39 protein-coding genes and 1 pseudogene (1 of these 40 running past the window's edge) are annotated in these 57,671 nt (G+C 45.5%); 20 read left to right on the top strand and 20 right to left on the bottom strand.

The features are described 5' to 3' along the window. Together HMPREF9439_RS07730 and HMPREF9439_RS07725 are read left to right on the top strand one after the other, a co-directional pair. Nucleotides 1-378, top strand: partial view of a Na+/H+ antiporter NhaC family protein gene (locus tag HMPREF9439_RS07730; protein WP_040603515.1) — the 3' end only. It extends 1,068 nt beyond the left edge of the window; 378 of the gene's 1,446 nt are visible here — the last part of the coding sequence; its start codon lies beyond the left edge, outside the window; the stop codon is at nucleotides 376-378. A 3-nt stretch (nucleotides 379-381) separates the two neighbouring features. After that, on the top strand, nucleotides 382-1,527 hold the full coding sequence (locus tag HMPREF9439_RS07725; protein ID WP_008864438.1) for a M20 family metallopeptidase: 1,146 nt from the start codon (nucleotides 382-384) through the stop codon (nucleotides 1,525-1,527). A 190-nt stretch (nucleotides 1,528-1,717) separates the two neighbouring features. On the opposite strand, the gene HMPREF9439_RS07720 is transcribed toward HMPREF9439_RS07725, so the two are convergent. Then, nucleotides 1,718-4,402 (bottom strand): response regulator, encoded by a 2,685-nt coding sequence (locus HMPREF9439_RS07720; protein WP_008864437.1) that lies wholly within the window; start codon nucleotides 4,400-4,402, stop codon nucleotides 1,718-1,720. A gap of 406 nt (nucleotides 4,403-4,808) precedes the next feature. On the opposite strand from HMPREF9439_RS07720, the gene HMPREF9439_RS07715 reads away from it, so the two are divergent. From HMPREF9439_RS07715 to HMPREF9439_RS07700, 4 genes are all read left to right on the top strand, one after another. Further along, nucleotides 4,809-9,935 carry an autotransporter outer membrane beta-barrel domain-containing protein gene (locus tag HMPREF9439_RS07715; protein WP_008864436.1) on the top strand — a complete coding sequence of 1,709 codons (5,127 nt, stop codon included), beginning with the start codon at nucleotides 4,809-4,811 and terminating at the stop codon, nucleotides 9,933-9,935. Between the two features lie 79 nt (nucleotides 9,936-10,014). After that, nucleotides 10,015-10,704, top strand: coding sequence for a hypothetical protein (locus HMPREF9439_RS07710; RefSeq protein WP_008864435.1), 690 nt, complete (start codon nucleotides 10,015-10,017; stop codon nucleotides 10,702-10,704). A gap of 440 nt (nucleotides 10,705-11,144) precedes the next feature. Then, on the top strand, nucleotides 11,145-11,642 hold the full coding sequence (locus HMPREF9439_RS07705) for a cupin domain-containing protein (RefSeq protein ID WP_241679526.1): 498 nt from the start codon (nucleotides 11,145-11,147) through the stop codon (nucleotides 11,640-11,642). A gap of 214 nt (nucleotides 11,643-11,856) precedes the next feature. Further along, nucleotides 11,857-12,819, top strand: coding sequence for a tyrosine-type recombinase/integrase (locus HMPREF9439_RS07700; RefSeq protein WP_008864432.1), 963 nt, complete (start codon nucleotides 11,857-11,859; stop codon nucleotides 12,817-12,819). Nucleotides 12,820-13,876: 1,057 nt separating this feature from the next. On the opposite strand, the gene HMPREF9439_RS07695 is transcribed toward HMPREF9439_RS07700, so the two are convergent. Both HMPREF9439_RS07695 and HMPREF9439_RS07690 read right to left on the bottom strand, forming a co-directional pair. Continuing rightward, entirely contained in the window at nucleotides 13,877-15,355 is a 1,479-nt protein-coding gene (locus HMPREF9439_RS07695) for an FAD-dependent oxidoreductase (protein ID WP_008864431.1), read from the bottom strand. 195 nt (nucleotides 15,356-15,550) lie between these two features. Then, on the bottom strand, nucleotides 15,551-17,038 hold the full coding sequence (locus tag HMPREF9439_RS07690) for an FAD-dependent oxidoreductase (protein WP_008864430.1): 1,488 nt from the start codon (nucleotides 17,036-17,038) through the stop codon (nucleotides 15,551-15,553). 98 nt (nucleotides 17,039-17,136) lie between these two features. Between HMPREF9439_RS07690 and HMPREF9439_RS07685 the strand changes: the two genes are divergently transcribed. Both HMPREF9439_RS07685 and HMPREF9439_RS07680 read left to right on the top strand, forming a co-directional pair. Then, entirely contained in the window at nucleotides 17,137-18,933 is a 1,797-nt protein-coding gene (locus HMPREF9439_RS07685; protein WP_008864429.1) for a PhnD/SsuA/transferrin family substrate-binding protein, read from the top strand. Then, on the top strand, nucleotides 18,926-19,534 hold the full coding sequence (locus tag HMPREF9439_RS07680; protein ID WP_008864428.1) for a response regulator transcription factor: 609 nt from the start codon (nucleotides 18,926-18,928) through the stop codon (nucleotides 19,532-19,534). The genes HMPREF9439_RS07685 and HMPREF9439_RS07680 overlap by 8 nt, the downstream gene beginning before the upstream one ends. A 309-nt stretch (nucleotides 19,535-19,843) precedes the next feature. Here the strand turns inward: HMPREF9439_RS07680 and HMPREF9439_RS07675 are convergent, their stop codons facing one another. The 4 genes from HMPREF9439_RS07675 to HMPREF9439_RS07660 form a co-directional block, all read right to left on the bottom strand. Further along, entirely contained in the window at nucleotides 19,844-20,461 is a 618-nt protein-coding gene (locus HMPREF9439_RS07675; RefSeq protein WP_008864427.1) for a response regulator transcription factor, read from the bottom strand. Then, nucleotides 20,443-22,191, bottom strand: coding sequence for a sensor histidine kinase (locus HMPREF9439_RS07670; protein WP_167535260.1), 1,749 nt, complete (start codon nucleotides 22,189-22,191; stop codon nucleotides 20,443-20,445). The genes HMPREF9439_RS07675 and HMPREF9439_RS07670 overlap by 19 nt, the downstream gene beginning before the upstream one ends. Before the next feature lie 41 nt (nucleotides 22,192-22,232). Beyond that, on the bottom strand, nucleotides 22,233-22,568 hold the full coding sequence (locus HMPREF9439_RS07665) for a cytochrome c3 family protein (protein ID WP_008864425.1): 336 nt from the start codon (nucleotides 22,566-22,568) through the stop codon (nucleotides 22,233-22,235). 78 nt (nucleotides 22,569-22,646) lie between these two features. Further along, a complete protein-coding gene (locus HMPREF9439_RS07660) occupies nucleotides 22,647-24,140 on the bottom strand; it encodes an FAD-dependent oxidoreductase (protein WP_008864424.1) in 1,494 nt (497 codons plus the stop codon). Nucleotides 24,141-24,593: 453 nt separating this feature from the next. Here HMPREF9439_RS07660 and argH point away from each other — a divergent pair, with 453 nt between their 5' ends. The 4 genes from argH to HMPREF9439_RS07640 all read left to right on the top strand — a co-directional run bounded on the left by argH (nucleotide 24,594) and on the right by HMPREF9439_RS07640 (nucleotide 29,049). Next, a complete protein-coding gene (gene argH, locus HMPREF9439_RS07655) occupies nucleotides 24,594-25,991 on the top strand; it encodes an argininosuccinate lyase (protein ID WP_008864423.1) in 1,398 nt (465 codons plus the stop codon). Between the two features lie 42 nt (nucleotides 25,992-26,033). After that, nucleotides 26,034-26,960 (top strand): DMT family transporter, encoded by a 927-nt coding sequence (locus HMPREF9439_RS07650; protein WP_008864422.1) that lies wholly within the window; start codon nucleotides 26,034-26,036, stop codon nucleotides 26,958-26,960. Nucleotides 26,961-26,970: 10 nt separating this feature from the next. Next, nucleotides 26,971-28,296 carry an anaerobic C4-dicarboxylate transporter family protein gene (locus HMPREF9439_RS07645; protein ID WP_008864421.1) on the top strand — a complete coding sequence of 442 codons (1,326 nt, stop codon included), beginning with the start codon at nucleotides 26,971-26,973 and terminating at the stop codon, nucleotides 28,294-28,296. 81 nt (nucleotides 28,297-28,377) lie between these two features. Beyond that, entirely contained in the window at nucleotides 28,378-29,049 is a 672-nt protein-coding gene (locus tag HMPREF9439_RS07640; RefSeq protein ID WP_008864420.1) for a FadR/GntR family transcriptional regulator, read from the top strand. Nucleotides 29,050-29,110: 61 nt separating this feature from the next. On the opposite strand, the gene HMPREF9439_RS07635 is transcribed toward HMPREF9439_RS07640, so the two are convergent. The 7 genes from HMPREF9439_RS07635 to HMPREF9439_RS07605 form a co-directional block, all read right to left on the bottom strand. Next, on the bottom strand, nucleotides 29,111-32,356 hold the full coding sequence (locus tag HMPREF9439_RS07635) for a type I restriction endonuclease subunit R, EcoR124 family (protein WP_050789284.1): 3,246 nt from the start codon (nucleotides 32,354-32,356) through the stop codon (nucleotides 29,111-29,113). A 2-nt stretch (nucleotides 32,357-32,358) separates the two neighbouring features. Further along, on the bottom strand, nucleotides 32,359-33,612 hold the full coding sequence (locus HMPREF9439_RS07630; RefSeq protein WP_008864418.1) for a restriction endonuclease subunit S: 1,254 nt from the start codon (nucleotides 33,610-33,612) through the stop codon (nucleotides 32,359-32,361). 4 nt (nucleotides 33,613-33,616) lie between these two features. Beyond that, on the bottom strand, nucleotides 33,617-35,722 hold the full coding sequence (locus HMPREF9439_RS07625) for a type I restriction-modification system subunit M (protein ID WP_008864417.1): 2,106 nt from the start codon (nucleotides 35,720-35,722) through the stop codon (nucleotides 33,617-33,619). Continuing rightward, nucleotides 35,706-36,176 (bottom strand): type I restriction-modification system subunit M N-terminal domain-containing protein, encoded by a 471-nt coding sequence (locus tag HMPREF9439_RS12925; RefSeq protein ID WP_008864416.1) that lies wholly within the window; start codon nucleotides 36,174-36,176, stop codon nucleotides 35,706-35,708. Before HMPREF9439_RS12925 ends, HMPREF9439_RS07625 begins: the two co-directional genes overlap by 17 nt. A 409-nt stretch (nucleotides 36,177-36,585) precedes the next feature. Further along, complete coding sequence (locus tag HMPREF9439_RS07615; RefSeq protein ID WP_157645861.1) at nucleotides 36,586-37,377, bottom strand: autotransporter outer membrane beta-barrel domain-containing protein; 792 nt, start codon at nucleotides 37,375-37,377, stop codon at nucleotides 36,586-36,588. Beyond that, complete coding sequence (locus tag HMPREF9439_RS07610; RefSeq protein WP_008864413.1) at nucleotides 37,325-37,684, bottom strand: hypothetical protein; 360 nt, start codon at nucleotides 37,682-37,684, stop codon at nucleotides 37,325-37,327. The genes HMPREF9439_RS07615 and HMPREF9439_RS07610 overlap by 53 nt, the downstream gene beginning before the upstream one ends. 143 nt (nucleotides 37,685-37,827) lie before the next feature. Beyond that, nucleotides 37,828-38,172, bottom strand: coding sequence for a hypothetical protein (locus HMPREF9439_RS07605; RefSeq protein WP_167535259.1), 345 nt, complete (start codon nucleotides 38,170-38,172; stop codon nucleotides 37,828-37,830). 32 nt (nucleotides 38,173-38,204) lie between these two features. Between HMPREF9439_RS07605 and HMPREF9439_RS07600 the strand changes: the two genes are divergently transcribed. Further along, on the top strand, nucleotides 38,205-38,453 hold the full coding sequence (locus HMPREF9439_RS07600) for a hypothetical protein (RefSeq protein ID WP_008864411.1): 249 nt from the start codon (nucleotides 38,205-38,207) through the stop codon (nucleotides 38,451-38,453). Nucleotides 38,454-39,622: 1,169 nt separating this feature from the next. Here the strand turns inward: HMPREF9439_RS07600 and HMPREF9439_RS07595 are convergent. Beyond that, on the bottom strand, nucleotides 39,623-41,383 hold the full coding sequence (locus HMPREF9439_RS07595; RefSeq protein WP_040603513.1) for a flavocytochrome c: 1,761 nt from the start codon (nucleotides 41,381-41,383) through the stop codon (nucleotides 39,623-39,625). 131 nt (nucleotides 41,384-41,514) lie between these two features. Between HMPREF9439_RS07595 and HMPREF9439_RS13490 the strand changes: the two are divergent. The 3 genes and pseudogenes from HMPREF9439_RS13490 to HMPREF9439_RS13655 form a co-directional block, all read left to right on the top strand. Beyond that, nucleotides 41,515-41,700 (top strand): annotated as a pseudogene (locus HMPREF9439_RS13490) (helix-turn-helix domain-containing protein); the annotation flags it as partial. A 60-nt stretch (nucleotides 41,701-41,760) separates the two neighbouring features. Further along, nucleotides 41,761-42,489, top strand: a complete 729-nt coding sequence (locus HMPREF9439_RS07590) for a LysR substrate-binding domain-containing protein (protein ID WP_244862415.1) — start codon at nucleotides 41,761-41,763, stop codon at nucleotides 42,487-42,489. A 57-nt stretch (nucleotides 42,490-42,546) separates the two neighbouring features. Further along, a complete protein-coding gene (locus tag HMPREF9439_RS13655; RefSeq protein WP_157645866.1) occupies nucleotides 42,547-42,723 on the top strand; it encodes a helix-turn-helix domain-containing protein in 177 nt (58 codons plus the stop codon). Between the two features lie 582 nt (nucleotides 42,724-43,305). Here the strand turns inward: HMPREF9439_RS13655 and HMPREF9439_RS07585 are convergent. After that, nucleotides 43,306-46,050 (bottom strand): autotransporter outer membrane beta-barrel domain-containing protein, encoded by a 2,745-nt coding sequence (locus tag HMPREF9439_RS07585; protein WP_008864406.1) that lies wholly within the window; start codon nucleotides 46,048-46,050, stop codon nucleotides 43,306-43,308. Nucleotides 46,051-46,413: 363 nt separating this feature from the next. On the opposite strand from HMPREF9439_RS07585, the gene fdnG reads away from it, so the two are divergent. The 3 genes from fdnG to nrfD are packed head-to-tail and all read left to right on the top strand — an operon-like array spanning nucleotide 46,414 to nucleotide 51,492. Continuing rightward, nucleotides 46,414-49,626, top strand: coding sequence for a formate dehydrogenase-N subunit alpha (gene fdnG, locus HMPREF9439_RS07580; RefSeq protein ID WP_244862414.1), 3,213 nt, complete (start codon nucleotides 46,414-46,416; stop codon nucleotides 49,624-49,626). A 2-nt stretch (nucleotides 49,627-49,628) separates the two neighbouring features. Continuing rightward, nucleotides 49,629-50,561, top strand: a complete 933-nt coding sequence (locus tag HMPREF9439_RS07575; protein WP_244862413.1) for a 4Fe-4S dicluster domain-containing protein — start codon at nucleotides 49,629-49,631, stop codon at nucleotides 50,559-50,561. Between the two features lie 10 nt (nucleotides 50,562-50,571). Further along, nucleotides 50,572-51,492, top strand: a complete 921-nt coding sequence (nrfD, locus tag HMPREF9439_RS07570) for an NrfD/PsrC family molybdoenzyme membrane anchor subunit (RefSeq protein ID WP_008864403.1) — start codon at nucleotides 50,572-50,574, stop codon at nucleotides 51,490-51,492. Nucleotides 51,493-52,057: 565 nt separating this feature from the next. Here nrfD and HMPREF9439_RS07560 read toward each other — a convergent pair. After that, nucleotides 52,058-53,215 (bottom strand): pyridoxal phosphate-dependent aminotransferase, encoded by a 1,158-nt coding sequence (locus HMPREF9439_RS07560; RefSeq protein WP_008864402.1) that lies wholly within the window; start codon nucleotides 53,213-53,215, stop codon nucleotides 52,058-52,060. Between the two features lie 203 nt (nucleotides 53,216-53,418). Further along, the gene (locus tag HMPREF9439_RS07555; protein WP_008812323.1) at nucleotides 53,419-54,714 is read right to left on the bottom strand and encodes an NCS2 family permease; all 1,296 of its coding nucleotides are present in this window, start codon (nucleotides 54,712-54,714) and stop codon (nucleotides 53,419-53,421) included. Nucleotides 54,715-55,098: 384 nt separating this feature from the next. Here HMPREF9439_RS07555 and HMPREF9439_RS07550 point away from each other — a divergent pair, with 384 nt between their 5' ends. Next, on the top strand, nucleotides 55,099-56,532 hold the full coding sequence (locus HMPREF9439_RS07550) for an MATE family efflux transporter (protein ID WP_040603510.1): 1,434 nt from the start codon (nucleotides 55,099-55,101) through the stop codon (nucleotides 56,530-56,532). A gap of 79 nt (nucleotides 56,533-56,611) precedes the next feature. On the opposite strand, the gene HMPREF9439_RS07545 is transcribed toward HMPREF9439_RS07550, so the two are convergent. After that, entirely contained in the window at nucleotides 56,612-57,085 is a 474-nt protein-coding gene (locus tag HMPREF9439_RS07545) for an NHL repeat-containing protein (RefSeq protein ID WP_008864399.1), read from the bottom strand. Continuing rightward, a partial coding sequence (locus HMPREF9439_RS13485; RefSeq protein WP_008864398.1) for a zinc ribbon domain-containing protein occupies nucleotides 57,060-57,671 on the bottom strand: 612 nt, incomplete at its 5' end. The genes HMPREF9439_RS13485 and HMPREF9439_RS07545, both read right to left, overlap by 26 nt.

Here is a 57,671-nt window from a genome sequence, read left to right as displayed (position 1 = left end):
GCCTTCTGCGTCATGTGTCTGCACACACTCTTCTTCATGATCACCGGCGCTTACTACGTCAGCTATCCGGTTGTCGGTTCCATGACTAAGGACATGTTCCCGAAATATGGTCTGCAGCGTAAGAATCTGATGCGCATGATGCTTGACACCGGTACGGGCCTTGCTCCGTTGGTTCCTTGGTCTACTACGGGCTCTTACACAGCTTCTACGTTAGGTGTTGCCAACATTGCTTTCTTTGCATTTGCTCCGATGCTTTGGCTCTCCATCATCCTGTCCGCGGTTTATGCACTGACCGGCATCGGTATGGCCAAGCTTGAAGAACAAACAGCCGAGCAGGAAGAAGGTTCTCGATTCAACGGCCAGCTGGCAAAGGAGTAAATCATGGAAAAACTTTTTCAGCGCTGGTATGACTTGATTTCCATTGATTCCGTATCCGGTCACGAAGTCGGAGCAGCAGACTATGTTGCCGAAGTTCTGCGCTCCATGGGGCTGGAGCCTCACTACAGCTATTTCCCGGAAGATACCGACAGACAGCGTCCTTCTGTTTGGACAGTACTCGATAGCGGCAAGCCCGGCAAAACCATGCTTCTTATCGGCCACATTGACACTGTTGACGTGAACTTAAAGAACTGGAAAACCAATCCCTTTATGCCAACCGAAATTGACGGAAAAGTCTACGGCCGCGGCTCGATGGACATGAAAGGCGGAGACGCCGCAATCCTTTCGACAGTTGAGTACTTTGCTCAGCACAAAGATGAGTTTTCCGGAAAGATCTTGGTTTGCTTTGTCGCCGATGAAGAAGGATTAAGCAAAGGAACCTATCAGCTCGTTGACGAAGACGTGGTTCATGCGGATTACGCCATCATGGCGGAGTGCCGCTACAACAATGTGGCTGTGGGCTTCCGAGGTCGTTTCAGCTTCGAAATCACGGTTAAAGGCAAGGCAGGGCACGCCAGTCGTTACCCGGAAGTCGGAGAAAACGCTCTGATTTCTGCCGGTCGCTTGGCCGCTGCGATTGAAGCACTCCCGACACTCTCGCATCCCAAACTTCATCACGGCACATGGTGCGTCCGTTACTTAGCAGGCGGCAATTCCGGTGCTCTGGTTGTTCCAGACAGCTGCTACATGTTTGTGGACCGCTATGTTGTTCCGGGAGAAGATGAAGCGATGTGCATCCGTCAGATGCAGGAGGCTGCAGAAAAACTCGGCTTGGCAGACAAAGTTGATATCCATTTGAAACCGCGCAACAGCCCCTACATGAAGTCTTTTGCTGTTCCTGAAGATCATGAACTTGTTGTCAAACTTCAGGAAAGTTTCAAGGAAGTCACCGGCGAAGATCTTCCGATTGATTATGACCCGTCGGTTTGCGACTCTAATATTCTGGCAGTTTCCTGCGGAATTCCTGTTGTCACGTTCGGACCTTCCGGCGGAAATATGCACGGAGACAACGAATACGGCTATCCGTATCAAGTTAAAAACTGCTACGAAATTTATAAGCAGACGATTAAAAAACTACTCTCTGCATAAATCCAATTGATAAGTACTGCGTGACACAGCGCGCCTCAAACCATAAGCCTAGCGAGAGCCTCAGCAATAAGGCTCTCGCTTTATCACTTTAGGAGAACTCCCAAATCAGGTCGCTCTTGTAGTCTTAATAAATATTTACGCAGATCTCCTAAAGTACCCACATCACCAAGTTAAACCCTTTGAGCTTTCGTTATTTGTCCTCGTTGTCTTTTCTGCCGGCGTATTTTCCCAAAACCGCATGGAGCTTCTTCAGGTCAATCGGTTTGGAAATATGATCGTTCATACCGGCATTTAGGGACTTGGAAACGTCTTCGGAAAAAGCGTTGGCTGTCATTGCAACGATCGGAATGGTATGTGCATCTTCCCTGAGCAGGCTTCGGATCATTTGCGTAGCTTCCAAACCGTTCATGACAGGCATCTGGATATCCATAAAGATCATAGAGTAATAACCGGGTTCATGGGTTTCAAATGCTTTAACGGCTTGTTCTCCGTCGCCGACAACTTCTGCCGTGTATCCAGCCATATCCAGGAAGTCTTGAGCAACCTCAGCATTAAACTCATTATCTTCGGCTAAAAGAACCCGTCTCTTCTTCGTATTATCTTGAACGACGATTTCTTTATCTCGTCCTTTATGTTCTTTAATGCTTGGGTCGGAGAGCCAGTTGTAGAAGGAAGAGCTAAAGAAAGGTTTAGCGATGAAGCCATTAATGCCGATTTCTTTTGCCTTACTTTCAATCGGTGACCAATCGTAGGCGCTGATAATAATAATGAGAGTTTCCGGACCAACGATTTTACGAATTTCGCGGGCTGTTGCTTCGCCGTCCATTTCCGGCATTTTCCAATTGAGGAAACAGATGTCAAAAGGATTATTTTCTTGGATGGCTTTTTTGATTTTTTCTAGGCCTTCCTTGCCGCTCAAGGCATATTCCGTCTTTTGTCCTAGCTGATCAAGTAGGACACACGCATGTTCGCAGGTATCTTTATCATCGTCAATTACTAAAGCGCGAAGTTCAAGCAAACTTTCGGAGTGTTTGGCCGAGTCCTTAGAAATTCCGAAAGGAAGATCGATCGTAAAGGTACTGCCTTTACCTTCTTCACTTTGGACGTCAATACTGCCTCCCATCAAATTAACGAGATTGTGCGTAATAGCAAGCCCCAAGCCCGTGCCACCGAAATGCTGAGCGATCTCGGCCGTCTCCTGTTCGAAGGGCAGAAATACTCGGCTTAAGAACTCTTTTTTCATGCCGATTCCGTTGTCACTGATGACACAACGCAAGTGGATATGTTCCGGACTTGTATGCTTTTCCGACAACCTCATCGTAACTTTGCCGCCCCGAGGCGTAAATTTAACGGCATTGGCTATAACATTGATAAATACCTGATTGACCCGCAGCGGGTCGCCAACCAGACACTCCTGACGGATGTCGTTTGTAATGATTTCGAAACTGACGCCTTTTTCTTTGGCCTGAGGCTCAATTAAGTTATAGATGCAGTGAACCGTTTCTTGGAGGTCGAAGTTCTCATAAGAAAGCGCAAGCTTATTACTCTCAATCTTTGACATATCCAAAATGTCGTTGATTAAGCCAAGCAAGTGCCGGGAAGCAAGAAGCGTTTTCTTCAGGCAGTCTTCAACTTTTTGCTTGTCACCGATTCGAGATAAAGCAATTGTTGTCATACCGATGATGGCATTCATCGGCGTTCGAATTTCATGCGACATATGAGAGAGGAAGTCGCTCTTTGCTTGACTTGCATTCTTAGCCGTCGTTAGAGCGTCAGCCAAGTTTTTTTGGTATGCAATTTGTTCTGTTTCATCAAATAATGAAACTACCGTCCAATCAATCAGCCCTTGGCGAACTGGATAGACGCTTAACTGAAAGTTCTGGCTGCTGCCCTTAAGCTCAATATTTCGCGTCGCAGTTTTAATGATGGTTCGATCATTCAAGATATTTCTGAGCCAATTTCTATCCTCATCGTAGAAACGGTTCAAAAGTTCTTCTTTGTTATTTGTAATTGCGTCTGGATCGAAGCCCAAAATTCGAAGACTATTGTCGCTGACATATTCGGGTTCTTTTTTCTCGTTGAAGATAATAAAAACATCATCAACGTTGGCATAGAGCAATTTAAGTAATTTATCCCGCTTGAGTCCTTTGACATATGCACGGTTTAAGTCTTTCGACCCAGTGTAAATAAACCATAGGAGCAGAATGCCCATGATGATCGTACCGATTACGAATCCATAGATGTTCCGATCGGATTTATCGTTGATGTCGCTGCCTCGCTGATCAGCGTTAGATGCGATCCGATCAAGAATATCGTCAAAATGAATAAATGCAGGTTCTACGATTTGGTTATAGCGTTTAATGACGTTTTCGACGGTGGGATCTTCGCGAGTGAGTTCCACGAGCTCGCGTCGGCGCTGACCGATATTTTTCAATGCATCTTTTAATTCCTGCAGTTCTTCCGGGCTGCCGCGATAGCGATCTTCAATAATCGTAATGCTTTGTCTTTGAAGCGTTTCCTGAGTTTTTAAAGCGCTTTCTAACTGGGTTGAATTCAAGTCTTTTGAAGAAAACAATACCGGCGTTAGGCTTCTAAAGTCGTAGAGACGGCTCTTCATAATTCGCGCCTGAGAGGAAACGAGGTACGGAAAATCGTAAATGTCCTGTGTGTATTGATTGACTTGAAGCAGAAAAACGATACTCGTAATCGTATACACCGCTACGAGGAAGCACATGACTATTCCTCGATTTTCTTTTTTCTCAACGCTTTTGCCGAACATGAAGGACCTTTCTCTTGGGAGATTTTTCGTAATGACGAAATCTTCTAATGTCTTCGCCATATCTTTGATGTATTCAATGATTTTAAACTTATCCAAAATCGATTCTATGAAGCGCTATTGAATGGCGCTGGATGGTAGAAGCAGAGAACCCTAACGATAGGGAGTGGTTTAACCATATGCATGTCTTGAAATGAAGGTACGATTATGTTCCAGCAAACCGTTCAGTTCGAGCACTACGTCAACCTATGACTAGCTGAAAGCATTTTAAAATAATGGACTTGTTTCGAAGAGGTTCCTTAGCAAAAGGCTGTAAGTTGGATTAAACTACCCTTGCACCCTTGACGAAAATTATTTAAGAAAGCTGATAGGGAAAGTATAAGGAATCATAAAATGTCATTGCCTCACTTACCAAGAGTTCATAAAAATCGAAGTTCTTGTTTATCAATTTTTCCACTGTGTTTGCTAGCGTTTTCACTTTCGGAAGCCTATGCTGATACGATAATTGTGCCGGATAGGGGGGGGGTATTTACAATATCTACAGCCTGCTACTGAAGGGGATGGCAATGTAATTCTTCTAAAAGGATCTGCTCAGGCTGCGACAGGCGGTCCTTGGGCACTTGCTGGTGGCTGGGCATATACGGGGGACGCCAGTAACAATCAAATTCATAGCGATGTCAGCGCTACTACCGCTATCAGCGGTCCCATTTTCGGTGGGTACGTAGACGGGCCAAACGGGACTGGAAACGCTAATAACAATCAAATCGAGTTAAAAAACAGCGTAACCACAACTATCGTTAGTAGCTTTATTTATGGCGGCTATGTCAATTCAAGCGGCAATGCCAATAATAATAGCATTTCTCTCGTCAGAGTTGAGGGTGCCACACAGATCATAGGTGGTTATGTTTTAGCCCCCGGGAATTTGAAAGAGGGCAACGCAAAAGGAAATAATGTTGAGCTTCAAAATTCCTCGGTAGCGGGTTTTGTTTCGGGGGCTTTGAGTGAAGCTGTCGGAGATCTTACGGGCAATGTTGTCAAGATTGAAAATAGCTTAATAGCTGACTATGTTGCTGGTGCTAACCTTCAGATGGCTGGGAATGGTGACACAAACGACAATCAGGTACTGATCAAAAATACAAATATACAAGGGTCGCCTAATGGCTTGGGTGTTACTGGGGGATATAATATATCGATTGCTGGGGGAAGTGCTGACGGGAATGTAGTTGATGTCATTGCTGATTCTGAATATGGCGAGGCTAATTTAGTAATAAATAAATTTATTTCTGGTGGTTTGATCGGATCTGTGGGTACCGCTGATCGAGTTGGAAATACGAATAACAACCAGGTAACACTTACAAACACTAGAGGCAATGGCAAACTTGAAATTAATGGGTATGTCGCAGGCGGTGCCAACTTTGCAACTGGTATTGGTGATGCCAGTGGCAACAAGGTATTTATTAATCCACCGCAGACCGGTGAAAATTACCTAATTGATATTAAAGAATATGTACTGGGGGGATTAGTTGGAACCGCAGGAACAGGTAAAACTAATAAGAACCTTGTTTCTATTCAGAATAGTCATGTCACGCAATATATTACAGGGGGCTACAACCAGGGAGCTGGTCAGGTCTCTGCAAGCGAAAACGAAGTCTATTTGAAAGGCGTTTCCCTATATGATTCGGGAGTCGTAAACGGTCGTTTTGTTGTCGGAGGACTTCTTTCTAATTCTGAAGGTACGGGTGACGCTTACAAGAATAAGGTTGTTCTTGAAAAAAGCAAATTTACCGGTAAATATATTGCAGGCGGTGTGAGCCAGGGAACAGGACTGGTTGATCTTAACGAGGTCAGTCTAGTGGATACTGATGTCGTAGGATTTGTGGCAGGTGGTCTGGATTGGTACGGAAAAGATGTAACGCTTACGAATAATAAGGTGTCCGTAGCTGGCGGTTCAGTAGTCGGGCGCGTTGCAGGAGCACGCTCTTGGACTGGAAGCGATGTTAATTTTAATTCTGTCTACGTACAGAGCGCTAAGATCAAGGCAGGGGGAGAAAATGAGGGGCATGTTCTTGGAGCAGCTAATCAATCTGGCGGAAACGCCCTAAATAATTATGTTCAGGTTCAGGATAGCCAAGTTGATGGTTATGTGGCAGGCGGATTTATTGAACACTATGAAGGGGGCCACTATAACGGAAAGACTGATAACAACAACGTAGTTATTGAAAATAGTAATGTTTACGGCAATATTGGAGGCGGATACAACCAAGCTGGAGGTACTCTCAGCGCCAGTGGTAATACCGTTGTCGTAAAAATTCTTTCCACGGCTAGCGAAATATCTTTTGAGGCGGCCGGCTTCATTGCTGGGGGAATCATAGGCGACAACCAAAAAGGGGCTGGCGTCACGAATAGTAATACAGTTAAGATTATCAACTCCAGCTCTGAAAATTCTTTTGAGATAAATGGTTACGTTGCGGGTGGTTATAACGGCGGCGTAGGAGAAGGCGGTGCTAGCGGAAATATAGTTTTTATCGATACGGCTAGAAGTCCCAATGGCTCCAACTCTTTAGTAACTGTCGGTGAGTTTGTTCTAGGGGGATATATTGGTTCAGAGTTAGCCGACTCTACTCCGAACGGGGACACAAACAAAAATTCAGTTAGCATCCAAAATACACAGGTCACTACATATATTGCGGGAGGGTATAACCTCGGTAAAAAAGGTAATGCTGTTGAAAACAATGTCTACCTAAAGAATGTAACTCTGTACGACGGCGATGATATCGATGGCCACTTTGTAGTTGGAGGCCTAATCGGAGAAGGAAGCTTAGGGAATGCAACTAACAACACGGTTACTGTCGAAGATAGTAGCCTTAAAGGAAAGTATTTGGCTGGTGGTGTGAGCCAGGGAAACGGCCTTGTAGATAAAAATAAAACTATACTTACGAACACGCATGTCCAAGGCTTCGTTGCTGGAGGATTGGATTGGGGTGACCATGGCAATGTGACTCTAACTAACAATGAAGTATGGATGAACGGAGGCTCTGTGAGTGTAGTTTCCGGAGAGTCACTTACTGGACGTGTGGTTGGCGCTCGCTCAAAAGGATCAGGGGATGTCCTGAATAATGCAGTACATCTTAGAAATGTGACTATTGAGGACGGAGTCCGTGGTGGAGTCTCGACTGGAAACGGGAATGTTGCTCAAAATGTTATAACCATTGAAGATAGTGAAATCACCGGATGGTCTAATCAAGGAGGTTCTGTTGCTGGTGGTTATATAGAAGCAGGAGGCAATGGAAATACCAATGAAAATAGCGTTTCTATAAAAAATACCAACGTTGCAGGAAATGTTGTAGCTGGATTCAATCAGGCAGTCGGCTCGTCGGATTCCTGTAATAATCTGGTCCTATTCGAAGTTGATCCTTCGTCAACTGATCCTTCTTATACGGCAGGCGGTTTTGTTGCTGGCGGTATTACTGGTATGCAATCAGAGGGAGCCGCTAATAACAACAAAGTTACTATTATCAATACAAGTTTAGTTGCAGAGCTAAACGTAAAAGGATACGTAGCCGGTGGTTTCAATGACGGAACAGGGAATGGCGACTCTAGCGGAAATACTGTTTGGCTTGAAGCGGCATCGGTCAGCACTTCAAAACTTACTGTAGATAATTTCGTAGTTGGAGGCTATCTAAGAAGCGGGGAAGGAAGCACAAACGGGAATACAGTTGTTATCAAAAACGCTGCCGTCTCTGGTTCTTACATTGCAGCAGGACTTAATGAGGGTCTGGGCCAAGCTCAAAACAACTCAGTTATTCTTGAAAATGCAGAGGTTTCTGGAGGTGTGACCGGAGGCCGAGTGACGGCAACCCCACCGACATCCGGCGGCCGCAGTCTCAATGCTGCTAATTCCAATATCGGAGAATCGTCAGAGAACTATTCTGCTTTAGTACAAAACAATACCATCAATATCTCCGGCAAGACTTCAGTAGTGGGACGGGTTGTCGGTGGCGAAAGCCTTGCGGGCAACTCTGTCACGGAAAAGCCTGCCTATATCCAAAATAATACTGTAGTGATTGATGATGGTTACGTTGAAGGAGGAATATCCGGTGGAGCGGCTGTTGCCGGTAATGTTATCGGCAATAAAGTATTCCTCAATGGAGGAACGATTAAAGGCTTGGTATATGGAGGAACGAGCGCCGGCGATGTTAAGAACAACGTCGTTTATCTAGATGGACGAAAAGGTATAGATGTCACGGGAGCCTGGATTTACGGTCGGGGGAGAGCATCGACAGGGACAAATGGTAATACGCTGAATATTACTAATTTCAAAGGGGCAGTGCAGAATATCGGGAACTTCGATCGGATTGACCTTGATCTAGCCGGATTGATGGTCAGAGAAAAAGAACCGATTATTTTGTTGACGGAAAACCAATCAACGAATTTGGATAACAGCACTATCCACATTCACAGCAGCAGAAAGGCAATTGCTGTTACTGATGACTCTTCATTAGCCGATCGTTATGAAGTAATCAAAAACCAGTCGGGTAGCCTTACGGCATTTAATGTCATTTACGAAAAAGATAAGCTCGTTGTGGTTCATGAACGAGGCACAATGGAAGGGTTATATCGAGTTGAATGGGATGGCTACCCTGATCAAATCGGAGACAGTATTGATCTGGTCCTTGAGCGAGTCGAGGAAAGACCGGAGAGCGGGACCTACATTTCGAACTCTTTAGCATGGTCTCGCATGCATATGAGATTGCACGACAGATTTGGTCAAGCTTACTATATCGATCCTTTCAGTGGAGAAGAAAGGGCAGCCGCCGGATGGGTTCGCCAGGTTGGGTCTCATTCGCATTTCCGGGCCGGTTCTGATATCAAGACCCATTCTCGAACCGCTGTAACCCAAATTGGCGCCGACCTCGTCAGAAATGAGTTCAATCAGGATGTCAAGTCTGTCTGGGGTATCTTTGCAGGGGGTTTATACAATCGATCCAGCGCTAAGACCTACAGCTCTGCACAAAGCCGGTCAGATGGTTATGCCCTAGGCGTATACGGCACACTTTATACCGGGAACAGCCCGGATGACGGTTTCTATGTGGATTCCTGGCTTTTATTCGGCCACTACAACAACAAGCTTTGGAGTGAGGATTTAGCCAACTTCCGATATAAATCTAATGGGTGGGTTTGGTCGGTGGAAAGCGGTTATACCATTCCACTTTCTCAATCTGGCTCTAAAGACTTTAATAAACTCATTTGGACCTTCCAGCCTGAGATTCAGTTAGTGTGGGACGGTGTTAAGGCAGATACGACAGTCGACAAAGATACGGAAACGCGCTTTAAACAACTCGGAACCAATAATGTTTCTTTACGTATTGGTGCACGGCTTCATGCAAATCACATGAATAAAGGTCTCGGATTTATCGAAGGTAATTGGATCCACAATACCAAGAGGGCCGGAGTACAGATGGGAACAGGTTGTAAATATATTAAAGGAGGCAGGAATTTAGCCGAATTCAGGGCCGGTCTTGAGGGCCATGTGACTAAAAATCTGCTTGGGTGGGCTACCGTCGGCGTGCAAGCCGGACAGTATGGTTATCACAACGAAACTGCACAGATCGGTCTCAAATATATGTTCTAACTCGACCCAAGTACCTGAGAGGAAAGACCATAAATCGTTTCCGCTCGGGCGACTTCCCTGTTATTAACGGAATTAAGAAATGCAGATAAAAAATGCTTTTATAGTCATGCTTCTAGCAGCTGTGACCTTAGGTTTGAGCGCCTGCGCTTCCTATGATCACAAAGACTATCCTCGTGAAAGTTGGTTTGCACCATCTACTCAAGTGATTTCAGCCGATCAATTCAAGAAGGTAGAAACTCCTTTGAAGGTGGCTTTAGTGGTGAATTACACCTGGGAAGGCCGTCCTATTGTTCAAGAGCCCTTCGAAGAGCGTCCAGCCGATTGGCGAGAGCAGTACGGTCTGGAATTGGCTGCTGCACGCTACCTGGAAAAAACCGGCAATTTCATCATTGTCGATCCCGACGACAAGGAGAAGCAAGGCGTCATATCAATTGATGTCACTCGTCAGATGGACGAAAAGACTAAAGCCGTACTGGCCTCTAAGAAAGCTAACCAGAATGAATATCCAGAAAAGATCGTCTATGAATATGATATGACAATGAAGATGGAACTGTCTTTAACAGATGGTAAGAAATTTGAAGCCATCCCGAAAACCGATCACATGTTCATAGGCCATGAAGAATCAGAGGAGAGAAAAGTAGGAGTTAACCCAAAGCGTTTCACCTTTTCCTATTTCAACAATATGGACTTCCACACCGAATTTGTTCGCCGCTTCTATAAACAGATGATTTTTGAAGGGGTTCAACAGATAGAAAATGAGTTGCAGTAGGCGTTCTTTTGAAATTTATTGTTTGTTGTATTTGTAGTATTTAGACAGAAAACAAGCATCGGAGCTTCCTCGGAGTTCCGAGCGCTTTGTCGGAGCCTTGATTTGGAAAATCAGGGCTCAATTTTTTTCAGAGAAGAACGCCTTCTGCACTTTCAATTATAGGTGTGACGTAAGGTAAGAATTTCGTCAGTTTTAACGTAAGGCTTTCTCTCACATCTGCGAACAGTTAGCATATAACCATTTTTTAATCGTTGGATTGTAACTTTTGGGCCTATTTATTTGAAAGGACCCTTTATAAGAAGACTTGTCCCAATCGATTGGAACTTTATCTAATCCTCTGCTTCTCTTGTTAATTCCTTTCAATTTCATATAATTCGCGCCGTCCTCATGCGATTGATTAATACAATAATGGAATAAACATAGAGTCCATGGAGGAAAAATTGAAAAAATCAGCTCTTGTTGACGCCCTTCTCTTTACTGCTTTTTCCTGCGTAAATGTTATGGCTGCGGAAACTGTCCCTGCTAATTCTCAAATTTATAAAGAAGCAAAATCACTTTCTAAAGTCCCTGCGAACTCTAAGGTATTTACAGGTAAGGCAGAAGTTATTCCGATGAGCCAACAAGTTCCCGGTATGCCGGTTCACAACGGAATTGTGATTTTCGAACCGGGAGCCAGAACATTTTGGCATATCCATCCGGCAGGTCAATTCTTTACTGTCCTCCGTGGTGAAGGTAGAACCGGAGTATATGGAGAAAAAGCTCGAGTTGTTAAACCTGGTGACGTTGTAATTTGTCCGGCCGGAGTTAAGCATTTCCACGGAGCTGGTCCTGATACTCAGATGGTTCAGATGACGGTAACCGGAGATCATCCTGAAGGCAAAGGTGTCACTTGGCTTGAAGAAGTCACAGACGAACAGTACAACAAGATTGAAAAATAGAAACCGAAAGTTCCGATCTGAGAATTCAAATTCCTAAGCGAAACCGGGCGAGAAATAGCAAAATATCATTGCAAGCTAAACAACGTGAATTTCCGCCCTATTCTTTTCCAATCTTTATAACGACTCAAATTTATTTGATTTTAATGAAGACCTGTAAAAATCATAAAAGTACGCAATATAATATTAATTATCGTGCGTACTTGGAATTTTTAACATGTTTCAGCCGACTCCGATCCAACCTTCAAACTTTGGCGCAATAACTGCAGATCAAAATTTGATCGAAAATCCTGCGCTGATGTATTTAGCTACGCTTGGCAGTAAGGATTCCTATCGATGCATGAAAAGCAAGTTAAATAAGTTCGCCCGATTTTTCGGCTACAAAGGTTTAGTAGATTGTGATTGGAAGTCAATGCAGCCGAATCATGTCACTGTTTTTTTGACAGCTCAGAGTTGGGGCTCTGCTAGAACCTATAACTGTTATCTCTCAGCACTTAAATCCGTGGCGCTAAACGCCTGGCGAAATAAGCAAATTGATCTAGACCATTTCCAAAGAATTAAATCTTTAAAACAGCGAAGAGTTTTTAGAGCCCTATCGGGAAGAGCGATTTCGTCTGAAGAATCTGCATCGCTGATCAAGTCGCTAGAAGCAAATTCCTTGAGGACGGTGAGAAATAGGGCAATTTTCTATTTGATGTTAGGTTGCGGATTACGCAGAGCCGAAGTCTGTGAATTGAGAGTAAAACAGGTTTCTTTTAAAAATAGGTCCGCCAAAATTATCGGCAAGGGCAATAAAGAAAGAACTATTTATTTCCCAGATGTTGTTCTTGATGTTCTGAAAACTTGGTTTGAATTCAGGCAGTTAAATAAAAATGAGATTGATGCCGGTTTTGTATTTGGGCGTATCGACAATAAACTGCGGCTTTATTTGGACACGGCACTTGATCCCTCTTCCGTTTCTCGAATAATAGAAAAACTAGTCACCGAAACCGAAAATCTGGACAGCAGACTCACGCCTCATGACCTGAGAAGAACTTTTGCTACTCGCCTCATTAGTAAAAACGTAGATATTGTGGAAGTGCAAAAACTCATGGGACATGCCAGCGTCGCAACGACAGGAAATTACGTTCGCAAGGATGAGGAAAATTTGAGGAAGGCGGCTGAAAAAGCAGAACTCTGAACCTTCAAGAGGAATGCTTCTCATTGCCCAAGATGTCTTGAATAACTTAGGAAAGATACAACTCAGCTGACTCTCTAAGGTAGAGACCTCGATAAATGTAGCATCACCCTTTATAGGTTATCTGTCTTGTCAATTTTATTCGAAAGTAAACTACCTAGAAAAGATAGTTAATCTCATTATCCGAATCTCATAAGTTAAATTACTTTGCGTTGAAAACTTAGCTAAAAAATAACTGGCGATTTGGCAAAGAGTAGGAAGTAAAAAAGAAGTCTAATAACACACCTCAATTTTAAGAATTATGTTATTTTCATTACAAATCAATCCTTTTTTAACCTAGGTTAAGAAACTTTGATTGCTTTTCTCAACTTTCAAAAATTTATGAATATGGATCTAAGAACTTTTTAACGAAAGTGACTTCCGGATTTGAGGCTTTTTGACTTCCGAGTTTGAGGCTATCTCACTTCCATATTTATAGGCCTCTTCGATTGGCAAATGCTGAGCTTTACTAGAATTAGTTTGTTAATTTACTCCTATTGTTTACCATTTTTAATTATTTTTATTGTTAGATATTTGAAATTATTTAATTAACCCTTTTTTCGTTATATTAGCCAAAAGGTTAAGATTAGTTGCTTCGCATTGTTTGCTTCTCATATATAGTTGGGTCGAAAAACACATGTTATTTATAATCGGAATCTAAAATTGGAGGCGTCCGTGGTGTCAAAGGAAATAAAGCGAAAATTTTTGGTGATTGATGATTTTTGAAAAAAAAGAATCAGTCGGAGTGCTTTAACGACAGTGCACCAGGAACATCTACTCCATTACCCCATCCTTACAAATCAAACTCTATCCGCGATCAAAACGGCAAAAAACTTAACAGCTTTTGTACATCTCCACGAAGTAAAAAATAAGTTTGCAGGAATCGTCGGCAATCCCTGCAAAAATACCTTTCTAAGTTCTTGTCATTCTTAGTTGGCTGTTGGATCTTAACTGCAGTCTCTAACACCTTTAGAAGTCAAATTGTGGCGGAGGTAGGTGCTGAACCAATCATTGATTGATGCTAGCTTTCCATCATTGATTTCACGGCAATTCTTCCAAAGGCCATTGCCTTTCCGATGGATGACCCTGTCATGTAAGCAGCTCCATGAACGCCGCCCGTCATTTCACCGCATGCGTACAAGTGTGGAATTTTTTCTCCGAAGACGTTTAGAACTTCTGCTTTAGTGTTGATTTTGACTCCGCAGTAGGTGGCAATAAGGCGAGCTGTGGCCGGATAGATATAAAAAGGTCCAGTTTCGATTTTTACTAATTCTCCTGATCCCGAGTTAATACTTGTTCGATTGAAATCTGGATCGGGTATTTTGTTGTCTATGTTGGAGTTGTAGCGAGTAATCGTCTCTTTTAGGCCTTTTGGATCGAGGCCAGCTTTTATTGCTACTTCCTCGATTGTGTTTCCTCGAAAAGCGCATTCAGGCTCTTTACCCTGATCATAGAGTTCCATCCATTTTTTCTCTACCAGCTTCGCTTTCATTCGTTTTTGTCTGATTGGTTCATCAAAAACGATGTAAGCAATTCCATTTTCTTCTTTTAGGGCTGCGTCCCCTAAGAGTTTGTAGGATACTGATTCATCGACGATTCTCTTGCCTTTTTTGTTTGTGATAATTGCGCCGCTCCAGAAAGCCTGGCAGCTTCCGGAATGACGAGGATTTGCCGGATAGCAGAAGGTTGCCTTAATGTATTCAGTATCTAAGGTATCGGCTCCATAAGCCATTGCCATTAAGATCCCGTCGCCCGTACAACCTCCTCCGGCCCTTGCCTGTGCTTTAAGCATCAACGGGTTAAACCTTTGGAGCATTTTAGGATTCATAGCGAAGCCGCCGGCTGCTAATAAAACCCCTTTCTTTGCTTTGAAGTAGAGAATTTGCCCATCCTTGTTTTTTGCTTTCACACCGCCTATGCCTTCCAGCTCATTATCCCAAACAAGGCGTTCTGCTGGCGTATTGAGTTTGAGATCGGCTCCTTTCTCCAGCACGTATTTTTTCATGTCGCCGACCAAAAGAGGAGGAGGAAAATTATGAGCTCTCGGAACAGTCGAGCCTCCGCCATGAGTGATTTCCGTGGGTTTGATGCCTCTTTCAAGACGAATGAAGTTGTAGTGTTCTTTCGTTTCCTTAAGATAAGCCTTGATGAGTTCGGGATCGTTTTTATACTGCCCAGTCTTCAGCATATCCGCCAATGCCTTCTCGTCGCTGTCAACAATACCCCTTTCATGCTGATCGACCGTATCTGTAACAGCCCATTTTCCTCCGCAAAGAAGGGAAGACTCGCCTACGATGGCTGTTTTTTCCAGAATGAGCGTTTTAAGGCCTTTCTGCATGGCCAAGCAGCCGGCAGCAAGACCGCCGTCCCCCGCACCGATAATGATAATGTCATATTCAGCGTCCCATTTTTGAGGAGCCGGAGTAAAGGCGTGGGCTTGAGAAGTTGCTGCAAGCGTAGAGATAACGCCGGTTTTTAAGAAACTGCGTCTATTGAGCATAGTTATCGACCTTTTGAAATATTGATTTCGCCTTTCTTCTCAAAGGTGGCGAAGATACAAGACTCATGATTTCTCGGAATTGGCTTTCTTATCCAATCCCGAGAACTGGTTCAGCACCTTATGATCCTCTTCGGAAAGAATCATTCATTTGGAATAGAAATGTTTATATATTTCGGTGCAACTATTGACGAACGATTAGCTGTTTGCGATATCCAGTGCAGCCAATCTGCCGAATGAGAAAGCTTTGCCTAGAGCCGTGCCTGTCATATAAGCTGCACCGTGGACTCCGCCGGTTGCCTCCCCGCAGGCATAGAGTCCGGGAATCGCTTCTCCGAAAACATCAATGACTCGTGCATTCGCGTCGATTCTTAAACCACAATATGTGGCAATACATCTTGGTTTTGTGGGATAGAGGAAGAAAGGTCCCTTCTCAATTTTGAGAGGCTTGCCGAAACCTGACGTGAGTGAATCACGTCCGAAAACACTGTCTTTCCCGTTCATTTCAATATCTGAATTATATTTAGCAACCGTCTCTTTGAGATTTTCAACGTTTACGCCTGCTTTTTTCGCGACTTCTTCGAGCGTTGCGCCACAGAAGCAGAAGGGAGCATCTTTTCCGGCGTTGAGGAATTCATTGTTCAGAACCATCGCATTGCGGGGATGCTCTTTAATTCTGCGGTTTCGAATATTTTCGTCAAAGAGTTGAAAGGTGTATTCGTCCGGCTGAGCCAAGGCAGCATCGCTCAGCAGTTTGTAAGATTTGGATTCGTTCACGAACCTCTTTCCTTCATGGTTGACGATAATTGCACCCGCGTAATAGCAATGGACGGAATCCGGATAATTTCCGAGCTGGTAGCCGAATGTTGCTTTAATGTAATTAGTGTCAAGCACATCCGCGCCGTAAGCCTGCGCCATTTTTAGACCGTCACCTGTATTTCCTTTGCAGCCGGCGGGTGTGACTTTAGCCATCAGCGGGTTATATTTTTCCATTAATTCTTTAGAGTACTGGAATCCGCCGCTTGCAATGATGACACCTTTGAGTGCTCTGATATATAAAACTTCAGAGCCCTTCCTGGCTCGGACGCCTACAATTCTTCCTTCATCCCAAATTAGCCTTTCCGCCGGTGTGTTAAACAAGAAGGGGACACCCTGCTGATCTTTGACATAGGTAAAAATTTGAGTCAGCAACTTTGAAGGGGGATAATATAAATGCGCCCTCGGCACACTCATTCCGGAGACAGCATTGACGGACTTTGGTCTCGCCCCGAGAGTGTTGTGAATGAAATTGAAAACTTCTCGGATACTTTTGATGTGAGCTTCGACAAGAGCCGGATCGTTTTTATTTTGACCGACTTTTAGCATTTCTTTTTTAAATAGTTCTTCGCTGTCCTTAATTCCTTTTTCTCTTTGGATTGGGCTGTCAGCGATAGAGAGCTGGCCGCCGCAAACTGCGCTGGACCCTCCCGGGAAAGCCAATTTTTCCAAAACGACAGGTTTGAGGCCCTTCTCGGCAGCATAATGAGCAGCCATCATGCCTCCGCCGCCTGCCCCGATGATAACGACATCATAGGTTGCGTCCCACTTGGCAGGAGCATTAACGGGTGTCGCTTGAGATGTCCCGGCCAGAATAGCAGCGCCTGAAAGAACAGATGTTTTTAGGATATTTCTTCGAGTTAGTTTCATGATTTCTCCTTTTCGTTTGAGCCAACGATAAAGAGCATAAGTCGAAGGACTACGCGCGTATGTGTGCAATTTACAATTGAAAAACAAGGACGGATGCAATGCTTTCAAATCTCGGGATTAGTCTTACGACGGCCGGCTTCTTGTTAACAGCCTGCCCTTTGATTTCTGCTGAACCAACTGATGTGCAGACCGCGCCCGTATATCTTTACGGAGTTGAATTTACTCGGCCCTCATTCGAGCTCAAAATTGCCAAAGAAACCTATGAGCTTATTCAGAAGTCTATAGAACCGAGGAAACTCATTGTAAGAAACGTTACTACCTCCGGATTGGATGAGGCCATCAAGGAGAGAAAAGCCGATATTGTGATTGCCAACAGCGGTATTTATCGACGTTACTTACAGAAAGGATGGAGAGACGTCCTGACTTTGGCAACCGGCGTTCAGCCCAATCCCGACCTAGCTGTCGGAAGTTTAATTTTGGCTAATAAGAACCTCGGGGTAAAAACGATTGAGGATTTGAAGGGGCACTCGATTGCCTTAAATACCCCTTCTGCCTTTCAAGGGACACTCACCATCAAAAAAGAGCTTTTGGATCGCCGCTATGACCCGGATTCCTTTTTCTCCAAAATTCTCTACCTGGGCACAAATCCTCAGAAACGTTTGGAAGCAGTAAGAAACGGAGAAGCCGACAGCACATTTCTCAGTGTCTGTTATGCAGAAAGACACAAAAGAAAGACGGGGATTGATTTAACGGAAGGATTGGACGTTGTGGGAGTGAAACCGAACTTGTCTTCTCATTGTTTAACTTCAACGGACCTTTATCCGAATTTTTCTCTTCTGGTTTCTTCAAACTTAAGCTCCCAAATGATTCGTCAAATCGCCGAGAATCTCTTGAGAATTAAGCCAAATGCTGACGGAGAATATTGGACCTTCGCAAGCGATTACGATCCGGTAGACAAGATGTACGAAGCTCTAAAGGAAGGCCCCTATCAGCACCTAAAGAGTTGGACGCTGACAAGAATTTGGAATGAATTTAAAACGCTGATCCTGTTGCTAATTCTGTCACTTCTTTTTGCGATATGGCATATTTATACCACCGGAAAGGCAGTATATAAAGCCACCAACGACATTCTTAAAGCCACACAGGATCAAAAGAAAAAAGCCGAAGAGATTCAATCTATTAAAAATGCTTTGGTGGTTTCCAGCCTTTCGAGTGTTATCGCACACGAGTTAGGTCAGCCTCTGGCGGCCTGCCTTTTTTACGCCAATAGTTTGGACAAGCTTCTGAAGAATTGGACAGCCGCGAAAAAGGCGATGGCCTTAGAGGCTGCGGAGGCTCTGCAGCAGCAGTTAACTCGCGTTACAGATATCCTGAGCATTGTCCAAAATTATGCGGCCAAGAGGAAAAGTAAAAAAGAGTTCATCTATCTTAATGATTCCATAAATAAAATCGTCGCTAACTTCGTTCGCTCTCAGCCGGCCTCGGAAAAGTTATTCCGATTAAATCTTTGCAAAGATGAGCTTAAGGTCAGTTTTCCTCAGCTTGAGTTTGAAATCGCAATCAGCAATCTGATTAGGAATAGCTATCAGGCGCTAAAAGATAAATCCGATCCGGAGATCCGGATTAGTACAAACAATTCGAGATCCTCGGGCTTTGAGATCTGCATTACCGACAACAGCGGTAAGTTCACAGAAGAAGTACGCTCTCAATTAGAGCGGCCTTTGGCTTCAAAAAAAGAAGAAGGTACGGGATTAGGGATAAGCATTGTTAAATCCATTCTTAGAAGACATGGATTCGGGGTGAAATTTCAAAGGTCCGATGACCATAACCTGGTGTGCATAATCACCGTCTTTCCCAATGAAAATAGCCCGACATCCGGAGGAAAGAATGAATAAAAACGCCCTTATTCGAGTTGTCGATGATGACGAAGCATTATTGAAAGCCATTAAATTTTCGTTAGAGCTTGACGGGTTTTCTGTAGCTACCTATGGTTCAGCTGAAGCTTTTTTAGAGAATGACGATCTGGAAAGGTCCGGCTGCATAATTTTGGATTACCAAATGCCGGGGCTTAACGGGATAGAGGTCCAAAGACTCTTATCCGAGCAAGAGATAATACTTCCCATTATCTTTCTTACCGCACACGCAGACGTGAATATGGTTATCGGGGCTTTTAAGGGAGGTGCATTTGATTTTCTTCGCAAACCGGTTGTACCTGAACTGTTGACTCAGGCAATAGAAAAGGCCGTTGAAGAAAATGAACAGACACTCGAAAAACTAAGGGAATCGGCTCCCGAGAAACGCTATGAGCATCTCTCTGAACAACAAAAGCAAGTCGCTAAGCTTATCGCCAGAAATTTAACGAGCTCCGTAATCGGAGAGCGTCTGGGTAAAAGCCGAAGAACTATAGAGAGACACCGAGCTAATGTGCTGCATTTGCTTGGCGTTTCAACTCCCTCGGAATTAAAGGATTTTCTTATGGCTATTAATAAATTCTAATTTCGCCCGGCGAATATTCTGGAGGACGTTAGATCTCCTCCCTTTCTGCGCGCACAAATCATTCATCAACGCATGTATCTTTTTTCATGGACACCTCGTTAAAAATTTTCTTTTGATAGCTAATAAGTCTTAATCAAGCCATCGATTTTTCGTCTAACGACAACCTACATGAAACCTAATAAGAAGTACTTTTATTCCCAAGCAAATCATTAAGCAACGCGGAAATCCTCTCCGTTATTAGACTTTTCGGAAGGCTTCTCCTGCAGAAGCCTTAATAGGCGGCAAGAACGAACCCTTTTTAAAAATTAATTAATCTTCCGCCGCATGGGCGGACTGAATTAATTCGCTGATTGTGTGCACTTGAAGTTTTTTAAAGGCCCGCGCGCGATGAACTTCCACTGTGCGTGTACTAATTCCAAGTCTCTCTCCGATTTCTCTGTTCAACAAGCCCTTAATAAGTAAAGATACGATTTGCGTTTCGCGCTCAGTTAATTCCTTGTATCGTTCTTTGATTTCTTCGTGATCAAAGGAAAGTCCTCGCTTGATTAGATCAAGTTTGACAGCTCTGGAAATGACCGGAACGAGCTTGTCTTCTTGAACAGGCTTGGTGAGAAAATCAACAGCTCCCTCATGAAGCGTTTTCACAGCCATTTCTATATCACCGTGTGCCGAAAGAAATACGATCGGAATTTGCCGCAAGTGCTGCTTGAGTTCACCTTGTAGTTCGATTCCGGTCATTTCCGGCATTCGTACGTCCAGGATCAGGCACCCCGGAATTTCCGGGTCATCGTTGAGAAGAAAATCTGCGGCACTGTAATAATCGGCAACTTCCCAGCCCTCCGACTCTAACAAAAACCGAATTGCGGCTCTCAGGTCAGAGTCATCATCGACGATACGAACTAATACCTTTATTTCTGAGTTTGGCATGCAAATCCGTCCTTTGCCAAAGGGAAGCTGACTGTAACCGTCAGACCAACGTCGCTGTTTCGCTTGAAACAAATCTTTCCTTGATGAGCTTCCACAATTGTTTTAACTATCGTCAAACCGAGCCCCATCCCGTTTTCCTTGGTTGAGGTCAGCGGAACCTTAAGTTTCTCAAATTCTTCTTCCGAAAGGTTTCTGCCTTTGTCTGAGATCGAGATTTCAACTTTGTTATCCGCCCACGTTACTGAAATTCGTATAGGTTCCGATACATTTCCCTGAGCTTCCGAAGCGTTTCTCAGAAGATTTACGATAACCAGTTCCAATTCCAAACTATCTGCCCAAACGAAAGAGCCTGTTTGGAATTCGGTTTTAACCTTGACGCTTCCGTTTTTCGAAGTTTCAAAGTTCTCTACCGCAATTTTGGCAATCTCCGCGGCATCGATCAGTTCGTGTTTTGTCTTCTTCTGCTTGGCGTAGCTTCGGACCTTTTCGATAATGCTCTCCATTTTGACGCACTGCTTATCAATGAGGCTGAAGGCAGAAACAATTTTGGAGTTTTCCTTCGTGTTTTCAAGCCCTTCTATGACCCTCAAGCCTCCTCTTGTATACATCTGAATGGTGGCCAGAGGCTGACGAAGTTCATGCGAAATGATGCTCGACATTTGACCGATTGCGCCCATCTTTTGAAGGGAATCCAATCGCTCGGAAGCGCTCTTTGCTCTTTGCAGCAGCTGGGTTTGGGATTTGTGGGCAAGCTCGAGTTCTTCGGTTTTGCGTCTTACTAATATTTCGGTTCTGAATCCGTGCGCGATCAATCCGAAAATGCAAAGAAGAAACAAGGCCAAAAACGGCCAATAGGTGCTCAAAAATCTGTTGACAGTCCATTCCCGCAGATAGTACCAAGGTCCGAGTTTGAGGTCTTTGAAAAGGGAGTCTACGCCGTGGTAGTTTGATGCCAGCCCCCAAAAGGCGCCCTTTTCCGTCGGGGAAATAGCCAAAAGGACTTGGAGCACTTCTTTGGCTTTCTCCGGAGAAATATGCCTTGTTGTTGAAATAGTCCATGAAGGATAAAGGTCCGTGGAGTGAGAACAGTTAAGCTCCTTTTTTCGATCTCCGATAATCCTCAACTGGTTAGGATCGGTCTCCTTCGGATCAATCATGTCTTCGAAGTAGCAAAGCCTTAAAAAACCGACATCGGCTTTCCCATCCAAGACTGCCTGCACGACTCCCTTCATTTTCTCTCTTTCCCCGGTGAAAATTGTTTTGGAGAAAAAACGTTCAGGGTCGTAGCCGGCCTTAAAAATTTCGTACAAGCCGATTTGGTATCCGGAAAATCCCGTCGGAGAATTAGCAGCGAGAATTTTTCCCTTCAGATCCTTGATGCTCTGAAGGTCAGTCCGGTCATTCCGAACGATAAATGCGGTGCCTTCGCTGTGATTCGGATCTGGGAATCTCGGAGAGGCAAGTGCCACGAGATCTCGGACTCCTTCAGAGGACATCCGGCGGTAAAGACCCGCGCTGGAAAGAAAAATATCTACTTCGCCCTCTTTGATCGCCTCTACTAAGCCGTCCAACGAATAGTGAACAATCCGAAAATTTTTCGGACCGAAGTGGTCCGTAAGCACGCGTTCGGTTTTGAGAATCAGGTCCTCGTTGACGTTCGGAACGCGGGAAGAAACGCCTAGTGTAATTGTGTCGTTAGAAGCTTGAGCGCAGGGTATGATTGCGCTCAAGCTCAAAGTCAATATCAATCGTTTTGATCGTGTCAAAAAGCTCATTTCGGCATTTCGAATTTGAACTGATGACATTCCGCACAAGCTAAAGTCTGCTGCTTATGAACGCCGTGGCATTCTCTGCAGTCTAAATCGCCGAGGTGGTTGGCATGAACATTGTTGGGTGTCATTTTGGCAGTTCTGGCGGCTAACGCCTCATAATTGCCGTGACACTCCTGACATTTTGCAGTCTTTACACGCTTAGCCGGCGGAGTCTCCGTATGACAGGCCTGACACGTGACACTTTTGCTCATATGCGCTTGTAAAAGAGCATCGTCGGCGCAAAAAGCGCTCGAAGAGGAAAGCGCCAAAATAAGAGCCAAATACACAAATCGCATGATTTCACCTGTTAGTACGACTCTCGAAAGAGCGTTTACCCTCCGATAGCTAAGGAGGGCAAACAGTTTTAACGGGAATTAGCCTTGTTTAGCACCGGCTCGAGCCGCTGCTTGTTCGCCTGCGATTCTTCCCCAAATAACGGCAGCTGTCAGCTGAGAGCCGACGATATAGTCATGGTAGAAAATACCGCCGAGCGCATTTCCGGCTGCGTACAGACCCGGAATCGGTTTGTCGTCGTTATTTAAGACTTCCGACTTAGCTGTAATCATCGGGCCGCCGAAAGTTGCAGTCATGCCGCCCTGGAATGGGAATGCCATGAAAGGTCCCTTTTCGATCAGACGCGGTTTTTCGAGGGTGTTCGGAGGTGTCAGCGTGTTGGCTTTGCCTGCCTTCACTGCATCGTTGTATTCCTTAATGACAGAAACAACCTGCTCAACCGGAAGATTGGCGGCTTTGGCCATTTCTTCAATGGTGTTGCCAGTATAAATCGGAGCCTTCGCTCTCTTATAACGGTCGATACGGGCTTTAACTGTCGGAACATCGACAACCTGGCTGTCAATGATGATGAAAGCCCAGTTGTTCGGAATGATCTTCGGCATCTTCTGTGCTACGGAGACGTAAGTCTCGGCTTCGTCCAGGAATCTGGTGCCGTCTTCTTTAAGCAGAACGCCGTAGTTAACCATTGTGGAAGGATTAGCGCGTGTGGGTCCGTGGATAGGACCGGCATGGAACTGGTCCATATTGACGTACTTCGGATTGAAAGGCATTGTCAGAGTGATGTTTTCGCCCTGAAGAACGTTGGATCCGCGAATCGGCATCCAAGCAACGTCACCGCCCATGTAGCGGCATACCATTTCTTTGTTGGCATGGAAGCCGCCGGTGCAGATGACTACACCGCCTTTAGCCATGAAGTCAACGGCTTCATCATCCTCATTGACGGCTCTGCAGCCTAAAACATGCAGACGGTTGTCGCCGATCAAAGAAATTACTTTGGTATTAAAGAGAACTGGGATCTTCTTAGCTTTAACAGTGTCGAGCATCTGTTTGGAAAGCTGAGCTCCGCCCGGTTTGAGCTTGCCGTCAACCACGTGACCGCGGTTCAACCCCGGGAATACTTCCACAACGATGGGTTTGAATTTGACGCCGCATTCATCTGTCAGCCACTGAATAGCGCTTCCGGACATTTCGCAGTACTGACGGGTTAGAGCTTTGTCGCCGCGCTGCTGGGAGACGATCATCATGTCACGATAGAAATCGTCGATCGTGTCTTGAAGTCCCTGCGCTTTCTGGACATAGGTGTTGGTGGCGTTGAAGTGACCGCCGGCAAAAATCGTGTTGCCTGCCGGACGGGACATCTTTTCCAAAATAACGACTTTAGCGCCCTTATCGGCAGCTTCAAGAGCAGCAGCCATGCCTGCGCAGCCGCAGCCGATGACAACAACGTCATATTCTTCAGTTTTGACAGGAGCAGCAGCTTGGGCCTGTACTGCAACAGGGATCACAGAGGCACCTGCGGCAGCCATTCCGAAAATGCTTCCTTTGAGCAATCCGCGACGGTTAATACCGGTCATATCATTCTCCTTGGTTTTGTGAGCCGCTTATTGTTAAGCGGTTATGTTAATTCTAGGTTTAGACGATACGTACGTATCCCCCAAAAAAGAACGATCGCTATCCCTAATTGCCTACCCGATTATTAGTAAGGCAGAGCGGCCGGTGTATCCCTTTTAACCGAACACAATTTGTGTGATAGCGATTGCACCCGGATCGATAAGCTAAACGGATTCCGCATATAGATTGATTTCTGCTGTTGACCTAGGATTACTGTGTAATTTATCGATATAAAAATAATTATATTTTTATTAGTTTATCCTATATAAATAAATAGTTAGTTAATTCATCTAACTTCGATTTTCTGTTTTTTCATTAGCGTAATCAGCAAATTTATCGATAAAAGAGACTCTCTAAACTTTAATTAAGGAAAGAAATTTTCCGGGATCAACCTGATCATTCTTTTGGAGAAATATATGTCTAACAAAATGTGGGGAGGACGATTCGCTGAGGTTCCTCCTAAATTCGTCGAAGAATTCGGAGCCGTCATCAAAGTCGAAACCCGCTTATGCCCGTATGACATTCAGGGCAGTCTCGCTCATGTCACGATGCTGGGCGAAACCGGCATTCTGAAAGCCGAAGACGTCGAAAAAATTAAAGAAGGTCTGAAACTCGTCGGCAAAGAAATCGAAGAAGGCAAGTTTACTTTTAATGCCGAAGATGAAGACATCCATATGGCAATTGAAAAACGTCTGACGGAACTTATCGGACCGGCCGGAGGAAGACTGCACACAGGTAGAAGCCGAAACGATCAGTGCTGCGTAGACAGCTATCTCTATTTCCGCGACGCTGCCAAAGAATGTCAAAGATTAATTGTTGAAATCCAAAAATCCCTTTACGAACAGGCAGAAAAGAATTTCGGTGTGATTATGCCGGGCTTCACTCACCTGCAAGTCGCTCAGCCCGTCTTGGCTTCTCATTGGCTGATGGCTTACTTCTGGATGCTCAAACGCGATTACGCGAGACTTCAGGGATTCCTTGACCGCCTGGTCGAGTGCCCCCTGGGCGCCGCGGCTTTAGCCGGGACAGACTTCCCGATCGACCGTTGGTCTACCGCCAAGCAGCTGGGATTTGAAAAGCCCACCGAAAACAGTATCGACACGGTTGCCGACCGAGACTACTGCATGGAATTCGCGTCTATTGCCGCGATGAGCTACATGCACCTGTCGAGACTATGCGAAGAAATCATCATATTCGCAAGCCAAGAGTACAAGTTTGTCGAGCTTTCCGACGACTTTACGACGGGCTCTTCCATCATGCCGCAGAAGAAAAACTGCGACTTTGCTGAATTAATTAAGGGTCGCACCGGCCGCATGTACGGCTACCTGCAGGCCATGCTCACTATGATGAAAGGTATTCCGCTTGCCTACGACAAAGACATGCAGGAAGACAAGTTCCTTTCTTATGAAACGATTGATCTCTGGCAGAGCACGATGAAAGTTATGGCGCCGATGGTCCGCAAGATGAAAATCAACGGCAAACGCACTTATCAGGCGGCTTCCCACGGCTTCTCTACGGCAACTGATATGGCCGACTACCTCGTTAAGAAAGGCATGCCGTTCAGAGACGCTCACCGAGTCGTCGGTCAGACCGTCAGATACTGCGTTGAAAACGACAAGACTTTTGATGATCTGACGCTTGACGAATTTAAGGCTCAGTCCGAACTCTTTGACAAGGATATTTTCGAGGACATTTCTCTTGAACACTCCGTCGGAGCGAGAAAGTCTTACGGCGGCACGGCACCCGAAGCAGTCAAAGTGCAGATGCAGCATGCCGAGGAGTTCTTAGATAAAGCCCACAAAGACTTGGAATAAACCCAAAAATGTAATTTAGAACGTTAGCCCTTAAGCCTCAACATGACCAAAGCAGTAAATACAAAACAAGTTCAGCCCCTAGTCGCTCTTGGGATCCTCTTTTCTTTATTAAGCGCGATTACGTATGGTCTAAACCCCATATTTGCGAAACTTGCTTATTCGTGTGATTTATCAGGCATCGAAATCCTGCATGCCAGATTCATATTTGCGGTCGTCGTGTTAGGGCTTATGGGGCCGTTCCTTCAGAAAGATTTTTATCGGTTCAGCAGATCACTGATAAGAAAGTCGCTATTCATAGGACTCCTGATACTGCTCCCCTTGAATCTTCTCTATGTCTACGCTCTCAAGGATATTCCGGCATCCATGATGAGCTTGATCACTTATGTCTACCCGTTAATCATTTTGGCAATCAACGGCCTTATTTTCCACAAAAGTATCCGGGCGAATCAGATTGTATCCATTACGTTTATTCTTCTAGGGTGCCTCTGTATTTTCTCGGATGCCTTTAAGGCCAATATCACTTACACGGCGCTGGGCTTAGGTTTTCTTTCGACCTTCATGTATGCCGTATATCTGCTGTCGCTTCAGCAGCTGGCGACGAATGTGTCTGCGTACCAAATCACTTTTTTAACCCTTCTATTTTCAACTATCGGACTTTGCTTCCTTCATAACCCTCTGTTTATCCTCAGGTTCGATGCCATGCAGCTTGGGACGACGTTCGGTTACGGCGTTGTTTCTACCGTCCTGTCCACCATTTGTGTCTCCAGAGCCGTTCAGCTCTTGGGCGCAACGCAAGCCGGAATCTTTTGCTCTTTCGAGCCTGTCTTCACGATCGGATTTGCGGCCCTATTGTTAGGAGAAAGCATCCCTGCCTTCCGTTTGGTGGGAATGGTTTTCCTGATCCTGGGCATCGTCATTCCCAATCGAGTAGCGATATTCAAGATTTTCGAAGCAAAGTTCATCTCATAGGAGAACAACGATGGACATGATGTTTTGGATGGAACTAGCCGTCGTCATTATTGCCATCTTCATCGGTGCAAAATGGGGCGGTGCCGGTCTCGGCGCAGCCGGCGGTATCGGTTTAGGCGTTTTAGTATTCGGTTTCGGTATGCAACCGGGTGCGCCTCCCGTCAGCGTGCTGCTCATCATCACAGCCGTCATTACCTGCGCCTCGATTTTGCAGGGCTCCGGCGGCTTGGATTTCTTGGTGAGCATCGCAGAAAAGCTCTTAAGGAGAAATCCCAAGAACATCACTTTCATGGGCCCGCTGGTCTGCTACCTCTTTACACTCTTCTGCGGAACCGCATATGTGGCTTTCTCGGTCTATCCCGTGATTGCCGAAGTTGCTATCGGAGCCAGAGTGCGTCCCGAACGTCCCCTGACAATGTCCGTGATCGGTGCTCAATCCGGCATCACCGGCTCTCCGATGTCGGCAGCAACCGGTGCCATGATTGCCCTCTTGGCGGTTAAAGGCGTTACACCTTTGCAGATCTTCTCCGTCGCCATTCCGGCCTGCCTCTTAGGCGTGCTGATCGGCTGCGCCTTCATGTTCAAAAAAGGTAAAGAATTGGCTGACGACCCCGAATTCCAGCGCCGCGTTATGAGCGGAGAATTCCAGGACAAGCCCATCAATACCGACAGCCGCAGCTACTCTTCCAGCGCTAAGAAAGGCGTGATCGTGTTTGCCTTAGGTATTCTTGCCGTCGTCTTCTTCGGCTCCTTCCCCGACTTAATGCCGTCTTGGGAAAAGGCCGGAAAAGTCACACGTCTTTCCATTCCGAACATGGTCCAAATCGTCATGCTTTGCTGCGCCGGCTTGATCATGGTGATTGCCAATGTCTCTCCGAAGAAGCTCGCCGACGGTTCCGTCTTCCGCTCAGGTTTAATCGGCATGGTCGCAGTTTACGGCGTGTCTTGGTTAACGGCTACTTTCTTCAATTTCTACAAACCGATGTTTGTTGCCGAGTTCGGAAACATGATCCAGGGCGCACCAATCCTTTTTGCGGTTGCCTTGTTTATTTTGTCAGCAGTGCTCTTCTCTCAGGGCGCAACCGTAACGGCATTAGTTCCGATGGGTATCGGCCTCGGAATCTCTCCGGCAGACTTAGTCTGGATGTTCCCGGCTGTCAGCGGTTACTTCATGATTCCTGCGGGCGGCGCCATCATCGGCTGCGTAGCCTTTGACCGAACAGGAACAACTCAGATCGGTAAGTTTGTGTTTAACCACAGCTACATGCTCCCCGGGATTGTGACGACTCTTAGCCAGTTGACTATCGGCTACGTCATTTCCAAATTCGTTTTCTAACGAATATAGAGCATCAAAGAGCCGGAACGAAAACTTCCGGCTTTTTGTTACTTACAATGATTTAAAAAATTTGGAGCTGTCATGCCACTTTCTCCGCAATCTAAAGAATTCTCTAAAGTTGAAAGATACCTTTTTCGAACCCAGCCCCAGCCGGGAGATAAGGTTGCCGGAGAAGACGAACTGATTCAAGCTTTGGGCTTGACTCGTTATAAGGTTCGGCAGGCGCTCGACCTCTTGGTCCAGATGGGCGTTTTAGAAAGAAAAAAGAAGCGCGGTACGTTTGTCAAAAGACAAGCGACCAACGACATGACCTACAACATTCTCGAGCAGCTTAAGTTAGCCGGCTTTGACGAGCTGGAATTCAACGAGGCGCGGCTCATGATTGAGCTCTCGGTTTTGCCTTTTGTGATCCGAAGACTCACGCCTGCCACTCAGGCTCAAATGAGAAACTTGGTCAACGGAATTAGGCTCAATGCCGGAGACCCTTTGAAAGCCGATGCGATTCTGATGGATTTCCACCTATTGATGCTTCATTGCTGCGGAAACCGCGTCATGGAAGTCTTTGCCAATGTCGTCAGAACCTACTTTCAATCCACTAAGAGTTTAGTCAAAGACATGCCGAAGGAATTTTTTGAGGAGAAGGCCACACTTCTTGAAGGATTTTTAAAGGCGTTAAACCGCAACGACCTTCCTGAGGCAACCGAGTTGCTGAGACAGTCGATCGAAGCAAAACCTTCTGCCTTGAAGGAATAGACGCGTCCTCCCGCCGGACTATTTTCCCCGGCAGGAAGATCGCCCTTTTTCGCAACTTTTCTTACTGCTGTTTTCTTTCCATTAGTTTTCTGGCCCAGAGTCTCACCAACTCTATTGAAACCGGTCCCTTCCGAATAAAGTCCTCAAGTAAGCGGGAAAATCTTATCTGTGCGATCACCGGGCTCACGGAGACACCAACGGCGCACTCCCTCATGAACTTCATGACTTTTTCTTTGTCGATGGTTTTCTTCAATGAATCAAATCTGCCATAGGCATTTAGGTTCCCGTCGGTGACGGAAGAATTGATGAAGTCAACGAGCTGCTTTTTATCTACTCCTGTGATTTCGACAAATTGATCAATTTGCTCTTCTTTTTGATCCTTAAGATATTTTTCGAGAAGGTTTTCCAGTGTTTCATTTCCTTGGACGACGATTTCTCCGCTTTTTATTTTCGCGAGAAGATAGTCGGCGGCCGCCTGTTGCTCTCTTGATAGCAGACAGTAGTGCCCATGAATCTCGTTTAGAAGGCTCTCCTGGTGATCTTCAGGATCTTTATCTTGGACGGCCTTTAGAAACACCTTGAACCGGCTCTCAATATAATCCAAATCAATTTTGAGGGAATTTATGTTGAGCTGACCATCAATACTTTCCAACGGGCTCTCTTCCGGCCTGGTTATCGGATCCGAAATCGTTCCGGCTAATGCCTCTTTTAATCGCAGCAAGAGGACTTCATACAGCGTCTTGGTTAGCCCGATATGAACGCCTCTGGCTTCTCCGTCATCTTTAAACGTGTAGTCCTGTTTTTCTAATCTGTATCCCTGAACGGTTGCCAAACGAATCACCGACATTAGCTGAGACATTTCTTTAATGAATTTATTTTTGTCTTCTTCCGCCGGCGGAACTTTGCTGAAGTCCTCTATACCGGCAGCCGCGAAAATATTGACGATCTTTTTAAGTATTTCATTGAGATCAAAGAGATTTTTCTCAAGCTTGTCAGCAAAAATTCCTGCGGAGTGACCGTTGGTGTAAAGCTTTACTGCTTCTGCCACTCTGTTGTCCATCGTGAAAGGTTTTCTGTAATAGCGAATCCTTCCGAAATCTTTATCATCGTCCAGAAGCCGATTCGTCCGGGAAAAAGCCTGGATTAAGCCCTCGTATTGAAGCATCTTGTCGAGAAAAAGCGCGTTGACCCACTGAGAATCAAAGCCAGTCAGCATCTGATCAACAACGATAAGAATGTCTAACTGTTTACTCCTATCTTTGTCTATCCCGCGATAATTTTCCTTATGAGAAAGTCTCTCAGCAATATCTCTTTTGAAGTCGGAATCTCGCTGTAAAGACAGACCGAAATCCTCATTGTATTTCGCATGGATTTTGTCAACCCATTGAGTCTTATCAAGCTTAGAGTGATTAATATCCTGATCACCGTCCGAATTATCAATAGAGGGGTCAAACAAAGCAGTAATTTTGAGCGCTTCATAGTTTGGATTTCCCTGCCTGCGCTTATCTATTTCCTTTTGAAAAAGATCCCAGTAAGCAATCGCGTCTTCGATGCTTGAAGTCGCAAAAATAGCGTGGAATTGTTTTTCCGTTCCGAACGGATGGGTTAGTTTTGGGAAGTCATCAAGGATATTTTTGACGACTATGTTTCGATGCTTTTCCTGCTTATATTGTGCGTCGGGAATGAATGATTCAATTCCCTTTATTATCTTTCCTTCGCCGTTAACGGACTCTCCCATGGGAAGAGCCATGACCTCGTCAAAGACGTCTTTTTTCTTTTTGTCTTCAATTAGGTCCTTTTCGTCTTTGGCATCAGCTGCCCGCATAGCGACTTGCTGACGCAGTTCTTGCTCTTGAAACGTAGAAACTCGGTCTATCTGGAAGCCTAGGACATTCTTATCTCTTATAGCTTCGGCAAGCGTGTAAATGTGAATCGTGTCTCCGAAGATATCGCTGGTAGTAGCTCCGACTTTTTTATTGGTTTCGGTAATCGGCGTTCCGGTGAAGCCGAAATAAGTTGCTTTGGGGAAATTATTGCGGATATCTTGCAGCATATCTCCGAATACCGATCGATGGCACTCGTCGATAATGAATACGATTTCTTTTTTCTGTAATTTTTCCAAGTCCGGCAGAGAAATAGTCCCACCTTCCTTGATCCGGCTCATTTTTTGGATGGAGGTAACGATAAGTCCGTTGGAACCGGTCCCTTTGTCTTTAAGTTTTGCAATGAGTTCCGCCGTGGAATCCACAGTGTCCACGCTGTCATCGACCAGGGACATATTGTTATAGGCAGTATGCGACTGAGTCCCTAGCTCAATTCTGTCTACAAGAAAGACGACCTTATCCACCTTTCCGGAAGAAGCAATGAGCTGGGCGGCTTTAAAACTCGTCATCGTCTTGCCGGAACCTGTCGTGTGCCACACAAATCCGCCTTTGCGGTAATTGTCTACATAGACTTCGTTCTTTTTTTCTTCTTCGTAGTACCGATGAGAGATGCCGTCGGCTGCGTAATATTGGTAGCTTCTCATTACCTTGAGAATATTGTCTCCTCTGTCGGCAACCGTAAAGAAGCCCACCATCTTATGCGCCATCGGAATAGACAAAAAGTCTTCGGCGATCTTCCGCCAATCGCTAACAATATTATTTTTTTCGTCCGCCCAGTGGAAGACAAATTTAGGGTTGATCGGTTTACTGCCCGGATGAGCGAAATAACTCATCTCGTTTGGATTCATCGCGACGAAAAATTGAACAAGCGAAAAAATACCTTTACTGAAAATACCATGCCTTAAATAACGCTGGATTTGATTTTTTGCATCATGAATGTCAATGCTATTAGCTTTTAATTCAATGTGAATAACCGGCATCCCATTGATAAGGAGCATGATATCTCCTCTTTCCTTTTTGGAAACGTCGCCTTCAAAAATAGGCTGTTCGGCGATTTGATAGCGGCTTCTTCCTCCGGCAATTTGATTATGATCAAATATGACTAAAGAAACGTATTCCGAAAGCTGAGGCGCTTCCGGATTGTCTCTCAGAATTGACATAGAGGAGCCATTAATAAAAAGATTTTTATCAAGCGGTAGAGGTGAGCTGTCCACTTGCTTGAGAATTTGATCCATCTCGGAATCTGATAACGGAACGCCATGCAGGACATCACGATTATTCTCAAAAATAATCTTTTTCCAATTCTCGATTAAGTCCTTTTCTGTCGGCCGATAAAAAACATCCCCCTTCCAACCTTTATTTTTCAGGGTGTTAATTAAGGCCTTTTCGAATTCTGCTTCAGATTTAAATAAACTTCCGGTCATAATCATTCTGCGTTTGAGGGTGGAAACATGCTCAGTAAAAGACTTGACTTGATCTGCTTGAGAAGGTCGGCTTGACGCTCAAGAAGAATGATGCAGTCGTCTATTTTTTGAAAAAATTCTCCGATTTTTTGTTGTTCTTCCAGGCTAGATGGCAACATAACGGGAAGACTAAGAAAATCTTGAGAAGAGACGTTTAAAAGTCCGTGATTCCTAGCACCTTCTGCTGCCCTTTCCAAAATCCAACTGTGCCAACCTGTAGTTTCAAAAAAATATGACAAGTAATTAGGATCAACATGTTGCGGATCAGTTATTGAAAAAACCAAATACAAAGTAGATAGAACCCCTTCTTCATAGTCGACCAAACGTCTAACGGCACCTACAGGAGCATCTTTAGATGTACTTCGGTTGTAGGCAAATTCCCCTTTTTTTATCAGATAGTAGTTGCTAACATCTTGGGCGGCTACTCGATTATTGAAATAAACCGTTTGATCAACAAGCCCGTGTTGCGCTGAGATGGTTAGTGGTCTGTTATTCTGTTTTTTAATATTTTTTCTTGTTATCCGTACGGCAAAATTCTGAAGTTTTTCCTGCTCCCAATCGGCGTTGAATCCCGTTAATCTTATCGCCGGCTTCGTTTCTCCATTCTTAGGGAACATTTTTTGAAGAAAAGTTGTTCGAATTTTTTGGAATCTGTTCAATTTACGCTGATGAAGAGTAATAAGCTTGTCGACCTCAACCATACATGAGGAAATCTTTTCCTGTTCCTCCAAAGAGGGAACAAAGATCGCTTCCTTTAAGAAGTCTGTTTTGGTTATACCCTTGATGGAAGTCCCTTGGACCCTCTGAGTAATTTTTTTCAATAGCGAATAAAGAGAGTATGCCAAGAACCTAGAATTTCCTTTGATTCCAGAAAGAGAAAGAAAATCTTGGCTAGTTGCAATTTCTTGAGTATTAACGACTAATTTTCCTACGCCGACCCTAGTAACGATAACTAGAGAGTTTTTGGGAATAATTTTTGCGGCTGAATTCTTCAATCCTTCCTGCGAGATGTGTTTTTTAACTGTGAGAGATAAAACATCATCTTCCTCAAGATCTGAGCTTTGAATCCAGGGGATCTCGCCATTCCAATAATTAGGATTGGAAGTATTTGGCGTTCCACCTCCAGTGAATTTTGACGCTAATTCTTCTAACTTACGCTGTTCCCACGCTTCGGTGAAACCTTTAAAGCGAATTTTTACCGATTTGTTTTGGTTCACGGCTCTACCCCTTAATTAACTCTTGGAGTGCCTTTAAAGCCTTAGACTGAATTTCATCGGCCTGTAATTCTGACAAAAGACTGGAAAGCTCATCAGAAGTTTTCTTAATTTCTTCCTCAAGAGCAATAAACGAGGAGCTATGCTTTGCCTGTAAAGTTGAAAGTTTTTCCGAGAACTTAAAGACGAGGTCGTCCCCCATTCTCTCCCAGCTCTTTACTAACGGATAGATCCATTTATTCGTTAAGATTTCTTCAAATTCTTCTTCTGTGAGACTTTGCTGCTTTTTCGAAGTTTCCCCATCGAGTTCTTCATAAATTTTTTTAGCTTCTTTGCGTGTCTTATCCGCTGCTGAAATTTGTGAAGCAACTTTTTTTAAGAATTCCTGAGATTCTGAAAGAGTAAGGCCGGCCTTTTCGTCTTTTGCAATCGCCTTAGAGAGGGCTTTGATTTCCTTCGGAATAAAGACTTCTTTATCTTGATCGATTGCAGAATCAAACTCAAAGTCTTCTGGAATTTCACCGTACAGTTCTTTCAACTCTTCTTTGGCAAGCTCGGCGCTCCTTTCGGCGGAACTTAGTTCTTCTAACTTAGTCGGAAAATAACGCTCCTGAATAAAAGTTCTGACAAAAGCGCCGAGTTGAAATGAAGCTTCCCCGTAGGAAGTTATTTCTTCTTTTCCTAACTCAGGATTGTTGCGTTCATCAGTTTTTTCCTGTCTTTGCTCCTCCCCGAAAACTTCACTACCGTCCTGGGAAGAGAGAGCTTCCATATCATTTGTTATTTCTGTCCAATGTTGGGAGAAGAGTTCAAATGCTTCGTACTTATCGATTAAGGGCAGTTTTTCTGCTTGTTCCAGTATTTCTGAAGCAATTGATTCAAACGCCAAACTCTGAGAAATTACTTGACGCTCTGCTATAAGTTTTTGTTTGAGGAGAGGAAAAAGCGCCTTGAAAGACTCATGAACTTTCTTTTTAAATTCTATGATTGCCGGAAAATTTTCCAGGATTTCTTTCGCGTTTTCCTTTAAGACAAAATAGCCGTCTTCCCTTTGGTTGAATAATTTTTCTTTAAGCCCTTCAAACACGTTCCAAAACGGCTGTAGAGTGTCAATCTCCTTCTTTGGTATTCCGCTGTAAATTAAAGAATATAAATCCGATCTCTCCTCTTCAGAAGAAGCGATGTAACGTGGAATATTCAAGTTAAATCCGTTGTTTTCAATTTCTTCAAAAGAAACCCTACGAGAAAAACCTTCCAGCTCTTTGCGATCTTTCCATACCTCTACGGCTTTTCTAATGTCCCGCGCTCTTAATTTATTTTTTGCCGTGACTTTTTCAAATCCTTTTGAAGCATCAATAAAAAGAACGTCTTTTTGCTCTCTTGACTTCCTTAACACCATAATGATCGTCGGAATTCCAGTTCCGAAGAAAATATTGGGCGGCAAGCCAATGACAGCGTCAATTTGATTCAATTTAAGAAGCTGTGTTCTGATACGTTCCTCTTCCCCTCCCCGGAATAAAACCCCATGAGGCAAAACAATGGTGAGAATACCATCGTACTTCAGGTGGTATAGATCGTGCAGAAGAAACGCGAAATCCGCAGCGCTTTTCGGCGCTAAGCCATAATTTTGAAAGCGCGGATCAGCTGCCATGCCATCAGGGTTCCACTTTAAGGAATAAGGAGGGTTAGAGACAACTGCGTCTACTAAAAGCGGCTCATCTTTAAGCGTATTTCTTGGCCAATCATTGCGCAGCGTATCGTTGTTGCTGGTCGAAATGTTGTCTCGAATAATGCCTCTCATGACAAGGTTCATTCGAATTAGGTTGTAAGTCGCCTCTATGATTTCTTGTGCGAAATATCTAATTGAATCTGTTGATTTTCCCTGCTTTTCAATCGCTTTACCAATGGTAATCAGGAGAGAACCCGAACCGCTTGTCGGATCATAAACAGAAATGCGTTCTCTATCTTTTAAGGAGTAAGCAACAATCTCGGCCATCAGTTCCGAGACTTCGTGCGGTGTATAGAATTCCCCCGCCTTTTTCCCGGCTGAGGAAGCGAATTGGCCGATTAAATACTCATAGATGAACCCAAGAACATCATACCCCCCCCGCATTTTTCATCGGAATGTTGTCTATGAGACGGGCGAGTTTAACGATCATCTGAGAGCGCGTGGCATCGTTTTCGCCAAGGCTCATGAGGCCCGCATTAAGAGAACGAAAAATATTGGAGAACAAGGGATTTTCAAGCGTCACTAAATTAAAATTACTCAAAGCAGCCGAAAGACTCCCGATATTCATTCCCTTATCTTTTCCCATCATTGAGGAAAACAGATTTTCTTCAGGGATGTAATAGCCGAGGTTGTCTATAAGATAAGTTTTGACGTCCTCAGCGGCCAAGTCTTCTTTAGATGCGCCCAAGTTGTCTTTGAGATATTTGACCTCGTTTTCCGAAAGGAATTTATAAAACAAAAGCCCTAAAATGAAATCTTTATAGTTCCCGGCTTCTATTTTTCCCCGCATCTCATTTGCGCCCTTCCAGATCTGGGCGGCCAGTTCTTGTTTATTCATCCGTAGTACTTTCCTCTAATATTTTTTGAGGAATATTAGTCGATTCGAACGGAGCATATCGAAAAAATACTGTTGTCGTGAAAAAATGTGCTTTTGACCACAATTTCTTCTCTTCAACTGCAACTAGAAAGTGTTCTCCTTTACACGAGTCTTCCAAAACTTTTGATTTTTGAAAGCTGCCAAGCATCTACAAGCCTAAAGAACCGATATTTAACCGAAACCTCTTCATAACCTTAAAACTTGTGGTCTTTTTCATATTTTTAGTTTGCTGCTTAGCATGTTCCAAGGATTGCGCTTGGGTTAAAAACAAAAATCCCGAGCACCGACTTTATTTGTCGATACTCGGGAGTTTTACTTAGCTTCCGGCCTTAATGTACTTAGCCGGAAACTTTCTGCAAGTTTCTAGAGATTAGAACTGGTAGCTATATTTAGTTTTCAGCATCTGATCCAATCTGCCGTCGTTGGCGCCGTCTACGGAATAATGAAGTCCGAAGGAGTGGCTGCCTTTAACGGCATTGACGCCGATTGTACCGTTTACCAAAGCGTTATTGGTAATACGTGCGTCGAACGAATCAGAAACAGCAGTGTTGCGCAAACCGACCTTATTCTTAACCTTACGATCACCAAAGTTCGGTGTCGCCGTCACGTCTACGAACGGCTTGATTCCAGCGCCGCCGGCAGTCTTAATATCGGAGCTCACTGCGACACCGACCAGCAGTTCAAAGAGGTTAGCGCTCTCGTTCTTATAGGAGAAGCCGCTTGCATTGAAATCGTCAACCTTAACGTGTTTATAACGGAGACCAACGTGCGGAGTAACCTTTACTGCCTCAGTAACGGCAAACGGTTTTTCAGCACGAATGCCGGCAACAAAGGTCTTACCGTTGGGTTTTGCCTTGTAGCCCTGAGACTTGATCTCGTTTTTGCTCTGAAGATAACCGACAGAGCCGATCAAATTCACATACGGATTCGACCAAACGCCGTAAAGGTTGAGTCCGAAGTAATCAATGTTGTTCTTGATTCCGGCTCCGGTGTTCTGACCTCTGAGAGAGCCTTTACCGAAGTTGGCCGCCAAGCCGGCTGCTAAACCATTACCGAAGGCATAGCCGCTTCCCACGGTAATGCCTGAGACATCACTTCTGTAGCCGTACTCAAGGGGAACCTGCAGAATAGTGACGAGCCTTGCTGAAAGAACCGTTGACATCAATCCAAAGGTCGGCGCCCTTGCGGTCATGAGCGTGGCCGACAAGCACGGATCCGTGAGAATCGATCGTATCCAGCTGAGTGTTGGCGATATTGACAGCCATGGTCTGAGTGCCGGATGCAGTACCCATCAAAGCGATTGCGTTCAGTTTTGCTGATGCCCCCTGAGCTGTCGCGTTTGTGGTAATACTTTCAATTCTGTCTTTTGCAAGACCGTCAGCGGTTAATGCGAAGTTCACAGGGTTCTGGATCAGGATATCTGCACTGAAAACATTTTCTGCCTTAGCGGTAACAACCTTATTGTCCACAACTTGCTTGAGCAGATTGTCTGTAGAGAAAAGGTAGTCCTCGATCGAGTCATCATCTTTAACCGCAAAGACGGTGGTGCCTTCCTTAACTGCTGTGGCATTGAGCAGAACAACGCTGCTGCCTTTGGCTGCATCAACTTTGTCTACGACAACCAGAGGAGAAGATCCGTTATAGCCTTAAGCGCCTTGATGAGGACTTTTCCGTCGGAAGCAACGGTCAAAGTATTTGAGGAAGCTGCACGTGCGTTGTCGGCGTTTGCGTTTAGTGCGCCCACATTAATGGATCCGGCAACAGTCGTTCCTGCAGCGAGCAATAAAGCGGAGCCGCTGACATCAGAGAGCGAAGAGCCGATTTGATCCTCTGTCATGGAGTAAGCAGCTTTGCCTTCGACGTTTAAAGCACCGGTCTCTTGCGAGGAGAAAAAGGCTCTAATCGCATTGTGACTCACGTCGGCATGGTGCATTTTTTCTAACCTCTTGCCTTTCAAGGCAGTTCTTTCTCCTACCCGGAGGTTTTTCAATGAGCACATTAGACGTAGTAGATAAACAAAAAACCGAATCCTCTCCCAGCCGAACAAATATCTGCTCTGAGACCTTTTTGGGAGAAGGCAACATACCCATTGATCTTTTGATAACGCCTGAGGTGCCGAAACAACTCTTAAGCCTGATTAAAGAGTTGGGAAGCGAGAGAGCACTGCAAAAAGACGAATTATTTTTACGTAAAGGATTCCTGCGTTCAGAGATTAGCTGTCGTTATAGATGGGATTAATGGAAAGGTATTATCTGATCCTCGAGACATAAACACGGGTATATACGCTATTGCAACACCCTTGCGTGTAGCGACGGGGTATATGAACTTTTTCTCCGGTCGACCCTGTGGACAAATTTGTGTTGCATTGACTCCTGCCAGAATCCTAGAGTGCGACGTTGGCGCTTTGAGATCAGAACTCATGAAAGATCAAGAATTGATTTTTGAAACAGCCGAGTATTTCGAGAAGTGCGCGGATTTGGAAAACATCACGATTTCTGCTCGACATCTGCCGAACCTGAAATATAAGAAAGACTAGTATGGGTAAATTCAGGACTTGTTGTTGCCGAAATAGATGCCCCTTGAAGAAGTCAGGTTTACTCGAACAGATTGCTTCAGAAAAAAGTTTCTTTTGCTGCGCGTTTTTTCTCCAACTTAGTTTCTAATCTAGCTAACACGTGAAAGCGATACATGGACTACCGCAGGCTTACGGCTACGGCATCTTTGGGACGCGCCCAAAATTCTAACGACTTCCGTCCCCCATAGGAGTACGAATCACCGTGGGCGTGTTCACAAATACGCCCTCATCGAGTCCGAACAGTTTTTGAGCCGTTCATTCCCGAATTCTTTTAGCCGGAAAAAAGTGGATTGTGCGGAACCGGCAGGCCTCACAGGGCGATTCTATCGCGCGAACCTTATCGGTTCGCCTCCTATCCATCCCCGCGTTACGCACGGAGAATTTCGCGGAATTTATTAAAAACCGAATTATTTCGGGCTGAAGAGAATTTTTGGATCAGAAAAATAATGGAAGGAGCTTCAACCATAAAGGGGAAACCTCCCCAAGTCACTCAACATACTGAAGCAATACTTACCTTGTTAACTAATGAGAACTAACAATTCTTTGAAGTCATAGACAAAGCCTTCAAGTCAAGCAAAAATTATGCGGCCGGAGAGAAGTCTTCAACGATTGAAAGGTTTTAAATGGTACACAAGTTTGTTTGATTAGTTAATTGATCTTTCTCGGCAGAATGCAAATAGTTGCGAATGCCTTCGTTGTCCTATACTGGTTAAGTAGTTGTAAAGGCGAGGACAGAGATTAGCGCTTTTACAAACAAAATTTCTATTAAAACCCTCGACAAACCGTTAAGAAGCCGCGTTGAACCTACGGCTCCTTTCTCCTTCAAGTGTAATTACTTCAAAGCAGATTGTCCGGAGATTCTTCCGAAAACCATCGCATCAGCAACGCCATTCCCGCCGACACGATTAGAGCCGTGAACACCTCCAGTGGCTTCGCCTGCGGCGAACAATCCTGGAATCACGTGCCCTGCCTTGTCTAACACCTGAGCTGCAGAATTAATTTGAATGCCACCCATTGTATGGTGAACTGCCGGTACCATTGGCGTGGCGTAGAAAGGACCTTCTGTCATCGGCTTATCATCCTGAGTGAATTTCTTAAAACCAAGATTATCTTCCTTAATCTTCCCAGTAACGACGTCGTTATAGGTGTCAATCGAGGCGCGAAGTTTTTTCGGGTCCATACCCGTTTTCTGAGCCAGCTCTTCAATCGTGTTGCCGGAGAAAGCTTGGCCAAGCTTGATCATTTCGCCAATCGTTAAGTTCTTCGACTGATAGTCAAGCGTCGGGTACTTAACGTGATTAGAAACAATCCAGTACTTGCCGCCTTCCTTGAAGACAGCCTTGCATAAAGTATCTCTCGCTGCATCTTCGTTTACAAAACGGTCACCCTGCGGCGTGAGGAAGATGCGGTTTCTTCCGCTGGGCCAGCTGGACATAATGCCTGTTTTCGGTGTTCCGCCGGGATGCAGCTGGATATCATCAAGGTTGATGACATTGGCACCGACCTGTTCGGCAAGTTTTAACCCATCGCCTTGAGATGCTTTGAAATTGTTCGTGCAGGGAATGTTTTTATCGAGCGTAACTTCTTTCCATACACCGGTATTTTTGGCTTGCCTCATTTCTACATTGGAACCAAAACCACCGGTTGCAATGATGACGCCTTTGCTCGCCATGAAATTGACGTCTTTACTATCATGCTTACCCAAAACACCAATCACCTTGCCTGCCTCATTCTTAATGAGTTTCACAGCCTGAGTATCGGTGAATACTTTCACTTTATCCGGATAGGCTTTAATGAACTTTTCCAACACGCGGATATAGCCATAACCACCTCCTTCGGCACCATGACCACGTGGATACAAGCCACCGACAATCACTCGTACCTTCGGCCCGAATCCAAGTCCTTTGCCTTCCAACCAATGCATCGTTGGCGGAGCTTCTTCAACCAGTTTCTTCACCAGCTCCGGATTGTTTTTGTTGTGACCGCCTCTCATCGTGTCTTGAAAATGTCTGTCGATGCTGTCGTCGATGTTTTGACGATTTTGTCTTTCGGGATCAACCGCGTTGTATCCGCCCCCGGAAACTACTGTGGAGCCACCTAAATAACCCAGCTTTTCAACAATGATCGCTGTTCCGCCAGCTTCGATGACTGACGCGGCAGCCGCAAGACCTGCCCCACCGCCTCCGACAATCACCACTTCACTGCTATAGGTATCCTTGAGCTGAGCCTTCGGAAGTTTGGTCTGAAATTTAGAGAGGTCGGCACCGGCAGCCTCAAGATTCTTCTTGACGGCATACTTCAACGCCATACTGGTCACGGAAGCGCCGGTTACATTATCAACATTGATAGTTTGATTCCTGATTATTTTCTTGGAAAGGTTAGCAATAGCCAGTTTGCCGACCCCTGGGCTCTCTCTGTTGTCTGTGAGAATATTGGCAATTTTTCCGTCTTTCATGATTACGTCGACGGTCATCGGTGCATTGTGTGCTTGAACCGTGTTGGAATAGACCTGGTTTGTTTCAGCGTAAACAGAAGAGGCAATCAGCACTCCAAATGCAGCTGCAGTCAGATGAAATTTTGCTGTTGTATTCATGAGATTCTCCTTGGAATGAAACACTGAAGAAATAGTAGAAAAAATTAAAAAATCAGGAATTTTCAAAGAATTCATTTCAGCTAAAATTGATAGAATTATCAATAAATATTGAAAAAATTCTCAATTTACTAATGAAAGCTTCTAATCAAATTGAGGTTTGGAAGTTATTTTTAGACCTTCGTCATTCAGGCAGCATTCGCAAAACCGCTGAACAATACGGACGTGATTCGGCGGAGATTTCCCGTACTCTAAGCAAATTGGAGAAAGAACTAAAAGTTCCTCTGTTAGATAGGCGTTCTCGCCCTTTTCGTCTAACGGAAACGGGAGAAGAACTCTTTCCTCTAGTCGAAGATATGGTCGGACGGTATGAGGAGCTCTTGGGAAAAATAGAACAGAAAGCGGATAAAGAGTCCGCCATAATAAAGATCATGGTCCCGAATACTTTCGTCTCTATCTCACACTCACTTTTCTTTGAGTACATCAAGTTCTTTCCGAAACATAAAATTCGCGTTATTACTCCTGTAAATACCGAAGAGTTCCAAAAAGGAAGCGCTGATATCGTGGCTGTCACAGGCCATGTCACACTTCCGGACTCTATTCTCATCCCTCGCGGCAGAATGATCTTTGTACCGGTTGCCGCTCCTTCCTTCATTGAAAAATACGGCCTTTTGGATCATCCAGACCGTTTAGCCGAAGTCCCGGTCGGACACACATTTGGCGGAGACAAGTTTTCGCATACGCCATTTGACAGCGTATGCAAGCAAGGAAAGCGCTGTCACCTTCATTTGCGCCAACAAATTGAGTGGTCCTCTCCAAATTTGTTGTTTGAGTCCGTATTGGCCGGAGAATGCGCATCTCCTGGAATGCCGCTCTTTTATTGCATAGACGCACTGCGAGCCGAAAAACTTGTCCCGATTCTTAACGGCTGGCACAGAGCTTCTCAGTTCAATTATCTCGCATGCCATTCATCACGTTGGAATGTTCCCTACATACGAACCTTCATGAATTGGTTTGCCGAAAGATTTGCTGAGAAAGAAGCCCATTATGAAAAAGAATTTGCAAAACTCTTCGGAGAGGAGCTTTTACACGAGTTGATGACTTCCTGAAAGTCATCGGTTTGAGCAGCTTCTGATGACCAGAATATTAAATAGAACCCGGGGCTTATCGTCGCTGAAGAGCTCGAGTATCTGCAAATCCCTGCCAGGGATTTTGCTAGACAGAGCAATGTCGATCCAAACTCGCTTTTAAAAATTCTGAGAGGCCAAGCGTCCATAACTCTTGACATTGCTGAGCGTTTGGTGAAGGCTTTAACTGGCCCTGATGCGGTCAGGCAATGGTAGCTGCCGGGTTCAACAAATCGCGCTCTGCCTCTTCTTCTCCTTACAGTAGGAGCAGTCTTTCCGGTTTGTCACTGGGATATGCGTACCCGTTTACCAAAAGAACAAACATTTATTTTTTAGTTAATGCTGCGTACGCGACACAAAAGAATGATGGCCCTAAAAAGTCAAGAGCATTCGTTACCGAGGAAGCTATCAGTCTGACACACTTTTTTTGATCATCGCTTCGTCCCCGCCTCGTCGCCAATTCACGTCTAACTTGATCATTTGAGAGAAGAAACTATCGCAGGCTGCGAAACTCAATGGCATTTGTTATGCAGATACAGAGGACTTCTCCGCGGGCGAGCCCTGAGATGGATAGCGGTCGTTCCGGTCGGAAAGGTCCAGGTGATAGAACTGCCGTGTGAGGCTTCTTAGAGGTGATACTACCCGTTATGCAAGATCTGAACTACTCACCACCGGCGTTCGTCGCGCTCGTAATCCACCTTTAGGCATTTTTGCTGAAGCGGCCGGGCTCCTCTTCGTTTACATGAAGAGGAGGAAGTCAATGACGGGCCGGCTAAAGTTTTCTATCCATTCTCATCCTCAAAATTCATACCTCAAGCCGATATCGGCCCGGAACTCTTGGTTGAGCTTACCTCCAAAAGAGCGCTTGATCTGTGCAAAACCTGATGTGTTCTTAGACAAATGCATCGTCCCTCCAATGCCAACATCTAACCAACTGTCTTTTAGGTTAACTGTGCTTCTGTTATTGGCAGTTCCCCCGATCATGTGATAGTCGGCACGATACCGAGCAGTAAACTCTCTCAGACCGTCCACCTTGACAAAAGCGCTGCCAAGACTTCCTTTGTATCCGCCGGAAAGCCCAACTCGTCCTATCACGCTATTAATGGCTTTTGTTCTAACACCGACAGCGGTGTCCGTATCAAAGCTATTTCCCTTAATCCGACCGTACAAAATTTGGAACTGCGGCTCAACAAACCAATTTTCTTCCTTTCCGAAACAAATACGTTTCCCGGCTTCTGCGCCCAGCTGAATCGCATAGTTGTTAAAGCGACCTCTGGAAATGTAGTCATAATTATCGGAAACGGCAGTGAACTTATTGTGCATCCGGCTCAATTTAAACACTAAATCGACATACATATCGTTGTTCCAAAGGAACGTTCCGTAACCGCTTAAACTGGCCATATTATTTTTCTCAGAACCGCCGTTAGATAAGTCCGCGTTTCCTCGAAGAACAGTTAACCCGGCTCCCGCCAGCCACTTTCCGTTTTCTGTATGCGTTACTGTTTTATCTAAGCCCAATTGAATGCCTCCAAAATCGTTTCGGAAATAAACTCCATTTTTATCGTACTTATTCCTTCCGCCGATTACTCGGACCCATGGACCTTCTGCACTTTCATCATCCCTTATTTCTCCGAGTCGCTGATAAAGCGTCTCGTTATCTTGGCGCCAAATGAAGTATTGAGTCAGTCCGACTCCGTCAATACTTGTCATTGTTGAGGTCTTGTCATTAATAATTTGCGGCTCATCGGTCCCGTGCGAATCTCCTCCTTCGATACTTCCGACGATCTCTCCTTCGTATTGATAGCGGGAAGCTGCATCTCCGCTGTTTGCTTCGCTTTCAAATCCGATTTCCTTGACTTCGTCGGGGTTTCCGACCGAACCAATCGGTTTTAATGCATATGCCGCCCTATATTTATTGATCAAGCCCTCATTAATAGCCACTGTTCCGTGTTTGACCTCTCCATTAAGTTGGCTCGTCTCCAAATTTTCAGCACCTGTATCTACAAAAACTCGACGTGCTGCTGAGCGGAGAACTTTTTCTGCACCCTTGATTGATAATTTATCTGGATCTTCCCCCATAACGGCAAGATTAATTCGAGATAGCGACCCGTCCTCTTGTTTCTCCACTTGTTTCAAAAAGACTCCGCCGGAAGTTACGTTGTTTCCCTCTCTAGAAAAAACAAACAGTGCATTCCCCCGGAATCTGCCCTGGTTATAAAGACCGCTGTGATCACCAAAACGGATGCGGTATGGAGTTGCCTTTATTCCAACCGAAAGAAGAGAATTTTCAGGATTTGCCTTCCCCATCAACGACCGTCCGATGAAAATATTTACACCCGGGTTCAAGGTAAGCTCACCACTGTTTGACGGTGAATTTTCTAACTTGAGAACCCCAAGATTTGTATTCGTTCCGGCCGCGTATAAGGATCCCGACTCAATGGTAAATTTTCCTTTTAACACGGTAACCGCATTAGAAGCGTCATCATAATCGGGTTTCACAGAGCTAACATGAACAGCTGCGCCTCCTGCATATGTACCATTCTGCGTTTTGGAGCCCACTCTAATCCTCGCCCCATCTTCATTAAGAGACTCAATAACTTGAAGTCCGCCTCGGTTTGCAATGCCTACGGTTCGCCGACTAAAGCCTTCCTGTCCCTCAACGCTTTGTTGAGGTAAGTCTGTAGTGGCCTGAATCAAGTATTGAATCCCGATGTATTGATTAGGCTCTCCGTCCTCTCTGATTTGATTCCAATTCAGTACCCCGAAGACAGGCCATGAATTCCTTATCTCCGTTCCCCCATTTCCGGGATCATTGATCTTTTCTGCTTTTTGCTGCAAGGAATCTACAATCACGCTGCCAATCGATTTTATGATTTGTCGGCCGTTAAAAAATTCATTTGTTCGATTATGCGGACCTGACAAATCATCGATTCCACTTAAGATACCAATTGGATTCGCGTACAGGACGCCTATGGACTCAATATATTGAATCCCCTTGCCGCGCTCAACAACGCCAAAAGTAAAGTTTTGTTCCGGCGACCCTATTGAATCAATTCTTGAAAAAATTTCCTGATGGCCTTCTGTTTGCCCGGCGCTGTAATTAGCAATCGCGCTTCCTCGATTGTTGTAATAACTCATGGAGTCATATGAATGACCGCTGCTGATGGCAATGGAAGAAATCTTATCGTCCTTTTTACCGATAATTTGGGTCCCGCTCCAATTCGTAATGACTGCACCGTCATAATAGACTGAATTGGAGAAATTACCATTCAAGTCAAGTTGATAGGCATTTCCAACATTTGCTAACAACATACCGAAAGAACCGGATATTTTTTGAGGAGATTCCCCAAAACTGTTTCCGTGTTCAAAAACCGTTCCATTTGCAGCGATGAGATTCTCACCAGGCTGGGAAGCATGATAAGACCCCGCAATTGGCTCCGAGAGTTCTTTCGCACCCAAATGACTCCAAAAGCTGCAGCCGAGAGCTGAGGCTATTGCCAAGCATAAATATTGGTTTAATTTTTTCCTTTTCAGATCAAACATGAATGTACAACCCATCGTAATATTAGTGTAAGTAACTCAAAACAAGTTATATAAGATTGCAGATGGTTAAATTAATAAGTTAAAACGGGTGGTATTAATTAACCAAAATAGGAAATCAAGGGATTAATCCGAAAATTATTTAGTAACGTCTTCATGGATATACAAAGGGATAGTTACCTAACGATATAAGGGGAAATTGATATTTGAAACTAAAAGTTGCTTTTTTGGACAACAGAATCCCCGCCGGTTAAATGGACTGTAAAACCACAGGGCTGCACGTCTTCAACCAATTTCGGTACTTTCCCTCCTTAAAAATCTCGATTCGGGCCGTGATAGGCCTTTCCTCTCTTCCGGAAATCAATAATGGCAATAGAAACAATCGGAGGATGCATGAGCTCGATCACAGACGTCTATAGTCCAAGGACGACATTTCGTTGTACACGCCTTCGCGGCGCTAAGGTCGGGAGTTCCGTCTGCCAATTTTGTGCAGTCGGATGTTCTCAATTGGGCTTTTTTAAAGACGGAAAATTAATCGATGTTGAGGGAGATCCTAGAAGTGCCGTTAACGAAGGCAGACTTTGCCCCAAGGGCTCTTCTACGTATGCTCTGAATGAGAACCCTTATAGAAAGGTCAAACCGATGTACCGCGCACCGGGTTCTGATCATTGGGAAGAGGTCTCTTTGGACTGGATGCTGAATACGGTGGCAAAACGTATTTGGGACACTAGGAATAAAGGATTTGTAGAAAAAGATCCGACAACCGGCATTACGGTCAATAACTGCGCCAATATCGGCTTTATCGGCGGTTCGGCGAACGACAATGAAGAATGCTATCTTTTCAGAAAACTCTTCACCGGCGGCCTCGGTATTCTGCCGGTTGAGAACTCTGCTCGTTACTGTCACTCGACGACCGTTGCTGCCTTAAGCCCAACCTTCGGTTTCGGTGCCTGCACCAACCCGCCTCGTGATCTTCTCAACAGCGACTGCATCCTAATCATGGGCTCGAATATGGCCGAAGCCCACCCTTGCGCCTTCTATTGGCCCATGCAGGCCAAAAAGAAGGGTGCGGTAACCATTCATGTGGACCCTCGCTACACCCGTACGAGCGCGGCTTGCGATCACCATGTGCATATTCGCCCGGAAACCGATATTGCTTTCCTTTCCGCGATCATTCGCTATATTCTGGAAAAGGACTTATGGTTCAAGGAATATGTGCTTGCTTATACCAATGCCTCAACCATTATTAATCCGAAATTTAATTTTGATCAAAACACGGGCTTATTTAACGGTTGGGATCCGACTACCCGTTCTTACAGCAAAGAACCTAATTCTTGGGACTATGAGTACGAAATAAATCCTGACGGTTCCCGTGGAGCGCCAAAAACAGATCCGACTCTTCAGGATCCTCACTGCGTATTTCAGCTGCTCAAAAAACAGGTGGAAAAGTACACCCCGGAAGCTTCGGCCAATATTTGCGGCTGCCGCCCCTGCGACATTATTAAAGTCGCCGAACTTTTGGCTCGCAATTCCGGGCCCGACAGAACCTCGGCGTTCTGTTACGCTACCGGCTTTACACAGCACTCGGCCGGTTCTCAGATCATCAGAACCTGTGCAATTCTTCAAACACTGCTCGGAAACATCGGAAGACCGGGCGGAGGCATCCTCGCTCTTCGCGGCCACTCCAATGTCCAGGGTGCAACGGATATCCCGACATTGTTTGCCGATCTTCCGAACTACATCCCGCTGCCAAAGGTTGCAGAGGGGAACGCCACGCTCAAAGACTATCTCGCCAACGGCCATGGATTCAGCGGTGCGAGAAACAAGTCAGATGGTATGTGGAAACTCGAAACTGAACGCGGTTCATGGGCTTCTCTTCCAAACTACATGGTTAGCCTCCTAAAAGCCTGGTACGGCGACTATGCTGTAAAAGAAAACGAATACGGATATCAGTGGCTTCCGAAACTCGGCGGCAATGAGTCTTTAACCGTCACGATTGAACGGGCAAAGAAAGGCGAAGTCGACGGCCTGTTGGTTTTTGGTCAAAACATTGCCGTTACGAACCCCAATACCGGTTGGGGGCGCGCCGCGATTCGCAACCTTAAGTGGCTGGTTGTCTGTGATTTATTCGAAAACGAAACCGCTTCTGTCTGGTATGCGGACCCGAATGGTCCTAAACCCTCAGAAGTTCAAACCGAAGTGTTTTACCTCCCGACAAATTCCTGCTTAGAAAAGGACGGCTCTGTCAATAATACAGAACGCTTGATGCAGTGGCATGACCGTATTAAAGCCGCACCCGGAGAATGCCGATCAGATGCCTGGTGGACTTATCAGCTTGGTAAGAGACTCAAAGCTTTGGCTGAAAGCTCCGGTCTTCCAAGAGATGAAGGTTTACGCAGTCTCACGTGGTCTTATGATGTGCCGCAGGGTAAGCAAAATGAAATGGGACTTCCTCCGATCGAGGGAGACTGTGACTTGGATGCCGTCGCTTTTGAAATGAACGGCTTTGATACGGCTACCGGGCGACCTGTTCAAGGTTCCTCTGAACTTAAGAGTGACGGGACAACTGCTTGCGGCTGCCGCCTGCTTGCCGGTTTCATCAACGAAGCGGGAGAAAACCTCACCAAACGGCGCGACGGCGGAACGGTCGATCATGAAATCGATCTGACTTATCGTTTTGCTTGGCCTACCAACTCCCGCATTCTCTATAACCGGTGCTCTGCCGCACCGGACGGTCATCCGTGGTCAGAGAGAAAGAAGCTCGTCTGGTGGGATGAGCACGAACAGAAGTGGGTCGGATATGACAAACCGCAGTTCGACGCAACTAAACCGCCTAGCTACCGGCCCGCTCCCGATGCCAGAGGCGGCGCTGCTCTGGACGGCACCGCTGCATTCGGCGCCCACTCGGACGGCAAAGCCTGGCTCTTCGTTCCCTATGGAATTAAAGAAGGACCCTTCCCTGTCTTCTATGAGTCCGTTGAATCGCCATATACCAATACTCTTTGGAGCACGAGCCGCGTTCCGGATGTCACAATCATCGACGATCCGATGAATCCGGTAACCGAGCCCGGAGATCCGGCCTACCCGACAGTGATGACGACTTACCATATGGTCGAACACTGGATGTCAGGCTCCATGACGAGAACCATTCCCTGGCTAGTAGGCCTGCAGCCGAGATCTTTCATCGAAATATCACCGGAATTAGCTGAAAGCATAGGAGTCACGACAGGAAACTATGTTTCCGTCAAGAGTCCGAGAAATGAAATTCAAGTGAGAGCTCTTGTCACACCGCGTTTGAGAATCGGCGTTATCGAAGGGCGCCAGGCGAGCATCGCCGGCCGCTTTGTCTGCTCGGGTTATAAGGGTATCGTCTGCGATCCGATTACTAACGACTTAAGCCCTGCGGATATGGCCGGTGACGGGCTAATCCCGAGCTCAAAGAGCTTCGTGGTGAAGATTGATACGCCGGATATGAGCAAAATTGAAAAATTCAATGAATTCCCTGTTGAATACCCGAAAGGAATGTCGGAGCCGATTCCTGAGACACCATGGGCCGCACAACCGGAAGAGAGGAACTAAATATGAAATCCATCAATTCCAAAAACATCTTTGACGTCGTCAAAGAGAAATATGCGCCCGATCAGCCGAAGAAGAATCACAAGATTGATCCGATTTACAGCCTGTTTGATCGAAATGATCCGCTCCCGAAGTGTCAGGAATTGGCTTTTTTTACTGATACTTCTATCTGTACCGGATGCAAATCCTGCGAAGTAGCTTGCAAGCAGTGGAATCAGTTGGAGTCGGATCCTTATCATTGGTCCGGAGATAGTTACGATAACACCGGCGACCTTTCCGCAAATAATTGGCGCCACGTAAAGTTCATAGAACGATTCTCTGAAAAGAATGCAGTTGATCGTCCGGCTCCGGCTACGATTGATGCTCTTCTTAAAGAACCTAAGGCCGGGAAATGGCTGTTCATGAGCGACCAATGCAAACACTGCCGAACCTCTCCCTGCCATGAGGCTTGCCCAACCGGTGCAATTGTGCGCAACGAATTCGGAGGAGTGTATTATCAGACAGATATCTGCATGGGCTGTGGAATGTGCGTCGCAGCATGTCCCTTTGGAGTTCCTGAAATCAGTCCTAAGTCAGGGCACTCCATGAAGTGCGCGGAGTGTTATGACCGCTTAAAAGACGGTTTGCGCCCCGCGTGTCAGGAGGCTTGTACTACAGGAGCAATTCAATTCGGACCGAGAGAGCTGATGGTCCGAGAAGCGCGCGACCGAGTGAACTATCTGATCACCCATGGGCATCCGGAAGCTCAGCTCTATGGTGTCGATCCGTTTGAAAACTACGACAGCTTGAATTCCTTCTACCTCTTAATGGACAAGCCCGAAGTTTACGGCTTACCCTCCGATCCGGTCACGCCGACAAAATACATGCCAGGCGATTATCTGAGAGGAGCTGCAACGCTCATTCTTTGCGCTGCAGCTATCGCGGCCTGTTTAGTCTGAGGAGGAAAAGATGAACATGACCAACATGAATAATCCTAAACCTTGGGCTGAAGGGCATCCCTCCCTTTATCAAGGACACGATATTACGCATCGCCCCGACTGGGGAAACATTATTGTTTGGGATGCTTTCTTTAACAATCTGACTGCTGGCTTCATGGTGTTAACCGGTATCGCCTGGTTTGCCGGTCCTCCTCTTTTTGCCGCAATTTTGCCTTTTGCATTAACACTTGCGCTGCTCATCGTGCTGGTAGACCTCGCGTTGTTAGTCTTTGACCTCGGAGATCCTCCCCGCTTTATCCATGCAATGCGCATACTGCATTTCACTTCGCCGCTTTCGGTCGGTGTTTGGGGACTCGCTTGTTATGCAACTTGCTTAGGCTGTGCAGTAGCCGTTTACTGGCTGTCTGTTTTTTCAGTTGCGACAAACGACTTTTTAGGACCTTACATCGGCTGGCTGGATATTTTGATGCGGCTCTTTACCGTACTGGCTTTCATCGGCGCAGTGGTTGTCATTTGCTATAAAGGCGTTGCATTTAGTTGCACATCACAACCTGGTGTTAAAAAAGCTCGCTGGCTGACTTCCTTTATGGTCTCGGATGCACTTCTGATGGGCTGCGGTCTTTACGCCATTCTTGCCGGCTGCTTGGGATTTTGGGATGCATGTGCCTACTTGTTGATGCCTTTCCTCATTCTCGAAGTCGCTAGAACCGTTGCTTTCAGCCTGCTTTGGATGGAAACTTCAGAAAGAGCTCGGCGAGTTTATTCCGGAGAAAACACTCTTCTGCGTATTTGGGTATACCTCATCGGAGGTCTGCTTGCCGCTGTTTTAGCTTTCTTTGGTGTGTACGGGATATGCGCCGCCGGGGCTTTAGTGCTGCTGACCGGCGTGTTTGAACGCTATTGGCTCATCGGTATCACAAAGAAGATTTAAGAAGAAGAAACCGGGTCGGAGTTAAGACCTCGGTTTCCTCCTCTTGTCTTCGAGTGAATAAATGCTGCAGCAGAAGGCTTCCTGAAGTATGTAGCCGTTTTGCCCGCGGCTGCACCCCAAGAATCGTATTTATATTATCCGGTTAAGTGTTTGATATGTGGCGATTGATTTTCCCGATTTTTGGCGCGATTTTATTCGGGGCTCACTTGTACTTTTGGGGAAATTACCTCCTTTTGCCTATCCCCGTAATCTTATTGATTTTGTTGTTTATTCCTTTCCGGCCCGTTTGCTGGATTTGGGAGATCTGTTTAATTTGTTTCGGCATTGAATGGCTAATTTCCGCTTACCAGCTTTATTTGCGCCGCATTTCAGCGGGAATGCCTTTTGTTTTAGGAACATCCATCCTCGTAGCCTGTGGGATTTTAACCATCGTCACTGCCACTGTCTTTTTCAGCAGACAGATCAAAAATCGTTATCCGCTGCATGTTTGAATCCTAACTTCAAATGACAACGACGGCATATTTACACAAAATACGCCGTCGATAAAATAAAAAATCAAAAATTTTTAAAACACGCCTTCTGAACGCATTTTTGTCAGTTCATTTGCGACATAGGCCATCTCCTGCGGCGTACCTAAGGAAATGCGGCACCAATTCATTGCAGGCGGGAACGGTCTGCCGACGATGATGTTTCGAGTAGCCATCTTCTTCTGGAATGCACGAATCGGTTCGTTTAACTCAAAGAACATGAAGTTCGTGCTCGAAGGGAGGTATTTAACCCCGAGCTTATCTAAACAAGAAGCTAAAATCTTTCGGCTCTCTAAGTTCGAAGCTCTGGAATAAGCCTGGAACGGTTCATCATCTAAGGAAACCAAAGCAGCAGTAACACCCGGATAGTTCAATTTTTCACCGGCTACCTGATCTTTCATCATCTTGATAATGCTCGGAGCGCCGACCGCAAAACCAACCCGCATCCCGGCCATAGCATATAGCTTCGAGAATGTCTTTAAGAGAACTACGTTGTCCAGCCCGTCCTGAATTAAACCTGCCATCGATTTGAATTTCGGATCGCTGACATACTCCGCATAGGCCTCATCCGCGATGAACAGGGTATTGTCCGGTTTACTCTTGACCCAAGGTTCGATTTCAGAGGCAGGTGTAACAGTCGACGTCGGGTTGTTGGGGTTGACGAAATAAACAATGGAGAAGCCGTCGAAACCGTCCACTGCCTTCTTGAGCCCTGCGACATCGACCTTCCAATCCGCGAGCATCGGAACTTTTACAACAGGAACGTTATAGAGGTTCGCAAAGTGCTCACCGTCGCCGTAAGTCAGTTCCGGAATAACCAACTGGACTTTGGGAAGACGGGAATATGCGCCCATTAGAGCTCTGATCCCTTCAGAAGAACCGTCCGTCAAAAGAAGGAAATTCTTTGGAACTTTATACATATCGCAAAGCTTACCGTGGAGCTGTGTAATCTCTGCTTTAGCGTAACGGTTTCCTTTTGCGACGGCGTCGCGTGCAGCGGCCTGTGCACTAGGACTCATACCCAGGGCGTTTTCATTAAAGTTAATGCGAATTGGATTATCTGCTGTCGGAGCGATGAAAGAAACATTCGCCGGTGCCTGTGCAAAAGCTTTGACAGGAAGGGCGGCACTGACTGCAGCACCTAATAGGCCGAAATTAAGGAAAGTCCGTCTTCTTAAAGCGAGAGAGTTTGACATTTTGGTTCTCCTGTTTGTGTTCGAATGCACTTGAACTACACGCATATTCCGTGCCAACTTTTTTGAGGTGTGATTAGCGCTTTAAAGGGAAACAAACAGAAAAACGGCAGAAAAATCCCCGCTTTGTGCACAACTAAGTAGCAGCGAGCACAAAAGCGGGGCAATTTTTAATTGAAATATCGGAATATTTCGATAACTTTCTATTAGTGGAGCAACAGCATCACAATAAAGAAGACCGACAACAGGTACATCTCGATGCGAATCTTCTTAAACTTGCCGGAGATCAAGTTAATCAGCACATAACTCAGAAGTCCAAAGACGATGCCGTTTGCAATGCTGTACGTAAGCGGAATCGTGATGATGCAGATAAATGCCGGAATGGCTTCCGCATAATCATCCAGGTCAATTTCCTTAATGCAGGAGATCATTAAGAAACCGACCAATATCAAGACCGGGGCAGTGGCCTGTGCCGGAATCGATAAGAAGAGCGGTGCAAAGAAAAGAGACAGAAAGAAGCAAACCGCAATCACAAAAGCCGTTAATCCGGACTTTCCTCCGACGGAAACTCCTGCTGCGCTTTCAACGTAAGTGGAAATCGCGCTCGTTCCCATGCAGGCTCCGATGGTTGTACCTACAGCATCTGCAAAGAAGGACTCCTTCATTCTCGGCATCTTGCCGTCTTTAACGAATCCGCCCTTGTATAGGAGGCTGACCAGAGTTCCTAAAGTATCAAACAAGTCCATGAATAAGAAGGAGAAGACAACCATCACCATATCCACGGTGAAAATGTTGTGCCATTCGAACTTCATGAAAATCGGTTCAACAGAAGGCGGAGTAGAGACAAAGCCGTCTAAATGGGTCAGGCCGAATGGTATGCCGCAAATCGTTGTAATTGCGATACCGATTAATAAGGCACCGGGAATATTTTTAACCAGAAGGACGGCGGTTGAAATTAAACCGACGATAACCAGCAAAACGCTCGGCTGGAAAATTTGACCAAGAGCCACCAGTGTTGCATCGTTTTTAACCGAAATTCCCGCGTTTTGGAGACCGATAAAAGCGATAAAAAGACCGATACCTACACCGATCGCCTTTTGAATACTCGGCGGCAAGGAATAAACGATCTTTTCTCGGACATTGGTCACAGTAAGGAGAATAAATATCAGACCTTCCAAGAGCACTGCGGTCAGCGCAAACTGCCAGGTATGCCCCATCGAAAGACAAACGGTATAGGCAAAGAAGGCATTGATACCCATACCCGGTGCAAGTCCGAAGGGCATCTTGGCATAGAGCGCCATGATAAGCGTCGCAATGCCGGAGGTAATCGCCGTGGTAGCAAAAAGCGCTCCTTTATCCATTCCCGTAATGCCAAGAATGGCTGGGTTTACAGCCAGAATATAGGCCATTGTGAGGAAAGTGGAGACGCCTGCGATGATTTCAGTTCTGATCGTCGTCGTTGCAGGATCAAATCCGAAGTATTTTGGGAGAAGCTGGTTCATTTCAACAAACGGTGTTTGAAGAGCAGGAAAATTAAACAAAACTTGAGAATTAAAACCGTTGTTCTCAAAGTTTTTGGCGAAAGATCCGGATTGTAGAAGAAAATTTTCCTGATTCTTTCCCCGCGCGCCCAGCTCAAGAACAAAATGGTTAACAAAGATGGAAGAGCTGAACCTCTAGCCTAGGGGAGCGATCGTGGACATCGGATTCCGGGACTGATCGAGGCAAGTCCGGTTGTAAGACTTTTGAAGCAGCCTTAATGAATTAACAGCCCTATCAAAATTCAACACGCGCTTAAGTAGAAGCAGCAAAAAGCTCTCTAGCAATAAGGCCCATAATCATTCCGTAATGTTCCTAAGGAAAAGAATGCTTCTAGAATGCGAGCTATGGCTACGAAGGATAAAAGAACAGAGCAGCTGTTTTCTCTTATCAGAAACGGCGCGCAATTAAATGTTTGGGACCAAATCGAACTCGTTTGGCGCTTGAGCCTGCCTGCGATTTTTGCTCAGATTTCTTTCGTGATGGTCCAATACATCGACGCGGCAATGGTCGGTCACCTTGGCGCAAACCCTGCGGCCTCGATCGGCTTGGTCTCTTCCTCCCTCTGGCTCGTATGGGGACTTATCACATCCGTTACAGCAGGCTTTACGGTTCAAGTCGCACAAAGAATCGGCGCAAAACAATTCGATGAGGCACGATCTGTACTCCGGCAGTCATTGTTTGTCGGCGGTCTTATCAGCATAGCAATTGCTATTGTCGGCGTTGCTCTTGCCCCCTATGTTCCGACATGGCTCGGAGGCGCCCCCGAGCTTTATGCAGATGCTAGAACTTATTTCGCCATATTTTGTCTCGGCACCCCTGCCGCCTTTTTAGGCTTTGTTGCTTCAAGCATGCTGAGAAGCACGGGAAATGTGAAACTTCCGAGCATGATTAATATCGGGATGTGCTTCTTGGACGCCATATTTAACTTGCTGCTTATCTTCCCGACTGCCACTTACAAGATTCTGGGGCTTAGCATTACGGTTCCCGGAGCCGATCTTGGTGTTGCCGGTGCTGCTTTAGGAACCATCCTGGCGGAGTCGGTCAGCACATTTTTGCTTCTTTGGTTCTTGGTTGTAAAGTCCGACAAAATTGCCCTCGTCGGCCACCCCGGCTCTTTCCTTCCTGAGATTTTCTGCATGAGACGAGTCGCCAGAATCGGCTCTCCGATCGCCTTAGAAAGAATGGCCATGAGCAGCGCCCAAATCGTCACGACGATGATTGTGGCGCCGTTAGGACCTTTATCTTTGGCGGCTCATTCTTTTGCCATAACTGCTGAGAGTTTATGCTATATGCCAGGTTACGGGGTTGCTGATGCCGCTTCCACCATCGTAGGCCAAAGCATCGGAGCAAAACGGCCGGACATGGCAAGAAGATTTTCCAAGATCAACGTCATCATGGTCATGGTCATCATGTCGGCTATGGGCGTAGTGATGTATTTGACAGCTCCTTGGATGATTGGGTTTATGACAACTAATCAATCCATTATCGAATTAGGATCCAGTGCTCTGCGAATTGAGGCGTTCGCAGAGCCGATGTTTGCTGCCGCTATTGTTAGCTGCAGTATTTTTGTGAGTGCCGGATTCACTTTGTTCCCAAGTCTTATGAATTTAGGGAGCATGTGGCTCATTCGTATTCCCTTGGCTTACTACCTGGCATCCCGAATGGGATTGGATGGTGTCTGGGTTGCGATGGCCTTTGAATTGTGCTTCAGAGGTGCGATCTTCTTATTTGCCCTTTCAAGGTTTGATTTTTCGAAGCGTCGGGGTATTGAAGATTAACAACCTTGTCAATAGGCAGAATGCCGGCGTTAAGCCGGCATTCTTTAAATCGGAGCGAGATCGATTTCAGTTTCGACTATCAATCTCTCAATGTAACAAGCACGTTCCGATTAAGGACCTTAAAACCGTCTTTATCTGCAATGAGACCTCGAACATCGTCAAGAGACGCAGGGAGAGCAAAGGCCTTTACAATCATCTCGTTCTTCGGATCAATCTCAAAGATGCAGTTGAAGTTTTTACTTACCGCAAACAGTTTTCCTTCATACATCGACAAGCCCGTGACGTAAAGTTCACCCAAACTTCGTCCTTCTTTCAGTAGATTAGTTTTAGGGGTAAATTCGCCCGATGTCACCATGTCTTGCATGAGCTGTTTACTAATCACAAATGTTTTGTGGTCACGGTTATTCGGAACGGTTGCCATATAGTTATATTCTCCTTCGGAAGCAGCGCTCATGACATGATGAAACTTAGAGCGAACAGTGTCCACACAGCCGCGTCCCAGAGCCAAGAAATGATCTTCTCCGTTATCAGGAAGCTGTACAAACCTGTACATCACTTCTCCGTTCGCTCTTCGATGAAGCTGAACGGGGAGATTCGCTCACAACACGCGCTTCATCTGAAGTCCTGTCGGTAACGGTTTCGTTCAATAATTTCCAACCGACGTGCCGACCGTCCAGTACTGCTTTCACCCGAGACGGAGACATACCTTTACGGATCTCCTTATCTCCTAAACGGCCGAGTATGTTTAACGCAGCAACCAAGTCAGCATGTTCGTGGTATCCGCAAGACGAGCACTTAAAGACATCCCCTCGTCGGTTCTTTTTGTCCGTGCAGTGACACCGGGGGCATTCTCTCGAACTGTGAGCAGGGTTTACTTCGTTTACTTCTATTCCATGTTTCTTTGCTTTATATCTGATCCTCTCCTGAAGGTATCCTCGCATCCAGCCGCTCAGCCGTCTATTCCACTTTTTGCCAAAGTGAGCCTTCATCCGAGCACTTAAATCTTCAACGACTATCGCCCTGATCGGGTTTATCTTCCGAGTGAAAAGAAGATTTAGCTCTCTGTTAACGAGGGTCTTAATGATTCCAATATCCTGGATATATCTAGCCCGCTGCTTCTTTCTGCCGAGGTTATGTTT

This window comes from Parasutterella excrementihominis YIT 11859 (genome assembly GCF_000205025.1).
Lineage (GTDB): Bacteria > Pseudomonadota > Gammaproteobacteria > Burkholderiales > Burkholderiaceae_F > Parasutterella > Parasutterella excrementihominis.
The sequence above is the reverse complement of the archived record's forward strand: the minus strand, read 5'-3'. Positions and strand labels throughout refer to the sequence as shown.

Coding starts and splice junctions, on each gene's coding strand:
- HMPREF9439_RS07680 (WP_008864428.1), top strand. CDS start 18,926: ATGAATAAAAACGCCCTTATTCGAGTTGTCGATGATGACGAAGCATTA.
- fdnG (WP_244862414.1), top strand. CDS start 46,414: ATGGCAATAGAAACAATCGGAGGATGCATGAGCTCGATCACAGACGTC.
- argH (WP_008864423.1), top strand. CDS start 24,594: ATGTCTAACAAAATGTGGGGAGGACGATTCGCTGAGGTTCCTCCTAAA.
- nrfD (WP_008864403.1), top strand. CDS start 50,572: ATGAACATGACCAACATGAATAATCCTAAACCTTGGGCTGAAGGGCAT.
- HMPREF9439_RS07645 (WP_008864421.1), top strand. CDS start 26,971: ATGGACATGATGTTTTGGATGGAACTAGCCGTCGTCATTATTGCCATC.
- HMPREF9439_RS07650 (WP_008864422.1), top strand. CDS start 26,034: ATGACCAAAGCAGTAAATACAAAACAAGTTCAGCCCCTAGTCGCTCTT.
- HMPREF9439_RS07640 (WP_008864420.1), top strand. CDS start 28,378: ATGCCACTTTCTCCGCAATCTAAAGAATTCTCTAAAGTTGAAAGATAC.
- HMPREF9439_RS07595 (WP_040603513.1), bottom strand. CDS start 41,383: ATGAATACAACAGCAAAATTTCATCTGACTGCAGCTGCATTTGGAGTG.
- HMPREF9439_RS07660 (WP_008864424.1), bottom strand. CDS start 24,140: ATGACCGGTATTAACCGTCGCGGATTGCTCAAAGGAAGCATTTTCGGA.
- HMPREF9439_RS07725 (WP_008864438.1), top strand. CDS start 382: ATGGAAAAACTTTTTCAGCGCTGGTATGACTTGATTTCCATTGATTCC.
- HMPREF9439_RS07555 (WP_008812323.1), bottom strand. CDS start 54,714: ATGAACCAGCTTCTCCCAAAATACTTCGGATTTGATCCTGCAACGACG.
- HMPREF9439_RS07550 (WP_040603510.1), top strand. CDS start 55,099: ATGGCTACGAAGGATAAAAGAACAGAGCAGCTGTTTTCTCTTATCAGA.
- HMPREF9439_RS07710 (WP_008864435.1), top strand. CDS start 10,015: ATGCAGATAAAAAATGCTTTTATAGTCATGCTTCTAGCAGCTGTGACC.
- HMPREF9439_RS07695 (WP_008864431.1), bottom strand. CDS start 15,355: ATGCTCAATAGACGCAGTTTCTTAAAAACCGGCGTTATCTCTACGCTT.
- HMPREF9439_RS07600 (WP_008864411.1), top strand. CDS start 38,205: ATGAGCACATTAGACGTAGTAGATAAACAAAAAACCGAATCCTCTCCC.
- HMPREF9439_RS07635 (WP_050789284.1), bottom strand. CDS start 32,356: ATGACCGGAAGTTTATTTAAATCTGAAGCAGAATTCGAAAAGGCCTTA.
- HMPREF9439_RS07690 (WP_008864430.1), bottom strand. CDS start 17,038: ATGAAACTAACTCGAAGAAATATCCTAAAAACATCTGTTCTTTCAGGC.
- HMPREF9439_RS07675 (WP_008864427.1), bottom strand. CDS start 20,461: ATGCCAAACTCAGAAATAAAGGTATTAGTTCGTATCGTCGATGATGAC.
- HMPREF9439_RS07665 (WP_008864425.1), bottom strand. CDS start 22,568: ATGCGATTTGTGTATTTGGCTCTTATTTTGGCGCTTTCCTCTTCGAGC.
- HMPREF9439_RS07615 (WP_157645861.1), bottom strand. CDS start 37,377: ATGTCAACGGTTCTTTCAGCAAGGCTCGTCACTATTCTGCAGGTTCCC.
- HMPREF9439_RS07545 (WP_008864399.1), bottom strand. CDS start 57,085: ATGTACAGGTTTGTACAGCTTCCTGATAACGGAGAAGATCATTTCTTG.
- HMPREF9439_RS12925 (WP_008864416.1), bottom strand. CDS start 36,176: ATGAATAAACAAGAACTGGCCGCCCAGATCTGGAAGGGCGCAAATGAG.
- HMPREF9439_RS07700 (WP_008864432.1), top strand. CDS start 11,857: ATGTTTCAGCCGACTCCGATCCAACCTTCAAACTTTGGCGCAATAACT.
- HMPREF9439_RS07625 (WP_008864417.1), bottom strand. CDS start 35,722: ATGCGGGGGGGGTATGATGTTCTTGGGTTCATCTATGAGTATTTAATC.
- HMPREF9439_RS07560 (WP_008864402.1), bottom strand. CDS start 53,215: ATGTCAAACTCTCTCGCTTTAAGAAGACGGACTTTCCTTAATTTCGGC.
- HMPREF9439_RS07685 (WP_008864429.1), top strand. CDS start 17,137: ATGCTTTCAAATCTCGGGATTAGTCTTACGACGGCCGGCTTCTTGTTA.
- HMPREF9439_RS07585 (WP_008864406.1), bottom strand. CDS start 46,050: ATGTTTGATCTGAAAAGGAAAAAATTAAACCAATATTTATGCTTGGCA.
- HMPREF9439_RS07575 (WP_244862413.1), top strand. CDS start 49,629: ATGAAATCCATCAATTCCAAAAACATCTTTGACGTCGTCAAAGAGAAA.